General features: G+C 69.0%; 51 protein-coding genes (2 of these 51 only partly in view). 32 read left to right on the top strand and 19 right to left on the bottom strand.

Annotation, left to right across the window (positions count from 1 at the left end; all coding sequences use genetic code 11):
- From sdhA to ACLHIH_RS08120, 4 genes are all read right to left on the bottom strand, one after another.
- On the bottom strand, positions 1-1482 hold the 5' portion of the coding sequence (gene sdhA / locus ACLHIH_RS08135) for a succinate dehydrogenase flavoprotein subunit (protein WP_411316215.1). The gene continues 336 nt to the left of window position 1, outside the view; the window shows 1482 of its 1818 coding nt (coding positions 1-1482); the start codon lies at positions 1480-1482; its stop codon lies off the left edge, out of view.
- Complete coding sequence (locus tag ACLHIH_RS08130) at positions 1479-1934, bottom strand: succinate dehydrogenase hydrophobic membrane anchor subunit (protein ID WP_411316214.1); 456 nt, start codon at positions 1932-1934, stop codon at positions 1479-1481. The genes sdhA and ACLHIH_RS08130 overlap by 4 nt, the downstream gene beginning before the upstream one ends.
- Before the next feature lie 2 nt (positions 1935-1936).
- On the bottom strand, positions 1937-2329 hold the full coding sequence (gene sdhC / locus ACLHIH_RS08125; protein WP_411316339.1) for a succinate dehydrogenase, cytochrome b556 subunit: 393 nt from the start codon (positions 2327-2329) through the stop codon (positions 1937-1939).
- 214 nt (positions 2330-2543) lie between these two features.
- Positions 2544-3683, bottom strand: coding sequence for a glycosyltransferase family 4 protein (locus ACLHIH_RS08120; protein ID WP_411316213.1), 1140 nt, complete (start codon positions 3681-3683; stop codon positions 2544-2546).
- A 174-nt stretch (positions 3684-3857) separates the two neighbouring features.
- On the opposite strand from ACLHIH_RS08120, the gene ACLHIH_RS08115 reads away from it, so the two are divergent.
- The 11 genes from ACLHIH_RS08115 to ACLHIH_RS08065 all read left to right on the top strand — a co-directional run bounded on the left by ACLHIH_RS08115 (position 3858) and on the right by ACLHIH_RS08065 (position 15258).
- On the top strand, positions 3858-4979 hold the full coding sequence (locus ACLHIH_RS08115; RefSeq protein WP_411316212.1) for a mannose-1-phosphate guanylyltransferase: 1122 nt from the start codon (positions 3858-3860) through the stop codon (positions 4977-4979).
- A gap of 109 nt (positions 4980-5088) precedes the next feature.
- Positions 5089-6153 (top strand): BMP family lipoprotein, encoded by a 1065-nt coding sequence (locus tag ACLHIH_RS08110; protein WP_411316211.1) that lies wholly within the window; start codon positions 5089-5091, stop codon positions 6151-6153.
- Positions 6154-6329: 176 nt separating this feature from the next.
- Positions 6330-7424: a BMP family lipoprotein gene (locus ACLHIH_RS08105; RefSeq protein WP_411316210.1), complete on the top strand. Its 1095-nt coding sequence runs from the start codon at positions 6330-6332 to the stop codon at positions 7422-7424.
- Positions 7425-7530: 106 nt separating this feature from the next.
- The gene (locus ACLHIH_RS08100; RefSeq protein ID WP_411316209.1) at positions 7531-9048 is read left to right on the top strand and encodes an ABC transporter ATP-binding protein; all 1518 of its coding nucleotides are present in this window, start codon (positions 7531-7533) and stop codon (positions 9046-9048) included.
- Positions 9045-10367 (top strand): ABC transporter permease, encoded by a 1323-nt coding sequence (locus ACLHIH_RS08095; protein ID WP_411316208.1) that lies wholly within the window; start codon positions 9045-9047, stop codon positions 10365-10367. The genes ACLHIH_RS08100 and ACLHIH_RS08095 overlap by 4 nt, the downstream gene beginning before the upstream one ends.
- Positions 10364-11662, top strand: a complete 1299-nt coding sequence (locus ACLHIH_RS08090; RefSeq protein ID WP_411316207.1) for an ABC transporter permease — start codon at positions 10364-10366, stop codon at positions 11660-11662. The genes ACLHIH_RS08095 and ACLHIH_RS08090 overlap by 4 nt, the downstream gene beginning before the upstream one ends.
- Complete coding sequence (locus tag ACLHIH_RS08085) at positions 11659-12063, top strand: cytidine deaminase (protein WP_411316206.1); 405 nt, start codon at positions 11659-11661, stop codon at positions 12061-12063. Before ACLHIH_RS08090 ends, ACLHIH_RS08085 begins: the two co-directional genes overlap by 4 nt.
- Positions 12060-13373 (top strand): thymidine phosphorylase, encoded by a 1314-nt coding sequence (locus ACLHIH_RS08080; protein ID WP_411316205.1) that lies wholly within the window; start codon positions 12060-12062, stop codon positions 13371-13373. Before ACLHIH_RS08085 ends, ACLHIH_RS08080 begins: the two co-directional genes overlap by 4 nt.
- Before the next feature lie 50 nt (positions 13374-13423).
- Positions 13424-14542 (top strand): adenosine deaminase, encoded by a 1119-nt coding sequence (locus ACLHIH_RS08075; protein ID WP_411316204.1) that lies wholly within the window; start codon positions 13424-13426, stop codon positions 14540-14542.
- Entirely contained in the window at positions 14543-14989 is a 447-nt protein-coding gene (locus tag ACLHIH_RS08070) for a PTS sugar transporter subunit IIA (protein WP_411316203.1), read from the top strand. It abuts the gene before it with no gap.
- Positions 14986-15258 (top strand): PTS sugar transporter subunit IIB, encoded by a 273-nt coding sequence (locus ACLHIH_RS08065; protein WP_411316202.1) that lies wholly within the window; start codon positions 14986-14988, stop codon positions 15256-15258. The genes ACLHIH_RS08070 and ACLHIH_RS08065 overlap by 4 nt, the downstream gene beginning before the upstream one ends.
- A 17-nt stretch (positions 15259-15275) precedes the next feature.
- On the opposite strand, the gene ACLHIH_RS08060 is transcribed toward ACLHIH_RS08065, so the two are convergent.
- Positions 15276-17003, bottom strand: a complete 1728-nt coding sequence (locus ACLHIH_RS08060; protein ID WP_411316201.1) for a phospho-sugar mutase — start codon at positions 17001-17003, stop codon at positions 15276-15278.
- On the bottom strand, positions 17000-17833 hold the full coding sequence (locus ACLHIH_RS08055; protein WP_411316200.1) for a purine-nucleoside phosphorylase: 834 nt from the start codon (positions 17831-17833) through the stop codon (positions 17000-17002). The genes ACLHIH_RS08060 and ACLHIH_RS08055 overlap by 4 nt, the downstream gene beginning before the upstream one ends.
- 147 nt (positions 17834-17980) lie before the next feature.
- Between ACLHIH_RS08055 and ACLHIH_RS08050 the strand changes: the two genes are divergently transcribed.
- Positions 17981-19417 (top strand): NAD(P)H-quinone dehydrogenase, encoded by a 1437-nt coding sequence (locus tag ACLHIH_RS08050; protein WP_411316199.1) that lies wholly within the window; start codon positions 17981-17983, stop codon positions 19415-19417.
- 398 nt (positions 19418-19815) lie between these two features.
- Entirely contained in the window at positions 19816-20859 is a 1044-nt protein-coding gene (locus ACLHIH_RS08045) for a hypothetical protein (RefSeq protein ID WP_411316198.1), read from the top strand.
- A 568-nt stretch (positions 20860-21427) separates the two neighbouring features.
- Here the strand turns inward: ACLHIH_RS08045 and ACLHIH_RS08040 are convergent.
- Together ACLHIH_RS08040 and ACLHIH_RS08035 are read right to left on the bottom strand one after the other, a co-directional pair.
- Positions 21428-23185, bottom strand: coding sequence for an acetyl/propionyl/methylcrotonyl-CoA carboxylase subunit alpha (locus ACLHIH_RS08040; RefSeq protein ID WP_411316197.1), 1758 nt, complete (start codon positions 23183-23185; stop codon positions 21428-21430).
- 117 nt (positions 23186-23302) lie between these two features.
- Positions 23303-23956 (bottom strand): Maf family protein, encoded by a 654-nt coding sequence (locus ACLHIH_RS08035; RefSeq protein ID WP_411316196.1) that lies wholly within the window; start codon positions 23954-23956, stop codon positions 23303-23305.
- A gap of 21 nt (positions 23957-23977) precedes the next feature.
- Between ACLHIH_RS08035 and ACLHIH_RS08030 the strand changes: the two genes are divergently transcribed.
- From ACLHIH_RS08030 to ACLHIH_RS08015, 4 genes are all read left to right on the top strand, one after another.
- Positions 23978-25300 carry a class I SAM-dependent RNA methyltransferase gene (locus ACLHIH_RS08030; RefSeq protein WP_411316195.1) on the top strand — a complete coding sequence of 441 codons (1323 nt, stop codon included), beginning with the start codon at positions 23978-23980 and terminating at the stop codon, positions 25298-25300.
- Positions 25301-25400: 100 nt separating this feature from the next.
- Positions 25401-26105 (top strand): response regulator, encoded by a 705-nt coding sequence (locus tag ACLHIH_RS08025; protein WP_411316194.1) that lies wholly within the window; start codon positions 25401-25403, stop codon positions 26103-26105.
- A 13-nt stretch (positions 26106-26118) separates the two neighbouring features.
- Positions 26119-27384 carry a sensor histidine kinase gene (locus ACLHIH_RS08020; protein WP_411316193.1) on the top strand — a complete coding sequence of 422 codons (1266 nt, stop codon included), beginning with the start codon at positions 26119-26121 and terminating at the stop codon, positions 27382-27384.
- Complete coding sequence (locus ACLHIH_RS08015) at positions 27381-28433, top strand: hypothetical protein (RefSeq protein ID WP_411316192.1); 1053 nt, start codon at positions 27381-27383, stop codon at positions 28431-28433. Before ACLHIH_RS08020 ends, ACLHIH_RS08015 begins: the two co-directional genes overlap by 4 nt.
- A 392-nt stretch (positions 28434-28825) precedes the next feature.
- On the opposite strand, the gene ACLHIH_RS08010 is transcribed toward ACLHIH_RS08015, so the two are convergent.
- Together ACLHIH_RS08010 and ACLHIH_RS08005 are read right to left on the bottom strand one after the other, a co-directional pair.
- Positions 28826-29044, bottom strand: coding sequence for an acyl-CoA carboxylase subunit epsilon (locus ACLHIH_RS08010; protein ID WP_411316191.1), 219 nt, complete (start codon positions 29042-29044; stop codon positions 28826-28828).
- On the bottom strand, positions 29041-30639 hold the full coding sequence (locus ACLHIH_RS08005) for an acyl-CoA carboxylase subunit beta (protein ID WP_411316190.1): 1599 nt from the start codon (positions 30637-30639) through the stop codon (positions 29041-29043). Before ACLHIH_RS08005 ends, ACLHIH_RS08010 begins: the two co-directional genes overlap by 4 nt.
- Before the next feature lie 131 nt (positions 30640-30770).
- On the opposite strand from ACLHIH_RS08005, the gene ACLHIH_RS08000 reads away from it, so the two are divergent.
- From ACLHIH_RS08000 to ACLHIH_RS07975, 6 genes are read left to right on the top strand one after another with little or no spacing between them, the layout of a single operon-like run.
- Complete coding sequence (locus ACLHIH_RS08000; protein WP_411316189.1) at positions 30771-32075, top strand: cytidylyltransferase domain-containing protein; 1305 nt, start codon at positions 30771-30773, stop codon at positions 32073-32075.
- The gene (locus ACLHIH_RS07995) at positions 32045-32917 is read left to right on the top strand and encodes an N-acetylneuraminate synthase family protein (RefSeq protein ID WP_411316188.1); all 873 of its coding nucleotides are present in this window, start codon (positions 32045-32047) and stop codon (positions 32915-32917) included. Before ACLHIH_RS08000 ends, ACLHIH_RS07995 begins: the two co-directional genes overlap by 31 nt.
- Entirely contained in the window at positions 32914-34284 is a 1371-nt protein-coding gene (locus ACLHIH_RS07990) for a DUF6716 putative glycosyltransferase (protein ID WP_411316187.1), read from the top strand. Before ACLHIH_RS07995 ends, ACLHIH_RS07990 begins: the two co-directional genes overlap by 4 nt.
- Before the next feature lie 9 nt (positions 34285-34293).
- Positions 34294-35085, top strand: coding sequence for a biotin--[acetyl-CoA-carboxylase] ligase (locus ACLHIH_RS07985; protein WP_411316186.1), 792 nt, complete (start codon positions 34294-34296; stop codon positions 35083-35085).
- A gap of 3 nt (positions 35086-35088) precedes the next feature.
- Complete coding sequence (locus ACLHIH_RS07980) at positions 35089-35631, top strand: PH domain-containing protein (RefSeq protein ID WP_411316185.1); 543 nt, start codon at positions 35089-35091, stop codon at positions 35629-35631.
- Between the two features lie 30 nt (positions 35632-35661).
- On the top strand, positions 35662-36990 hold the full coding sequence (locus tag ACLHIH_RS07975) for a UDP-glucose dehydrogenase family protein (RefSeq protein WP_411316184.1): 1329 nt from the start codon (positions 35662-35664) through the stop codon (positions 36988-36990).
- Here the strand turns inward: ACLHIH_RS07975 and ACLHIH_RS07970 are convergent.
- A complete protein-coding gene (locus tag ACLHIH_RS07970) occupies positions 36889-37440 on the bottom strand; it encodes a GtrA family protein (protein WP_411316183.1) in 552 nt (183 codons plus the stop codon). The genes ACLHIH_RS07975 and ACLHIH_RS07970 overlap by 102 nt on opposite strands.
- Before the next feature lie 101 nt (positions 37441-37541).
- Here ACLHIH_RS07970 and ACLHIH_RS07965 point away from each other — a divergent pair, with 101 nt between their 5' ends.
- The 3 genes from ACLHIH_RS07965 to ACLHIH_RS07955 all read left to right on the top strand — a co-directional run bounded on the left by ACLHIH_RS07965 (position 37542) and on the right by ACLHIH_RS07955 (position 40588).
- Positions 37542-38681, top strand: a complete 1140-nt coding sequence (locus ACLHIH_RS07965; RefSeq protein WP_411316182.1) for a 5-(carboxyamino)imidazole ribonucleotide synthase — start codon at positions 37542-37544, stop codon at positions 38679-38681.
- Positions 38682-38753: 72 nt separating this feature from the next.
- On the top strand, positions 38754-39257 hold the full coding sequence (gene purE / locus ACLHIH_RS07960; RefSeq protein WP_411316181.1) for a 5-(carboxyamino)imidazole ribonucleotide mutase: 504 nt from the start codon (positions 38754-38756) through the stop codon (positions 39255-39257).
- Complete coding sequence (locus tag ACLHIH_RS07955) at positions 39254-40588, top strand: LCP family protein (RefSeq protein ID WP_411316180.1); 1335 nt, start codon at positions 39254-39256, stop codon at positions 40586-40588. Before purE ends, ACLHIH_RS07955 begins: the two co-directional genes overlap by 4 nt.
- A gap of 51 nt (positions 40589-40639) precedes the next feature.
- Here the strand turns inward: ACLHIH_RS07955 and ACLHIH_RS07950 are convergent, their stop codons facing one another.
- Genes ACLHIH_RS07950 through ACLHIH_RS07935 form a run of 4 tightly spaced genes read right to left on the bottom strand, consistent with a single transcriptional unit; the run spans position 40640 to position 44569 of the window.
- On the bottom strand, positions 40640-41782 hold the full coding sequence (locus tag ACLHIH_RS07950; RefSeq protein WP_411316179.1) for a glycosyltransferase family 4 protein: 1143 nt from the start codon (positions 41780-41782) through the stop codon (positions 40640-40642).
- On the bottom strand, positions 41779-42633 hold the full coding sequence (gene rfbD, locus ACLHIH_RS07945) for a dTDP-4-dehydrorhamnose reductase (RefSeq protein ID WP_411316178.1): 855 nt from the start codon (positions 42631-42633) through the stop codon (positions 41779-41781). The genes ACLHIH_RS07950 and rfbD overlap by 4 nt, the downstream gene beginning before the upstream one ends.
- A gap of 2 nt (positions 42634-42635) precedes the next feature.
- A complete protein-coding gene (rfbB, locus tag ACLHIH_RS07940; RefSeq protein WP_411316177.1) occupies positions 42636-43622 on the bottom strand; it encodes a dTDP-glucose 4,6-dehydratase in 987 nt (328 codons plus the stop codon).
- Between the two features lie 44 nt (positions 43623-43666).
- Positions 43667-44569, bottom strand: a complete 903-nt coding sequence (locus ACLHIH_RS07935; RefSeq protein WP_411316176.1) for a glycosyltransferase — start codon at positions 44567-44569, stop codon at positions 43667-43669.
- Positions 44570-44695: 126 nt separating this feature from the next.
- Here ACLHIH_RS07935 and ACLHIH_RS07930 point away from each other — a divergent pair, with 126 nt between their 5' ends.
- The 4 genes from ACLHIH_RS07930 to rfbA are packed head-to-tail and all read left to right on the top strand — an operon-like array spanning position 44696 to position 48884.
- The gene (locus ACLHIH_RS07930; protein ID WP_411316175.1) at positions 44696-46333 is read left to right on the top strand and encodes a cell wall-binding repeat-containing protein; all 1638 of its coding nucleotides are present in this window, start codon (positions 44696-44698) and stop codon (positions 46331-46333) included.
- Between the two features lie 24 nt (positions 46334-46357).
- Positions 46358-47383, top strand: coding sequence for a glycosyltransferase family 2 protein (locus ACLHIH_RS07925; protein ID WP_411316174.1), 1026 nt, complete (start codon positions 46358-46360; stop codon positions 47381-47383).
- A 22-nt stretch (positions 47384-47405) separates the two neighbouring features.
- Positions 47406-48017 carry a dTDP-4-dehydrorhamnose 3,5-epimerase family protein gene (locus tag ACLHIH_RS07920; protein WP_411316173.1) on the top strand — a complete coding sequence of 204 codons (612 nt, stop codon included), beginning with the start codon at positions 47406-47408 and terminating at the stop codon, positions 48015-48017.
- Between the two features lie 3 nt (positions 48018-48020).
- Positions 48021-48884, top strand: coding sequence for a glucose-1-phosphate thymidylyltransferase RfbA (gene rfbA / locus ACLHIH_RS07915; RefSeq protein WP_411316172.1), 864 nt, complete (start codon positions 48021-48023; stop codon positions 48882-48884).
- A 103-nt stretch (positions 48885-48987) separates the two neighbouring features.
- On the opposite strand, the gene ACLHIH_RS07910 is transcribed toward rfbA, so the two are convergent.
- Positions 48988-50763 carry a cell wall-binding repeat-containing protein gene (locus tag ACLHIH_RS07910; RefSeq protein ID WP_411316171.1) on the bottom strand — a complete coding sequence of 592 codons (1776 nt, stop codon included), beginning with the start codon at positions 50761-50763 and terminating at the stop codon, positions 48988-48990.
- A 147-nt stretch (positions 50764-50910) separates the two neighbouring features.
- Here ACLHIH_RS07910 and ACLHIH_RS07905 point away from each other — a divergent pair, with 147 nt between their 5' ends.
- On the top strand, positions 50911-51705 hold the full coding sequence (locus tag ACLHIH_RS07905; RefSeq protein WP_411316170.1) for a hypothetical protein: 795 nt from the start codon (positions 50911-50913) through the stop codon (positions 51703-51705).
- 1 nt (position 51706) lies between these two features.
- Here ACLHIH_RS07905 and ACLHIH_RS07900 read toward each other — a convergent pair whose 3' ends face one another.
- The 3 genes from ACLHIH_RS07900 to ACLHIH_RS07890 form a co-directional block, all read right to left on the bottom strand.
- A complete protein-coding gene (locus tag ACLHIH_RS07900; protein WP_411316169.1) occupies positions 51707-52906 on the bottom strand; it encodes an ABC transporter ATP-binding protein in 1200 nt (399 codons plus the stop codon).
- A gap of 33 nt (positions 52907-52939) precedes the next feature.
- The gene (locus ACLHIH_RS07895; RefSeq protein ID WP_411316168.1) at positions 52940-53839 is read right to left on the bottom strand and encodes an ABC transporter permease; all 900 of its coding nucleotides are present in this window, start codon (positions 53837-53839) and stop codon (positions 52940-52942) included.
- Positions 53840-53913: 74 nt separating this feature from the next.
- Entirely contained in the window at positions 53914-55050 is a 1137-nt protein-coding gene (locus tag ACLHIH_RS07890) for a glycosyltransferase family 2 protein (protein WP_411316167.1), read from the bottom strand.
- A 207-nt stretch (positions 55051-55257) separates the two neighbouring features.
- On the opposite strand from ACLHIH_RS07890, the gene ACLHIH_RS07885 reads away from it, so the two are divergent.
- Positions 55258-57671, top strand: the 5' portion of a protein-coding gene (locus tag ACLHIH_RS07885) for a glycosyltransferase (RefSeq protein ID WP_411316165.1). 484 nt of this gene lie beyond the right edge of the window; the window shows 2414 of its 2898 coding nt (coding positions 1-2414); the start codon lies at positions 55258-55260; its stop codon lies beyond the right edge, outside the window.

Here is a 57671-nt window from a genome sequence, read left to right as displayed (position 1 = left end):
CTCGGCGAGGGTCTCCTCGGTGCGGTAGACCTGCGCGTTGCGGTCCATCGAGTCCTGGAGTTCTTTGCGGATGACCGCGATCCGCTCGGTGCCGTCGCCCTGACGTACCCCGTCGAGGAGCGCGAGCACTCCCGCGGCGGGATTCTCGGGCAGGGGCACGAAGTCGGCGGACTTCGCGTAGATCACGGCGTTCTTGCCCGCGCGCTTGCCGAACACGTTGATGTCGAGGAGCGAGTTGGTTCCGAGGCGGTTGGAGCCGTGCACGCTCACGCACGCGCACTCTCCGGCGGCGTAGAGACCGGGAACGACGGTCGTGTTGTCGCTCAGCACCTCGGCGTCGACGTTGGTCGGGATTCCGCCCATCGCGTAGTGCGCCGTCGGGAGCACGGGCACGGGCTCGTAGTAGGGCTCGACGCCGAGGTAGGTGCGCGCGAACTCGGTGATGTCGGGGAGCTTCGCGTCGATGACGGCGGGCTCGAGGTGGGTGATGTCGAGGTAGACGTAGTCCTTGTTCGGGCCGGCGCCGCGACCCTCGCGGATCTCGGTCGCCATGCACCTCGCGACGATGTCTCGGGGGGCGAGGTCCTTGATGGTGGGCGCGTAGCGCTCCATGAACCTCTCGCCCTCGCTGTTGCGCAGGATCGCGCCTTCGCCTCGGGCGGCCTCGGAGAGCAGGATGCCGAGCCCCGCGAGTCCGGTCGGGTGGAACTGGAAGAACTCCATGTCTTCGAGGGGGAGTCCCTTGCGCCAGATGATGCCGACGCCGTCACCCGTGAGGGTGTGCGCGTTCGAGGTCGTCTTGAAGATCTTGCCGTAGCCACCCGTCGCGAAGACGATCGACTTCGCCTGGAAGACGTGGATCTCACCCGTCGACAGCTCGTACGCGACGACACCCGAGGGGCGCTTGACCGTTGCGCCGTCTTCGACGACCTCGGTCATAAGCAGGTCGAGCACGTAGAACTCGTTGAAGAAGTTGATGCCGTGCTTGACGCAGTTCTGGTAGAGCGTCTGCAGGATCATGTGACCCGTGCGGTCGGCCGCGTAGCACGCGCGACGCACGGGCGACTTGCCGTGCTCGGCCGTGTGACCGCCGAAGCGACGCTGGTCGATCTTGCCGTCGGGCGTGCGGTTGAAGGGCAGCCCCATGTTCTCGAGGTCGATGATCGCGTCGATGGCCTCTTTCGCGAGGATCTCCGCGGCGTCCTGGTCGACGAGGTAGTCGCCACCCTTGACGGTGTCGAAGGTGTGCCACTCCCAGTTGTCTTCCTCGACGTTGGCGAGGGCCGCAGCCATGCCGCCTTGCGCGGCACCCGTGTGCGACCGGGTCGGGTAGAGCTTGGAGATGACCGCCGTGTTGGCGTGGGGACCGGCCTCGATGGCCGCGCGCATGCCGGCACCACCGGCTCCCACGATGACGACGTCGAACTGGTGGTAGTGGATTCCGTCGACGATGGTGCTCGGCGAGGTGCCCTCGCGGCTCAAGAAGCCACTCCACAGAAGGAGGGCAGAAGGTCGGCGGGAGCGCCGACGGGGCAGGGCTCGAAGGTGTAGATCACAAGGGTTCCCAAAACGAGGAGGACGACGGTGGACGCCGCGAGGGCGCCCTTGAGGATGGTGCGCACGAGCCTGTTGCTCGCGTAGTCGTTGACGATCGTGCGCATGCCGTTGGAGCCGTGGATGAGCGCGAGCCAGAGGAGGAGGGTGTCCCAGACGATCCAGAACGGGTCGGCCCATTTGCCGGCGACGAAGGCGAAGTCGATCGCGTTGACGCCTTCGCCGACCATGAGGTTGACGAACAGGTGGCCGAAGATGAGCACGACGAGAACGACACCGCTCGCGCGCATGTAGATCCAGCCCCACTTCTCCCAGTTGACGCCGCGGTTCGCGACCGCGGTCGACGCCGACCGGGGTGCCTGAATGTTCTCGGTAGTCATCGTCAGCCTCCGAAGACGTGCATGAGGTGGCGGGGGGCGAAACCGATCATGAGCACGGCCCACATCACGAGGACCACGACGAACATGAGGCGGTGGTACTTCGGGCCGACCGACCAGAAGTCGATGAGGATGATGCGCAGACCGTTGAGGGCGTGGAACCCGATCGCGGCAACGAGTCCGAGCTCACCGAGCCCCATGATCGGGGTCTTGTAGCTCTCGATCACGACGTTGTAGGCCTCGGGGCTCACCCGCACGAGCGCGGTGTCGAGCACGTGCACGAGGAGGAAGAAGTAGATCGCCACACCCGTGATGCGGTGCAGCACCCACGACCACATTCCCGTGTTGCCCCGGTAGAGGGTTCCTCGAGGGATCTTCGGTGCGGTGATCTTGGGCAGCGGATACTTTTTCTCAGGACCGCGTTCGGCCAGAGTTCCCGCGGATTTCTCAGACACGAGTAACCCTCCCTGCGGATGATTGTGGCCCCGACGCCGGGGCGAGCATTCGTTCGTCGACTGAACGACTTTCAGTCTATTCGGCACCCGCTGGCCCCGCTTCTCAGGGCAGCCTAAATCGCTCTACGTCGAGACACTTCCCAGCAAGGTCGCCGGGTCAGATCGCGCGCGCGAGAACCTTCCTGTCGCGCGCTGTCCGCGCGGTGCGGTAGTGCCCGAGGAGCTCGTCGCACACGGCGTCCCATGATCGGGAGAGCACGCGGCGGCGACCCGCCTCGCCCAGTCGCGCGCGCAGCGCGGGGTCGAGACTCAGCCTCTCTACGGCGTCGCGCAGGGTGCGGTCGTCTGCGGGGTCGAAGAGGTAGCCGTCGAGGCCGGGCGTCACAAGGTCGACCGGGCCTCCGGCTCGCGGAGCCACGACGGGCAACCCCGTCGCGTGGGCCTCCTGGAGCGTCTGACCGAAGGTCTCCTCGGTGCCCGTGTGCACGAAGAGGTCGAACGACGCGTAGGCCGACGCGAGCTGTTCGCCCGCGAGAGCACCGAGGTAGGTCACCGGCATCCCGTGAAGTGCGCGCTTCACCGAGGGCATCCCGGGGCCGTCTCCGACGATCACGATGCGGATGTTCGCGACACCGCGCAGCGCGCGCAACCGCTCGATCTGCTTCTCGGGTGCGACCCTGCCCACGTATCCGACGATCGTCTCGCCGCGGGGCGCGACCTCGCGTCGGAGCGCGGTGACCGCGTCGGATGAACGGTTGCGCGGGTGGTAGCGCTGCAGGTCGACTCCGCGCGCCCAGCGTTCGACTCGGGACACCCCCGCGCGAGTGAGGTCGGCTATCGACGCGGTCGACGGGGCGAGGGTGACGTCGGCGCCGTCGTGGATCCACTTGATGAGGCGCCAGGCGAACCCGGTCGCGGCGGCGAGGTTGTTGCGCCTGGCATATCCGGCGACGTCGGTCTGGAAGATCGCGACGCTCGGGATGCGCAGGCGCTTCGCGGCGGTGAGGGCCGTGGCGCCGAGCATGAAGGGGGAGGCGACGTGCACGACGTCGGGTGCGAAGTCGGCGATGATGCGCTGCACGAGCGGGCTCGGGAGTCCGACCGGAAACTGGCGGTAGGCGAACGCGGGCACCTGGCGCACGGTGAATCCGGCGTAGCTGCTCGGCGACCCCGCCGAGGGGGTGATGACGATGGCCTCGTGGCCGCGAGCCCGAAGGTGGTCGAGCACCTTCATCACGCTCGTGGTCACTCCGTTGACGGTGGGGAGGAAACTCTCGCTGACGACTGCGACACGCATGGCGACTCCGATCGAGTGGACGAGTGTCACGCTACGGAGGCGGATCGGCGCGCCGGAGATATCCGCGTGTCTGCCGAGTGAATGGCGGATGACGGCTTGGGGTGCGCGGTGTCCGCCCGGTGTCGTCCGCCCGGTGCTGTCCGGGCGGTTCTGTCCGCTCAGTAGGGTGGCGACATGAATCGACAGCGCGACGGGCTCGAGAAGTTCTACAGCATCATCCCCGCGGGGGGCATCGGTTCACGCCTGTGGCCGCTCTCGCGCGCCGACGCGCCGAAGTTCCTGCACGACCTCACGGGATCCGGCAGCACTCTCTTGCGCGCGACGTGGGACCGTCTCGCTCCCATCTCGGGTCCCGACCGCATCATGGTCGTCACGGGGCGCGCGCACCGCGCGGCCGTCGAAGCGCAACTGCCCGCACTCGCCGACGCGAACGTCGTGCTCGAGAGCGAGCCCAAGGACTCCTCCGCGGCGATCGGCCTCGCCGCCGCCATCCTCGAGCACCGTGAGCCCGGAGTCATCGTCGGGTCGTTCGCGGCCGACCACGTCATCGGCGACCGCCGCGGTTTCCGTCGCGCCGTTCTCGAGGCCGTCGCCGCCGCGGAAGACGGTTTCATCGCGACCATCGGGATCACCCCGACCGAGCCGGCCATCGGGTTCGGCTACGTGCACTGCGCGGAGCCGCTCGCGATCGACCGCGCCCCGTCGGCGGTGCGCGCGGACCGGTTCGTCGAGAAGCCCGACGCCGAGACGGCGGCGGCCTACCTCGCCGACGGCAAATACCTCTGGAACGGCGGGATGTTCATCGCGAAGGCCTCGATGCTCCTCGAGCAGCTCGGCGAATCCCGCCCCGAGCTCCTCGCGGGCATCCTCGAGCTCGCGCGCGTGTGGGACACCCCCGAGCGCGGCGCGGTCGTCGATCGCGTGTGGCCGACCCTCGAGAAGATCGCGATCGACTACACCGTCGCCGAACCCGCCGCGGCCGCGGGACGCCTCGCCGTCATCCCGGGAGACTTCGACTGGGACGACGTCGGTGACTTCGCCGCGATCGCGAAGCTCCACGCGCACGGCCGCAAGTCGGATCTCGCGATCCTCGGTGAGAACGCGCGCGTGCTCGCCGACTCCTCGAGCGGGGTCGTCGTGAGCCAGACGGGCAGGCTCATCTCCCTCATCGGAGTGACGGACATCGTCGTCGTCGACACGGAGGACGCCCTCCTCGTGACGACGAGTGCCAACGCTCAACGCGTCAAGGCCGTCGTCGACGCTCTCAAGCTCTCGGGGCGCGACGACGTTCTCTGAGGCACCCGGCCGGCACCCGGAGCGGGACCGGTAACGAAGGAGTAACGAAGGCTCCGGGCTGCCCGTCTGGCCCGGCGGGGGAGACGGGCTCCTGGCTACCGTTCGAGACATGTCCCGATTCCGCACCGCCCGCACCACGACCACCCTCGGCGCCATCCTGCTCGCGACCCTCGTCGTCTCCGGCTGCGCGACCCCGCCGGACAGCGAGGAGAGCGAGGGCTCGTTCTGCGCCGTCATGGTCACCAACTCGGGCGGACTCGAAGACCGCTCGTTCAACCAGTCGAGCTGGGAGGGGCTCCAGCAGGCCGAGGGCGACCTCGACATCGCCGCCCAGGTGCTCGTCTCCGAGACCGAGACCGACCTCGCGCCCAACGTCGAGCAAGCGGTCGCGACGGGGTGCGACTTCGTCTTGACGGTCGGCTACGAACTCGCCCCCGCAACGGCGGAGCAGGGCGAGCTCAACCCCGACGTGGACTTCGCGATCGTCGACGAGCTCGTCGATGGCGCCAACATCAAGCCGATCGTCTACGACACGGCTCAAGCGGCCTTCCTCGCCGGATACCTCGCCGCGGGGGTCTCCGAGACCGGGGTCGTCGCGACCTTCGGCGGCGGCAACCAGCCGCCCGTGACCCTCTTCATGGACGGGTTCGTCGACGGAGTCGCGCGGTACAACGCCGACACCGACTCGAGCGTCGAGGTGCTCGGTTGGGACAAGGTCGATCAGGACGGCGTCTTCACGGGGGACTTCGAAGACATCAACAAGGGGCGTCAGACCGCTCAAGCCTTCATCGACCAGGGAGCCGACGTCATCCTGCCCGTCGCCGGTCAAGTGGGCCAGGGGGCCGCCGCCGCCGCGGTCGAGGCCGACGACGTGTCGATCATCTGGGTCGACAACGACGGATACGAGACCCTCCCGGAGGAGTACCGGGGCATCGTGCTCACCTCGGTCCTCAAGAACACCGGTGACGCGGTCGTCGAGATCGTGGGGCAGAGCATCGACGGCACCTTCGACAACGACGCCTTCGTGGGCACCCTCGAGAACGGCGGCGTCGCACTCGCGCCGTTCCACGAGCTCGAGTCCCTCGTCTCCGCCGAGCTCGCCGAGCAGCTCGACGCTCTCGAGGCCGAGATCGTCGAGGGCTCCCTCGAGGTCACGTCGCCCAGCACGCCCTGACCTCGCCGCGGGGCGTCGCGGTTCCGCTTCATTGCGCGCTCGTTTCGGGGCGGTCGCGGATTTGTAACCATTCGGCGTCAGGCCCGCCAACTGGTGCTCGGCCGTCGTCGCACTGAGTAACGTGGTCGCAATAATCGGCCCGACGACCGAGTTCGGGCGGCATCTTGGAGGACACCTTGAGAAACACCACACGGAGGACCGTCTACAGCGGTCTTGCTCTCGTCGGAATCGGCGCGCTCCTCGCAGGATGTGCGGCTCCGCCCGAGGACGAGGGCGGCAGCGGCGAGTCGATCGACTACACCCCGTGCATCGTCTCCGACTTCGGTGGATTCGACGACCAGTCGTTCAACGAGAGCAGCTACGCCGGCATCGAAGCCGCAGCTGACGACCTCGGTGTCGAGTTCAACGAGGCGGAGTCGACGGCGGAGGACCAGTACGCCGGCAACGTCTCAGGAATGGTCGACCAGGGTTGCGACTTCATCCTCACGGTCGGCTTCGCTCTCGCGAACGCCACGCGCGACGCCGCCGAGGCCAACGAAGACGTGAACTTCGCCCTCATCGACTCCGGTCTCTCGACCGACGACGGCGCGCCGCTCGAACTCGACAACGTCAAGCCGATCCTCTACAACACGGCCGAGGCCGCCTTCCTCGCGGGGTACCTCGCGGCCGGCACCTCCGAGACCGGAACCGTCGGAACCTTCGGCGGACTCCAGTTCCCGTCGGTCACGATCTTCATGGACGGCTTCGTCGACGGCGTCGCGTACTACAACGAAGAGAAGTCGGCCGACGTCACCGTGCTCGGCTGGGACAAAGAGGCGCAGGACGGCCTCTTCACCGGTGGGTTCGAGGCGAACCAGACCGCGAAGACCACGGCCGAGGGACTCCTCGACCAGGGTGCCGACGTTCTGCTCCCCGTCGGTGGCCCGATCTTCATCTCCGCAGGTGAAGCGATCCGCGACCGCGACGACAGCGCCGCGCTCATCGGAGTCGACAGCGACCTGTTCCTCACCGCGCCCGACTTCTCCGACCTCTACCTCACGTCGATCCTCAAGCAGATGACCGACGCCGTCGAAGAGGTCGCCGTCGGCGCAGCCGAGGGTGACTTCGACGCCGCCCCGTACGTCGGAACGCTCGAGAACGGAGGGGTCGACATCGCCCCCCTCCACGACTTCGAGTCGACCGTCGACGAGGAGCTCCTCACCGAGATCGACGAGATCCGCGAGCAGATCATCAGCGGAGACATCGTCGTCGAGTCGGTTTCGACTCCGTAACACCACGCAGTGCCCACACGGGGAGGCCGGCGGTTGCCGGCCTCCCCGCCGTGCGTATCGGGCCTCTCGCCGAGAGGCGGGACCCAGACCTTATAGATTGGTTCGCATGAAGCTCGAGCTGCGCGGCATCACGAAGAGATTCGGTGCCCTGGTCGCGAACGACCACATCGACCTCACCGTCGAGGCGGGGGAGATCCACTGCCTCCTCGGCGAGAACGGGGCGGGCAAGTCCACCCTCATGAACGTGCTCTACGGCCTCTATCAGGCCGACGAGGGCGAGATCCTCCTCGACGGCACCGTTCAGGCCTTTTCGGGCCCCGGTGACGCGATGGCCGCGGGCATCGGCATGGTCCACCAGCACTTCATGCTCATCCCGGTCTTCACCGTGGCGGAGAACGTCATGCTCGGCCACGAGGAGACCGGTTTCGGCGGGCGCCTCGACATCGGCGCCGCTCGGGCGAAGGTGCGCGAGATCTCCGCGAGATTCGGCTTCGACCTCGACCCCGACGCCCTCGTCGGCGACCTGCCGGTGGGAGTGCAACAGCGGGTCGAGATCATCAAGGCGCTCTCGCGGGATGCCCGCGTGCTCGTGTTCGACGAGCCGACAGCCGTGCTCACCCCGCAAGAGACCGACGAGCTCATGGCGATCATGCGCCAGCTCAAGGAGTCGGGAACCTCGATCGTCTTCATCACGCACAAGCTGCGCGAGGTGCGCGAAGTCGCGGACCGCATCACCGTCATCCGCCTCGGGAGCGTCGTGGGCGAAGCGCAGCCGTCGGCGTCGAACGTCGAACTCGCGTCGCTCATGGTCGGTCGCGCCGTCGAGCTCACCGTGAGCAAGCACGAGGCGAAGCTCGGCGCCGAAGCCCTCATCGTCGAGAATCTGAGCGTCGTCGACGCGCGCGATCAGGTCGTCGTCGACGACGTGAGCTTCACCGTCCGTGCGGGCGAAGTGCTCGCGATCGCGGGAGTGCAGGGCAACGGGCAGACCGAGCTGACCGAAGCGCTTCTCGGGCTCCAGGATCGCGTGACCGGGACGATCACGCTCGACGGCTCCTCGATCAGCGGCCTCTCGGTGCGCAAGGTCCTCGGCGCTGGCGTCGGATTCGTTCCCGAAGACCGCAAAGAAGACGGCCTCGTCGGCGAGTTCACGATCGCCGAGAACCTCATGCTCAACCGCTCCGACTCCGAGCCCTTCGTCAAGGCGGGGAGCCTGCGACTCGGTTACCTCTCCGAGTTCGCCAACCAGAAGGTCACCGAGTTCGACATCCGCACGCAGAGCGTCGACACCCACGTCGGTCGACTCTCGGGCGGAAACCAGCAGAAGGTCGTGCTCGCGCGCGAGCTGAGCCGCACGCTGCGCCTCTTCGTGGCGGCGCAGCCCACCCGCGGACTCGACGTCGGGTCGATCGAGTTCGTGCACGAGCAGATCATCGCGACGCGCGACTCGGGGGTTCCCGTGATCGTCGTGTCGACCGAGCTCGACGAAGTCGTCGCGCTCGCCGACCGGATCGCCGTGATGTACCGCGGTCGCATCGTCGGAATCGTGCCGGGCACCACCTCTCGCGACATCCTCGGACTCATGATGGCCGGGGAGACCCCGGGAAAGGACGCCGCCGCGTGAGCGACAACCAACTTCCGCGAGTGACCCCCACCCCACCGGGTGACGGAGCGGCCCACGGCCCCGAGGCCACCGCTCCGACGGCGGCGGAGGTCGCCCCCGAGCAGCGTGCCCCCTCCGGAGACGACGGCGATCGCTGGTCGAGAGCACTGCGCGAGATCGCGTCGGGCAACGTGCTCATGTCGATCCTGAGCATCATCCTCGCCCTCGTCGTGGGAGCCGTGCTCATCGCGTCGACGAACGACGAGGTGCAGGAGGCCGCGGGGTACTTCTTCTCGCGGCCGTCCGACATGCTGCGCGCGATCGGCGAGGCCGTCGGCGGGGCGTACTCGGCCCTCTTCCAAGGGTCGGTCTACAACTTCCGTCGCGAGGGTTTCGCGGCGGGCATCCGACCCCTCACCGACACGCTCACCTACGCGACCCCCCTCATCGCGGGAGGTCTCGGAGTCGCCCTCGCGTTCCGCGTCGGTCTCTTCAACATCGGTGGTCGCGGGCAGATGCTCGTCGCCGCGGGTGCCGGCGGATGGGTCGCGTTCAGTTGGGAACTGCCCGCGGGAATCCACCTCGTCGTGGCGCTCGTGTTCGGTATCGCCGCCGGAGCCGCGTGGGGAGGAATCGTCGGTGTGCTCAAGGCGCGCACGGGAGCCCACGAGGTCATCGTGACGATCATGCTCAACTACGTGGCGTTCTACCTCATCAGCTACCTGCTGCGCACGCCCGTGCTCGGCACCCCCGGGTCGAACAACCCGCAGAGTCCCGCGAGCCTCCCGACGGCCGTCTTCCCCGACCTCCTCGGGCCCGGATACAACCTCCACTTCGGGTTCCTCATCGTCATCGCCGCCACGGTGTTCGCGTGGTGGCTCATCGACAGGTCGAGTCTCGGGTTCCGCTTCCGCGCGGTCGGTGAGAATCCCGCGGCCGCTCGGGTCGCGGGCATCGACGTCAAGAGGGTCTACATCGTCGCGATGCTCATCTCCGGCGGACTCCTCGGTCTCGCGGGCGTGAACCAGGTGCTCGGCACGACGACGAGCGGCTTCGGCGCCGGGATCGACGCGGGCATCGGCTTCGACGCCATCACGGTCGCCCTGCTCGGCCGATCCCGCCCGTTCGGAGTGTTCCTCGCCGGAGTGCTCTTCGGGGCGTTCAAGGCGGGAGGCTTCTCGATGCAGGCTGCCGAGGGTGTCCCCATCGACATCGTCGTCGTCGTGCAATCGCTCATCGTCCTCTTCATCGCGGCGCCGCCGCTCGTGCGGGCGATCTTCCGCCTGCCGGCCCCCGGCGCCCGCCCCGCCCGCTCGCGCAAGGAAGGGGTCACCTCGTGACCGACACGAAGCTCAGCACGGGGTCGGCTCCCTCCCCCGCGGACGCGCACGCGAAGCCCGGTGCCGCCCGACGCAGCTACCGCACGCCCATCGTGCTCGCGGCGTTCGCGGTCGTCGGCATCCTGCTGTTCGGGCCGTTCGGCCGCGAGGGGGTGTCGACCCTCGCGCTCTCGACGCGATCCGACGCCATCCAGCTCACGCCGCTCGGCCTTCCGACGCTCGCGACCGGGTACGTCATCGCCGTGCTCCTCGTGGTCATCGCCGTCGTCGCCTTCCTGCGGGCGCGCTCCGGCGCGAGGGTGCCGCTGTGGCTCAGCGCCGTCTTCGCGTTCCTGCTCCTGCTCGGGTTTCTCGTGTGGGCCTCGGCCGACGCCAACCTCCCCGTGCCCGGTCTGCTCGCGGGTGCGCTCGCGCTCTCCGTTCCGCTCATCTTCGGAGCGCTCGGGGGAGTCATCTCCGAGCGCGTCGGCGTCGTCAACGTCGCGATCGAGGGCCAATTGCTCGCGGGGGCGTTCTGCTCGGCACTCGTCGCGTCGATCACGGGCAACCCCTTCGTCGGCCTCATCGCCGCGATGGTCGCGGGAGTGCTCGTCTCGTTCGTGCTCGCGGCGTTCTCGATCAAGTACCTCGTCGACCAGGTGATCGTCGGAGTCGTGCTCAATGTGCTCGTCTCGGGCCTCACGGGGTTCCTCTTCAGCGTGCTCTTGAGCCCCAACTCGGCGGCGCTCAACTCGCCCCCGCGCTTCGCGAACATCACGATCCCGGTGTTGAGCGACATCCCGATCATCGGCTACGTGCTCTTCAGACAGACCTTCATCGTCTACCTCATGTACATCGCCGTCATCGCCGTCTACATCGCGCTCTTCCACACCCGATGGGGGTTGCGCTTGCGCGCCGTCGGCGAGCACCCGCAAGCGGCCGACACCGTGGGTATCAAGGTCGCCGCGACGCGGTTCTGGAACGTGTCGATCGCGGGAGCGATCGCGGGGCTCGGCGGAGCGTTCTTCACGCTCGGCTCGGTCGGGGCCTTCGGCAAGGAGATGACGGCGGGAGCGGGCTTCATCGCCCTCGCGGCCGTGATCTTCGGGCGGTGGGACCCCATCAGGGCGACCCTCGCCGCCCTGCTCTTCGGGTTCGCAAGCAGCCTCCAGGGCGTGCTCAACATCATCGGCTCCCCGGTGCCGAGCGAGTTCCTGCTCATGCTCCCGTACCTCGTGACGATCCTCGCCGTGGCCGGGTTCGCCGGCAAGGTGCGCGGCCCTGCGGCAGCGGGCAAGCCGTACATAAAATCGTGAGCGACACCATCGACTGGAACGCCCTGCGGTCGACCGCACTCGAGGCGATGACCCACGCGTACGTTCCGTATTCGAAGTTCCCCGTGGGCGTCGCCGCGCTCGTCGACGACGGTCGCGTCATCGCGGGGTGCAACGTCGAGAACGCGTCGTACGGACTCACCCTGTGCGCCGAGTGCGCTCTCGTCTCGACCCTCCACATGACCGGGGGCGGGCGTCTCGTGGCCTTCACGTGTGTCGACGGCAACGGCGCGACGCTCATGCCGTGCGGGCGCTGTCGCCAATTGCTCTTCGAGCACTCGGCTCCCGGCATGCTCCTCGAGACGGTGTCGGGCGTCAAGACGATCGACGAGGTCATCCCCGACGCCTTCGGTCCACGCACTCTCGAGGAGTACCGATCATGACCGCACCGACCACGACCGCACCCGAGGCATTCGACGTCGTCGACCTCATCCGCTCCAAGCGCGACGGACGCACGCTCTCGACCCTCCAGATCGACTGGCTCATCGACGCCTACACGCGCGGCTTCGTCGGCGACGAGCAGATGGCCGCGATGGCCATGGCGATCTTCCTCAACGGCATGGAACGCCCCGAGATCCGCGACCTCACTCTCGCGATGATCGCGAGCGGGGAGCGCATGAGCTTCGACGGTCTCACGAAGCGCACCGTCGACAAGCACTCGACCGGGGGAGTCGGAGACAAGATCACCCTCCCGCTCGCGCCGCTCGTGGCCGCGTTCGGCGTCGCCGTGCCGCAGCTCTCGGGGCGCGGCCTCGGCCACACCGGAGGAACCCTCGACAAGCTCGAGAGCATCCCCGGGTGGCAGGCGAGCGTGAGCACCGAGCGCATGACCGAGATCCTCGACGAGGTCGGGGCCGTCGTGTGCGCCGCGGGGTCGGGGCTCGCACCCGCCGACGGCAAGCTCTACGCCCTCCGCGACATCACGGGAACGGTCGAATCGATCCCGCTCATCGCGTCGTCGATCATGAGCAAGAAGATCGCCGAGGGCACATCGGCCCTCGTGCTCGACGTCAAGTTCGGCTCGGGAGCGTTCCTGACCGACATCGAGCAGTCGCGGGAACTCGCGCGCACGATGGTCGCTCTCGGCGAAGACGCCGGAGTCGCGACATCCGCTCTGCTCACCGACATGAACGTTCCCCTCGGCCTCGCGATCGGCAATGCCAACGAGGTGCGCGAGTCGGTCGAGGTCCTCGCGGGCGGTGGCCCCGCGGATGTCGTCGAACTCACGGTGGGCCTCGCGCGCGAGATGCTCAGGCTCGCGGGCCAACCTGATGCCGACGTCGAGGCCGCCCTCGCCGACGGCCGCGCGATGGATGTCTGGCGCTCGATGATCCGCGCGCAGGGTGGCGACCCCGTGGCGGCCCTCCCGGTCGCGCGCGAGACCCACGTCGTGCGCGCCGAGCGCGCGGGAGTGCTCGTGGAGCAGCAGGCGCTGCCCTTCGGCATCGCCGCGTGGAGGCTCGGGGCGGGCCGCGCGCGCAAACAGGATCCCGTGCAGCACGCTGCGGGCATCGACCTGCACGCGAAGCCCGGAGACACCGTGATCGAGGGGCAACCGCTTTTCACCCTCAGCGCCGATGAGCCGGCGCGGTTCGCGCGGGCGCTCGAGGCGCTCGACGGGGCTTGGCGCATCGGCGACGCGTCGGAGAGTGTGGCGCGCGGCCCCCTCATCGTCGAGAGGATCGGGCAGTGACCTCGCGACTCCCGCCGCACGCGCGAGGTGGCACCGGGTAGATTTGACCCATGAACACTCCCGCCGAGGATTACCGCCTCCGGGGCGGCGCCAACATCAGCGCTCTGCCCAAGATCTCGCTCCACGATCACCTCGACGGGGGCCTGCGGCCTCAGACGATCATCGAACTCGCCGACGCCACCGACATCGCGCTCCCCGAGATGGATGCCGCGAAACTCGGCGCCTGGTTCGCCGACAACGCCGACTCGGGGTCGCTCGTCGACTATCTCAAGACCTTCGACGTCACGACCGCGGTCATGCAGACCCGCGAGGGACTCGTCAGGGTCGCGAGCGAGTTCGTGCAGGACCTCGCGGCAGACGGTGTGATCTACGGCGAGGTGCGCTGGGCGCCCGAGCAGCACCTCACGCGCGGGCTGAGCCTCGACGAGGCCGTCGAGGCCGTGCAGGAGGGCATCACCCACGGGATCGACGCCGCGCTCCACACCGGCCACCGCATCCGTATCGGCCAGCTCGTCTCCGCGATGCGGCATGCCGACCGGGGACTCGAGATCGCGCAGCTCGCCGTGCGCCACCGCGACGCCGGAGTCGTGGGCTTCGACATCGCCGGAGCCGAGGCCGGGTTCCCCGCGAGCAACATGCGCGACGCGTTCGACTACCTCGCCCTCCACCTCTTTCCGACGACCGTGCACGCGGGCGAAGCCGACGGGGTCGACAGTATCCGCAGTGCCCTCTTCGACGGTCGCGCGCTGCGACTCGGCCACGGTGTGCGCATCGCCGAAGACATCGAGGTCGATCGCGAAGACGCCGAGAACGCCTACGTCACGCTCGGTGCCGTGGCGCAGTGGGTCAAAGACCGCCAGATCCCCCTCGAGCTCAGCCCGCAGTCGAACCTGCAGACGGGCGCGATCGCGGCGTTCGGCGACGACCTCATCGACCACCCGTTCGACCTGCTCTACCAGCTCGGGTTCCACGTGACGGTCAACACCGACAACCGCCTCATGAGCAACACGAGCCTGAGCAAGGAGCTCGCCCTCCTGAGCGAGACCTTCGACTACGACCTCGACGACCTCGAGGTCTTCCAACTCAACGCCGCCGCGGCCGCCTTCCTGCCGCACGAGGAACGCGAAGAGCTCGCCGACCTCATCGACGCGGGATTCGAGCAGGCCTAGATGGCGCTACCGACCCTCACCGAGCCCGCTGTCGTCGTCGGAGCTCACGCAGACGACTGGCGTGCCGCCGTGCGCCTCGCCGGCGCCGCCCTCGTCGACATCGGGGCGGCGAAGCCCGGGTACTCCGACGAGATGATCCGGATGATCGAGGAGCACGGCCCCTACGTCGTCATCGCCCCGGGGCTCGCTCTCGCCCACGCCCGGCCCGGACCCGAGGTGCTCGCCGACGGGCTCTCGGTCGTGACCCTCGCGACCCCGGTTCCGTTCGGCCACCCGCACAACGACCCCGTGAGCGTCGTGCTCGCCCTCGCGATCACCTCGATCGAGGGGCACCTCGAGTCGATCGCCGAACTCGCGAACGTGTTCAACGATGCGAGCGCCATCCCGGCGATCGCCGCGGCACCCGATGCGGACGCCGTGATCGCCATCATGGAGAAGAACTCGTGAAGATCGTCGCCATCTGCGGTGCGGGCATCGGAAGCTCCGGAATCCTCAAGATCAACGCCGAGAGGGTCTTGCAGAGACTCGGAATCGAGGCGGATGTCACGGCCGCCGACATCGCCTCGGTCAAGGTCGTCGCGGCCGACGCGCAAGTGATCCTCACGTCGATCGAGTTCGTCGAGGCGATCGGCAAGACCTTCGCCGACGTCGTCGTCATCGACAACTACTTCGACCAGCAGGAGCTCGCCGAGAAGCTCGAGAAGTCACTCGGCTGACACAGCAGCCCGACGGTTCAGGCGAGAATCTCGCGCACGCCCGCATCCAACTGGTCGACCGTGACCTGGGCTGCCTGCAGGCGCTCGGCCCCCGAGCCGGCCGTGCTCGCGGCGTCGATGTAGACCTTGACCTTGGGCTCCGTGCCGCTCGGACGCACGATGACCCGCGACCCGTCGACGAGCCAGAAGCGCAGAATGTCGCTCGGCGGGTACGCCTCGAAACCGTCGGCGAAATCATCCACTCGGTCGACGAGGTGGCCCGCGATCTCGCGCGGCGGCACCGTGCGCACGCGCGTCATGATGCGGGAGATGTCGGCGAGATCGGTGACGCGCACCGAGATCTGCGACGACGCGTAGCCTCCGAAACGCTCGGCGAGTTCGACGATTCTGTCGGCGATCGTGCGGCCGTCGGCGGCGAGCTCGTTCGCGAGGGCGAGCAGGTCGACCGCGGCGGAGATGCCGTCCTTGTCGCGGACCTTGCCGGGGTCGACGAGATAGCCGAGTGCCTCCTCGTAGCCGAAGACGAGGTCGGGGGTGCGGGAGATCCATTTGAACCCGGTGAGGGTCTCGACGGAGTCCAGGCCGTGCGCGCGCGCGATCGCTCCGAGCGCGGGAGAGCTCACGAGAGAGCACGCGAGCGCACCGGACACCCCCGAGGCGGCGGCGCGCTCTGCGGCTCGCCAGCCGAGCAGCGAGCCGACCTCGTTGCCCGAGAGCCTGCGCCAGCCGCCATCCTCGGCGGGGATCGCGACCGCGAGCCTGTCGGCGTCGGGGTCGTGCGCGACGACGAGCTGGACTCGCGCCCGGGTCGCCTCGGCGAAGGCGAGATCGAGCGCGCCGGGCTCCTCGGGGTTGGGGAACGCGACCGTGGGGAACGCGGCGTCGGGCTCCTGCTGGGCGAGAACCGATCGCGGCTCACCGAGACCGGCCTCGGCGAACACGCGCTTCGACGTCTCCCATCCGACCCCGTGCATCGCGGTGTAGGCGAAGGAGACCGGGGCGGGGGAATCGGAGGTTCGCGCCGCGAGCTCTGCCGTGCGCCCGACGTATTCGACGACGACGGCGTCGTCGACGGTCTCGAAGTCCGATGACCTCGCGAGCGAGGCGATGTCGACGCTCGAGGCGACGCTCAGGATGTGCTCGGCGATCGCGGCATCGACGGGCGCGACGATCTGCGACCCTGCGTCGTCGCCGCCCAGATAGACCTTGTAACCGTTGTCGGCGGCGGGATTGTGGCTCGCGGTGACCATGACCCCGGCGCTCACGCCGAAGTGGCGCACGGCGAAGGCGAGCACCGGGGTCGGGAGCATGCGGGGGAGGAGGAGTGCGCGCACGCCCGCTCCCGCCATGATCTCGACCGTGTCGATCGCGAACTGGCGCGAATTGATGCGCCCGTCATAGCCGACGACGATGCTCGGAGCCGTCGAGCGTTCGAGCAGGAACGCCGCGAACCCCGCTGCAGCCTGGGAGACGAGCACCCGATTCATCCGGTTCGGTCCTGCCCCGAGGGCGCCCCGCAACCCCGCGGTGCCGAAAGCGAGACGCGAGGAGAAGCGGTCCTGGAGGGCGCCGAGGGCGTCGTCGGGAGTGGGGGTGTGGCCAGCCGCGTTCACCGACTCGGCTCCCCGCCCGGACTCCACCGCCCCGATGAGCGACTCGAGCTCGGCCCGCGTGACCTCGTCGGGGTCTTGCGCGAGCCACGCGCGCGCGGCGTCGAGCAGACCGTCGACGGTGTCGACGCTCACAGCGCACCCACGATGTTCGCGAGCAGGGCGCTGATGCGCGGTTCCGCTTCGCGGCCGGCCTCGAGAACCTCGGCGTGACTCAGCGGCGACTGCTGGATCCCCGCCGCGAGGTTCGTGATGAGCGACATCCCGAGGATCTCCATGCCGGCCTGGCGGGCCGCAATCGCCTCGAGAGCCGTCGACATGCCGACGATGTGGCCGCCGATGGTCTTCGCCATCTGCACCTCGGCGGGCGTCTCGTAGTGCGGACCGCGGAACTGCGTGTAGACGCCCTCGTCGAGGGTGGCGTCGACGGTCTTCGCGATCGCGCGCAGCCTCGCCGAATAGAGGTCGGTGAGGTCGACGAAAGTCGCGCCCTCGAGAGGCGAATCGGCCGTGAGGTTGAGGTGGTCGCTGATGAGCACGGGGGTTCCGGGGGTCCACGTGGGCTTGATGCCCCCCGCGCCGTTCGTGAGGATCATGATGCTCGCGCCCGTCGCGGCGGCCGTGCGCACGCTGTGCACGACGCGCCGCACGCCGTGACCCTCGTAGTAGTGGGTGCGGGCACCGATGACGAGGGCGTGCTTGCCGCTCGGGAGTGCGACGGACCTCAGGGAACCCACGTGCCCCTCGAGGGCCGGCTTACTGAAGCCCGTGACATCCGTCGCCGGAATGGTCGCGACGGTCTCGCCGATGAGGTCGGCGGCCTTCGCCCAGCCCGACCCGAGAGTGAGAGCGATGTCGTGACGCTCGACCCCCGTGAGCCTCGCGATGTCGGATGCGGCGGCGGCGGCGACCTCGAACGGGTCGGCTGCGGGGTCGTCGAGGGGGTGTGCTGAGGTCGGAGACATGCCCTCCACCCTATTGTTCGGGCGGCGACTCGGGCCGCTCATCGCGCTGCTCATCGCGCCGCGCTTCCCGTCGCGGCCCGGCGCGCGGCCGGCCGCGCGGCATCCGCCCATTTGGGTCGCACGCGACCGAGGGGAGACAATGGAGTAATGGCCTATGAGTTCGAGCGCAAGCAACGCATCGCGATCCTCGGGGGAGGGCCAGGCGGATACGAGGCGGCCCTCGCGGGCGCCCAACTCGGGGCCGACGTGACCCTCGTCGAGCGGGTCGGCGTCGGAGGCTCGGCGGTGCTCACCGACGTCGTGCCGTCGAAGACCCTCATCGCGACGGCCGAGGCCTCCAAGTCGATCGGCAACGCGACCGACCTCGGCGTGCAGTTCTACTCTCGCGGCGACACCGGTCGCCCCGTGCGGCCCGACATCGCCGTCAACCTCTCGGCCGTCAACGCGCGGCTCCTTCGACTCGCGCGGCAGCAGTCGGAAGACATGAAGTCGCAGCTCATCAAGGCGGGAGTGCGCATCGTGCAGGGCGCCGGTCGCCTCGACGGCCCACAGCGACTCATCGTGTCGACCGGGCGGGGCAAAGGCGCGACCGACTTCGACGAGATCGACGCCGACACCCTCATCGTCTCGGTCGGGGCGAGCCCCCGCATCCTTCCCTCGGCGAAGCCCGACGGCGAACGCATCTTCACGTGGACCCAGCTCTACTCGCTCGAGAGCGTGCCCGAGCACCTCATCGTCGTCGGCTCGGGCGTCACGGGAGCCGAATTCGCTTCGGCCTACACGGCGCTCGGCTCGAAAGTGACCCTCATCTCGAGTCGCGACCAGGTGCTTCCGGGAGAAGACGCCGACGCGGCGCGCGTGATCGAAGACGTCTTCACCCGCAACGGCATGACCGTGCTCTCGAAGTCCCGGGCCGAATCGATCGAGCGCGTGGGCGACGGGGTCGTCGCGACCCTCTCCGACGGGCGCATCATCGAGGGGAGCCACGCGCTCCTCGCCGTCGGATCCATCCCCAACACCGCGGGCATCGGACTCGAAGACGCGGGGATCCAGCTCACCGAGAGCGGCCACATCCGCGTCAACAGGGTCGCGCGCACATCCGTGCCCTCGGTCTACGCGGCCGGCGACTGCTCGGACTTCCTCCCCCTCGCCTCCGTCGCGGCGATGCAGGGTCGCACGGCCGTGTTCCACGCGCTCGGCGACGCCGTGAACCCGACCGAACTGCGCAACGTGACCTCCAACATCTTCACGCAGCCCGAGATCGCGACCGTCGGATGGACCCAGAAGCAGATCGAGGAGGGCGTCGCCCAGGGCGACATTTACAAACTCCCGCTCGCCTCCAACCCCCGAGCCAAGATGCAGGGCATCAAGGAGGGGTTCGTCAAGCTCTTCGCGCGCACCGGATCGGGCACCGTCATCGGGGGTGTCATCGTCGCCCCCAACGCGTCGGAGCTCATCCTCCCCATCGCACTGGCCATCGAGCACCGCCTCACGGTCGACCAGGTCGGTCGCGCGTTCGCGGTGTACCCGTCGCTCTCGGGCAGCATCACGGATGCCGCGCGCGCGATGCACATCGTCGCGTAGCGGGGTCGCGTAGCGGGGTCGAGTAGCGGGGTCGAGTAGCGGGGTCGCGCGGCGGGGTCGCGCGGTCCGGGTGCTCGGCCGGGCGTGCTCGGCCGGGGCGCGTGGCGGGGGTGCTCGGCGCGCAGGATCATTCCGCAGCATCCGCCGCCGCTTTCGGCATCCGCGCCGCAGATTTGCACGGCGGATGCCGATTCCGGTGGCGGGTAGCTGGTGTGCGCATGCGCCCAGCTCCGCGCCCAGGACGCCCGTGATCGGCCGAGACTGCACAGCCCGGTCCGGCGCGGAGCGCGGCCCGGCGCGGCGCAGAGCACGGCGCAGAGCACGGTGCGGAGCGCGGCGCGGAGCGCGGCCCGAGTGGGCGCGGTGGGTCCGTCCTCCCCAGGGCCGCGGAATCGAGCGTGCCGACGGACATCGCGCGTCCGCCGCCGTCGACCGCGGCCGTGTGGCCGACTGGACCGGTGCCGACCGGTGAGCAGACTCCCGCCTCCGTCGACGACCTCGTCCTCGCCTCCCACCTCGCGCAGACCGGTGGCCTCGACGGGCTGTACCGGGCGGTTCGAGCGGGCCGTTTCCTCAGGCTCGCGCGCGGGGTGTTCGTCGCCGAGACGATCTGGCGGGGGATGTCTGCCGACGAGCGCTATCTCGCGACCGTCCGGGCCTGCGCGCGATCGGTTCCCCATCGCGAACTCCTGTTCTCGCACCACTCCGCCGCGGCGCTGTGGCGACTCCCCGTGCTCGGTGCGTGGCCTCGGTTGCCCGAGGTCGTGCGAGAGCCCGCCCCCGGCGGCCGGTCCCGGCGCGCGCTCACCGTGCATCCCGACGGTGTGCCCGACGACACCGTCCTGATCGACGGGCTGCGAGCGACGACACTCGCCCGCACCGCCGTCGACATCGCACGGACCGCCCCGTTCGCGAGGGCCGTGGCGATGACCGATCGCGCCCTCGCCATCGGCACCGTCGAGTCGAGCGATTTCTCCGCAACCCTGCGCGCCGAGGCGGAGGCCCACCCGTCGCCGAAGGGGTCGGCCCGCGCGCGACGCGTTCTCGCGTTCGCTGATCCGCGCTCGGACTCGGCGGGCGAGTCGCTCAGTCGGGTGACCATGAGCCTCCTCGGCTTCGCGCCACCCGAATTGCAGCGCGAGTTCCGCGATCGTGCCGGGTCGATGTTCGCCGACTTCTGGTGGCCGAGCGCCCACGGCGGCGAGGCCGGCATCGTCGGCGAGTTCGACGGTGTCGGCAAATATCTGCGATCCGACATGCTCGGGGCGCACTCGACAGCCGACGCCCTCATGGCTGAGAAACGGCGGGAGGACCGCATCCGCGCCCTCGGTCCGCGCGTGGTGCGGTGGGGTTGGGACACCGCGCGGTCGCTCAGCGAGCTGGAGCGGGTGCTCGCCGCCGCGGGTGTGCCGCGGGCTCCCCACGCTCGCGGGGTGCGGTAGGGCGCGTGCGCTGCGGCATCCGCGCACCGTTTCGGCGCTCGCTGCGCGAATATGCGCGGCGGCTGCCGGTTCGGGCGGCGGGCGGGCGGTGGCGGGCCGGGATGCGGTGGCGGGCGGGATGCGCCGGGCGGGATGCGCCGGGGGCCGGGATGCGGCGGGGGCCGGGATGCGGCGCGGCGACGGCCCTGCGGCGGACTTGCGCCGCAGCATCCGCACACCGTTTCGGCACTCGCCGCGCGAATGTGCGCGGCGGATGCGAATCCGGGCGGCGGGTGGCGGCGGGGGCACCGGGGCACGGGGACGCGGGGGCGCAATGGCGGCTCGACGGCACGGTGGCGAGGCACGGCACGGCACGGCACGGCACGGTGGCGAGGCACGCACGGCACGGCGCGGCGACGGCCCCGCGGCACGGCACGGCGACGGCGCCGCGGCGCGGCCGCACACTTGCGCCGCGGCATCCGCGCACCGTTTCGGCATCTGCGCGCGGATTATGGGTGGCGGATGCCAATGAGGACGGCGGATGTCGCGGAGCCCGGCGCAGCGCCCGCCGCCACGCGCGCCGCGAGCCTCAGTCGGTGATCGCGAGGAGCACGTGCCCGGAGGGCACCGTCGCGCCGACCGCGGCGTCGATCGGCCCGACGACACCGTCTTTGTGGGCTGTGATGGGTTGCTCCATCTTCATGGCCTCGAGCACGAGAACGAGGTCGCCCTTGACGACACGATCGCCTTCGGAGACCGCGATCTTGACGATCGTCGCTTGCATGGGAGACGTGACCGCATCACCGGATGCGCTCGCCGACACCCCTGCGGCGCTGTGCCGCCTCGGAGCGGGCAGGAGCGCGGCGGGGCTCGACGATGCCGACCCGAGCCGACGGGGGATCCCCACCTCGATGCGCTTCCCATCGACCTCGACGACGACGGTCGTGCGCTCCGCCGCGGGAGTCTGGTCGGCGAGGGAGCCGCTCCACGGTTCGATCTCCCCCGCGAACTCGGTCTCGATCCAGCGCGTGTAGACGCTGAACGGGGCACTGGTGAACGCGGGGTCGCGCACGATCGCGCGATGGAAGGGCAGAACCGTGGGGAGTCCGGCGACCTCGAACTCGTCGAGGGCGCGTCTCGACCGCTCGATGGCGTCGGCGCGCGACGACCCCGTGACGATGAGCTTCGCGAGGAGGGAGTCGAACGCTCCCGTGATGACGTCTCCCGTCGTCACTCCGCTGTCGACGCGCACGCCGGGGCCCCCGGGGAATCGCAAGACGTTCACGGGGCCGGGGGAGGGCATGAAGTTGAGGCCGGGGTCTTCGCCGTTGATACGGAACTCGATCGAGTGCCCCTGCGCGACGGGATCGCCGTAGCCGATCGGTTCGCCCTCGGCGAGTCGGAACTGCTCGCGCACGAGGTCGATGCCCGTGACCTCCTCGGAGACGGGGTGCTCGACCTGCAGCCTCGTGTTGACCTCGAGGAACGAGATCGTGCCGTCTTTCGCGACGAGGAACTCGCACGTTCCCGCGCCGAGGTATCCGACCTCTTTGAGAATCGCTTTCGACGCCGTGTAGAGCAGCGCGTTCTGCTCGTCGGTGAGGAACGGCGCGGGCGCCTCCTCGACGAGCTTCTGGTGGCGCCGCTGCAGCGAGCAGTCGCGCGTGGAGACGACGACGACGTCTCCGTGGGCGTCGGCGAGACACTGGGTCTCGACGTGGCGCGGCTCGTCGAGGTACTTTTCGACGAAACACTCCCCGCGCCCGAACGCCGCGACGGCCTCGCGGGTGGCCGAGTCGAAGAGTTCGGGCACCTCCTCGCGCGTGCGGGCGACTTTGAGGCCGCGACCGCCACCGCCGAACGCCGCCTTGATGGCTACGGGGAGACCGTGCAGATCGACGAAGTCGAGCACTTCCTCCGCACCGGAGACGGGGTTGAGCGTGCCGGGCGCGAGCGGTGCGCCGACCTTCTCGGCGATGTGCCGTGCGGAGACCTTGTCTCCGAGCTTCTCGATGGCGTCGGGCGACGGCCCGATCCAGATGAGGCCCGCGTCGATGACGGCGCGAGCGAAGTCGGCGTTCTCGGCGAGGAACCCGTATCCGGGGTGCACGGCGTCGGCTCCCGAGCGACGTGCGATCGACAGGATCTTGTCGATCACGAGGTAGGTCTCGGCCGAGGTGGAGCCGTCGAGGGCGTAAGCCTCGTCGGCGAGCTTGACGTGCCGCGCATCCCGATCCTGGTCGGCGTAGACGGCGACCGACGCGATCTTGCTGTCTCGAGCGGCCCTCACCACGCGAACGGCGATCTCTCCACGATTGGCGATCAAGACCTTCGTTATGCGGGGCATAGTCCTCTACCCTATTGCCGCCCGGCGCCGCCGTTTTGGCGGACACAGACAAAGATGCGGGATGCGTCCCTGCCACGACCTACAACACTGCGGCGACACCCGCGGCACCGGGGGCAGTCACGATGCGGCGCCGCCGCGGTTCCACAGTGTCGGCCAGGCGACGTCGAACTCGAGCAGCAGCCCGCGGACGGCCGCGAGTGACAGCCCGACGACCGCGTGGGGATCGCCGTCGATGCGCGTGATGAAGGGCGCGCCGAGGCTGTCGATCGTGAATGCCCCCGCGACGAAGAGGGGTTCGCCCGTCGCGATGTAGGCGTCGATGTCGGCGTCGGAGATGTCGTCGGCGAAGGTCACCTCGGTCGTCGTCACGATCCCGCTGCCGCGGCCGACCCGCCCGCCGCGGTGGTCGATGAGCCAGTGGCCGGAGTGCAGATGCCCGGTGCGACCGCGCTGCAGATGCCAGCGTTCGCGCGCGACCTCGGGGCGGTGCGGTTTGCCATAGGTCACGCCGTCGAGTTCGAACGCGGAGTCGCCTCCGAGCACGAACCCGTCGATGGGCTCTCCGAGCACGCTCGTGCCCGCGACGGCCTCGGCTTTCGCGCGAGCGAGCAGCGCGACCATGTCGTGGGCTGTCGGCGCGCCGTTCGCGGCCGTATGGGCGTCGACGGCGGCATCCTCGTCCACTTCCGAGGGCACGACGACGGGTTCGATGCCCGCCGCTCGGAGTGTCGCGAGTCGGGCGGGCGAGGTCGATGCGAGGTACAGGCGCAACGCGGCTCCTATGCTCGGGGGATGGGTGAAATGCAGGGTACGAGGGTCGAGGTCGAGATTACCGGCGTCGCCCACGGCGGTGTCATGGTCGCGCGACACGAGGGGCGAGTCGTCTTCGTGAGCGACGCGATCCCCGGCGAGCGTGTCGTCGTGGAGATCACCGACGATTCGAAGAAGTCGTTCTGGCGCGCCGATGTCGTGGAGGTCGTCGAGGCCTCGGAGCACCGCCGACCGCACGTCTGGGCCGAGGCGGCCGTCGATCGGCCCCCGGCCGACCGCGCGGGCGGTGCCGAGTTCGGTCACATCGACCTCGCCTTCCAGCGCGAGCTCAAGAGGCGCGTGCTCACCGAGTCGCTCGAGCGCATGGCGGGAGTCGTGTCGGATGTCGTCGTCGAGGCGTTGCCCGCCGGGTCCGTGCCCGCAGACGCCTCGCCCGCTTCTGCGTCGGCTCCCGATGTCGACGGCACCGGGTGGCGCACGCGCGTGCGGCTGCACGTCGGGGACGACGGTCGTGCCGGGCCCTACGCCGCGCGTTCCCACCGCGTCATCCCCGTCGAGTCTCTTCCGCTCGCCGTCGACGAGGTGCGATCGATCGCTCCGCTCGACGAGAGCTTCTCGGGCGCCGACTTCGTCGACATCGTCGTGCCTTCGACCGGTAATCCGTTCGTGATCGCCGGTCAGTCCGCACCGGCAGGGGGGCGCGGTGCCGCGGGCGCGAAGCGTCAGAAGAAACCGCGAGCCAATCGCATCGTCGAGCGCGTGGGCGACCGCGAGTTCCGGCTCGACGCCGACGGCTTCTGGCAGGTGCACCGCCACGCGGCGGCGACCCTCACGAGCGCCGTCCAGTCCTCCGTCGACGAGGCCGACTTCGACCCGACGGCGTCGAACCTCGATCTCTACGGGGGAGTCGGTCTGCTCGCGGCCGCTCTCGGTGACCGTTTCGGCCGCTCTGTGCGGGTGACGTCGGTCGAGAGCGACGAGCGGGCGACCGATCACGCCGCGCACAACCTCTCCGACTGGGTCGGCGCGGCGGCGGTCACCGCGAGGGTCGACGCCTATCTCCGATCCCTCACCGCGACGGCGGGTGCGGCCGAGCGCGCGCGACTGACCCGCGCGACCGTCGTGCTCGACCCTCCGCGATCGGGTGCGGGTAAGGGCGTCGTCTCCGATCTCGCGGCTCTGGGGCCGCAGAACATCGTCTATGTCGCGTGCGACCCTGTCGCGCTCGCTCGCGATGTCGCGCTCTTCGCGGAGCGCGGATACAGCCTCACGGCCCTTCGAGCCTTCGACCTGTTCCCGTCCACCCACCACGTCGAGGCCGTCGCGACCCTCCGCCGCGAGTGACATGACCCTCTGCGCGGGATGAGTCGCGCTCGCCGTCTCGCGCGGCCTTAAGATGGGGCTGCGCTCGCGAGTTCAGCGACCGGCTCGAGACGGGATTCCCATGGTGACGACAACGACAGACTCGGACCCCCGTTCGGCCACCCCCGCGGGTGTTCGCGTGTCGGTCGTCGACGACCACGAATCGGTGCGGCTCGGCGTCAAAGCGGCGTGCATCGATGCCGGGTTCACGTTCGTCGTCGCGGCGGCCTCCGTCGACGAGTTCGTCGCCGAGCTCGGTGACAAGGAGTGCGACGTCGTCGTGCTGGACCTGTCGCTCGGCGACGGGTCGACGGTGACCGACAACGTCAAGCGCGTGCAGGCCGTGGGAGCCGCGGTTCTCGTGCACAGCATCGCCGATCGCGTCGCCTCGGTGCGCGAGGCCCTCGCGGCCGGCGCCGCGGGAGTCATCCCCAAGTCGTCGGCGACGAGCACGGTCATCTCGGCCGTCGCGACGGTCGCCCGTGGCGAGGTGCTCAACAACCTCGAGTGGGCGACGGCGATCGACGCCGACAGTGATTTCGCGAAGGCGCAGCTCGGTCGCCGCGAGCGCGAGATCCTGCACCTCTACGCCTCGGGCTTCCCCCTCAAGCTCGCCGCGCAGCAACTCGGCATCGGCTACTCGACGGCTCGCGAGTATCTCGACCGCATCAGGGTCAAGTACGTCGAGGTGGGTCGTCCCGCCCCGACGAAGGTCGACCTTCTGCGTCGCGCCGTCGAAGACGGCATCCTGCCCGGCATGGACGCGGATAACGGTGATGGCCGGTAGGCAGTCCGCTCGCGTGGCAGCCACCCCGTCGCGGGTAGCGCGCAATCCCATCAGCCGCCGGCAGATCGAGACGGTCATCGCGCGGTCGTCCGGTGTCTTCGGGCTCGCCTTTGGGGCGCAGACTCTCCCGACGGTGTTCGAGCAGGCCGGTCAGACGCTCGTCGAGTGGAGTGCTCCGATGACGACGCTCGTCTTCGGGTCTCTCGTGTTCGCGGGGGTCGCCTCCGCGCTCAAGCGCTGGATCGTGCCCGCCAATGTCATCGTCGTCGTGGCGTGGTTCGCCGCGATGATCTCGTGGCCGCTGAGTCTCTCCGACCCCTCCGCGCCGGTCGACGGCCGACCGTGGCCGTGGTTCCTCTGCACCGTCGCGACGGCGGCCGCGGCCGTCGCGTGGCCCGTGTGGGCGTCGACCGCGACGCTCTTCATCGCCCCCCTCACCTACGGTGTCGTGAGGCTGTCGCCTGCGGGAGGCGAAACGGATGTCGACCTCGTCGCCCTCGACATCGTCTACGCCGTGCTCCTCGGCGGCGCCGTGCTCATCATCATCACGCTCTTGCGCCAGGCCGCCGCGGCGGTCGACCTCGCGCAATCGCTCGCTCTCGAGCGGTATTCCACCGCGATCGGCCAGCACGCGACCGAGGTCGAGCGCGTGCGCGTCGACGCGATCGTGCACGACAGCGTGCTCACGACCCTGCTCGCCTCGGCGAGGGCGGTGACGGCGGATTCGCAACGCCTCTCCGCGCGCATGGCTCTCAACGCCATGGGGTACGTGCGCGAGGCGGCGACGTCGTCGCCCAGTACGACCGAGACCGTGAGCCTCGCCGAGCTCGCGAGGCGCATCTCCGACGAGGTCGTCGCGCTCGGGGCGGAGTTCGAGGTGCGTTCTCCTCCCGGGGCGGGTGAGTCGGATGGTGGCATCCCCGGCGATGTCGCCGAAGCCGTCTATTCGGCCGCCGTGCAGTCGATGGTCAACAGTGTGCAGCACGCGGGCACGCGCCCGGACGTCGCCCGGTGGGTGTCCGTCGGCAGGTCGCTCTCGTGCCCGCTCGTCATCGAGGTCGGCGACACGGGCGACGGGTTCGTGTTCGACGAGGTTCCGACCGCGCGCATCGGTCTGCGCGTCTCGATCATCGAGAGGGTCGCGAACGCGGGAGGCAAGGTCGACGTCGATTCGGCACCCGGCGAGGGCACGGTCGTGACCATCCGCTGGCCCGACCCCTCCGACGACGGGCCGCCGGCGTGGGAGCGCGAGGCGGGAACCGGGGTGACGACCGCGTGATCATCTCCATTCCCCGATCTCTCATCATCACCCTCGCCGCGATATTCTCGGCCTATCATCTGGTTCTCGCCGCGGTGTCGTTCGACGTCGCCGAGTCCCGCGGGCCCGTGATCGCCGCCATGGTCATCTATGCCGCCGCGACGACGGCGAGCCTGCTTCCCTACCGGTCTCCGCGCATGCCGATCTGGCTCGCGGCGTTCAACGTCATCGCGACCATCGCGATCTCCCTCCTCGTCACGAGCCAACTGCCCGACGGCCCCGGCGGGAGTTACGCGGCGTGGCACACCGCCGCGATCGGAACGCTCATGGTCATCACGTCGACCCGGATGCGGCAGTCGTTCGCGTGGGTCGGCGTCGGCGTTCTCGTCGCCCAGAGCATCGCGTGGCAGGGTGTCGGCGAGCTCGCCGACCTCGGGATCGTCGGAAGCGTGGTCTGGGTGGGCATCTCGCACGCCCTCGCCTACTCTCTCGCCGCGGCGGCCCGAGACGCTCGGCAATACGCTCTCGCCGAGCGTGAGGCCGCCGAGTGGCGCGCGGCCCAGGAGGCCCACGTGTTCGAGCGACAGTTCCGGCTCGGCCAGACCGCGCGCATGGCGACACCGATGCTGCGCCAGATCGTGGCGAGCGGCGGCAACCTCACCGAGGAGGAGCGCCAGGAGTGCCTCTACCTCGAGGGGGCCATCCGTGACGAGATCCGCGGGCGCACGCTGCTCAACGACCGCGTGCGTGCCGCCGTCATGGCCTCGAGGCGCCGGGGGACGACCGTGACTCTCCTCGACGAGGGGGGAATCGACGACCTGCCCGACGACGAACGCGATCGTGTCCTCGATCGGCTCGCTGTGGCCGTCGAGGAGACGAGGACCGACCGCATCGTCGTGCGCACCGTGCCCGTGGGTTCGGACATCGCCGTGACGGTCGTGGGCCTCAGTTCGGGTAACGACGGCATCCACTCGCTTCTCGGGCACGAGCCAGACGACGACGATGACGGCGACGAGATCGACCTGTGGCTCGAGATCCCCCGCGTCGGCGCGGCGGCGACGGCCGTCTGAGCTCGACAACGTGAGGCCGCGTCTCCTGGATGATCGGCGAGACATTCCGCACCACGAGAAAGCGGGACCGGCCCCGTGGACCGGTCCCGCATCAAACTGTGAGTCAGGACGACAACCCGAATGTCGCCCTGACTCGCCCCCGAACCACTGGCCCGCTTACCCTAGTCGGCCAGTGATTGGTGGTGCACTCGTGAAGAGACACCTAGCACGATCAAGTCTGCACGCTCGTCGGGTGTCCCGAAGTCGGCATTTCTGAGGACTTCTGGGGGACAATTCCGCACCCGGTCCAGATATTGACCGGCATCAGCATACGACACCTCGCGCTCGAACGCACGGGGTGCCGGGGTACAATCTCGCGACCGACACCCGATCACGCACCGATCATCCTCGGGTCAGCCGGAGAACGACCGCCACGCGCCGATCGTGTGGAGAGGCACGCGGCCGGCCCGCTGGGTCCGCTGCCACGCGCTCGTCGTGACGGGCGGAGCCATTTCGTCGTCGGGTTCGGCGGCCATTGCGTCGATCACGGCGAGTGCCGCGGCGAGCTCGACATCGGTCGGGGAGCCGCGGAGCACCTCGATGCCCGCGCAGGATTCCGTGGCCCGTGTCACAGCGGGATGTTTCCGTGCTTCTTTGCGGGGAGGCTCGCGCGCTTCGTCCGCAGGGCGCGGAGAGCCTTGACGATCGCGACCCTCGTCGCCGCCGGTTCGATGACCCCGTCGAGTTCGCCGCGCTCGGCCGCGAGGAAGGGCGACGCCACGTTGTAGGTGTATTCGCTCGCGAGTTTCGCGCGCACCGCCGCGACATCTTCGCCCGCCGCTTCGGCCGCGCGGATCTCGGGGCGGTAGAGGATGTTGACGGCGCCCTGCCCGCCCATGACGGCGATCTCCGCGGTCGGCCACGCGTAGTTGATGTCGGCACCGAGTTGCTTCGAACCCATGACGATGTAGGCGCCGCCGTAGGCCTTGCGTGTGATGACGGTCACGAGGGGAACGGTCGCCTCGGCGTAGGCGTAGAGGAGCTTGGCCCCGCGCCGGATGACGCCCGTCCACTCCTGGTCGGTTCCGGGCAGATACCCGGGAACATCCACGAGCGTGATGATGGGGATCGAGAAGGCGTCGCAGAAGCGCACGAACCTCGACGCCTTCTCGCCCGCCTCGATGTTGAGGGTTCCGGCCATCGCGTTCGGCTGGTTGGCGATGACACCGACAGCGCGCCCCTCGATGCGACCGAAGCCGACGACGATGTTGGGGGCGAAGAGGGGCTGGGTCTCGAGGAACTCGCCGCCGTCGACGATGTGCTCGATGACCGTCTTGACGTCGTACGGCTGGTTCGGGCTGTCGGGGATGATCGTGTTGAGTTTGCGGTCGGCGTCGGTGATCTCGAGCTCGACGTCGCTCGCATACACGGGGTGCTCGGCGAGGTTGTTGTCGGGGAGGTAGCTCAGGAGTGTCCGCGCGTAGTCGAGGGCGTCGTCCTCGTCGCTCGCGAGGTAGTGGGCGACTCCCGACTTCTGGTTGTGCGTGAGGGCTCCACCGAGCTCCTCCATGCCGACATCCTCGCCCGTCACGGTCTTGATGACGTCGGGGCCGGTCACGAACATCTGGCTCGACTTGTCGACCATGATCACGAAGTCGGTGAGCGCGGGGGAATACACCGCGCCGCCCGCCGCGGGGCCCATGATGATCGAGATCTGGGGGATGACGCCCGAGGCGTGCGTGTTGCGACGGAAGATCTCGCCGTATTTGCCGAGTGCGACGACACCCTCCTGGATGCGAGCGCCCCCCGAGTCGAGCATGCCGATGATCGGCACGCCCGTCTTGAGCGCGAGGTCCATGACCTTGAGGATCTTCTCACCCGCGACCTCGCCGAGGGACCCGCCGAAGATCGTGAAGTCCTGGGCGTAGACGGCGACCTGCCTGCCGTGGATCGTGCCCGTTCCCGTGACGACGGCGTCGCCGTACGGCCGGGACTTGTCCATGTTGAAGGCGGTCGTGCGGTGTCGCACGAACTCGTCGAGTTCGACGAACGAGCCGTGGTCGAGAAGAGTCTCGATGCGCTCGCGCGCGGTCTTCTTGCCCTTGGCGTGCTGCTTCTGGATGGCGGCTTCGCCGCTCGCCGTCACGGCCTCGTGGTAGCGGAGCTTGAGGTCGGCGAGCTTGCCCGCGGTCGTCGAGAGGTCGGGGGAAGCGTTGTCGTCGATCACGCGTTCACTTTACCCACCGCCCTCCGTCCCCGAGTGGTCGCCTCCCGTCCCCCTCCCGTTCACTGCCGAGACAGCGCCCGGACCGACAGCGTTCCTACCGTCGGGGTGTGAGTACCAGAGGGGGCGCAGGAGTGACGTATACGCCATCGCCGCGCGCTTCCGTCGTGGCCGTCATCCCCGCGAGGGGCGGCTCGAAGGGGGTGCCGGGAAAGAACCTGCGCCGCGTCGGGGGCGTTCCGCTCGTGGCGCGGGCCGCGGCATCCGCTCGCTCCGCGAAGCGCATCGACCGCGTGATCGTGAGCACCGACGACCAGGCGATCGCCGCGGCGGCCAAGTCGGAGGGCGCCGACATCATGGCGCGCCCCGCCAAGCTCTCGGGCGACACGGCGAGCTCGGAGTCCGCTCTGCTCAACGTGCTCGAGCGACTCGATCACACCCCCGACATCATCGTCTTCCTGCAGGCGACCTCACCGTTCATCGACCCCGCCGACCTCGACCGCGCCATCCACCGCGTGCAGTCGGGGGAGTGCGACGTCGTCTTCTCGGCGATCGAGACCCACGCTTTCCTCTGGCGGCTCACCGACACGGGGGCGGAGGGGGTCAACCACGACCACACCTTCCGCGCTCGCCGTCAGGATCGCGAGGCCCACTACCAGGAGACGGGCGCGTTCTACGTCATGCGCGCCGCCGGGTTCCGCGACGAGAAGTACCGCTTCTTCGGCACCGTGGGCGTGGCCCTCACCGACGAGCGCCGCTCGATCGAGATCGACACGGCGCCGCAACTGGAGCTCGCGAGCGCGATCGCCCCCATCGTCGACCCCTCCCACGACATCGATGTGGATGCGGTCGTCACCGACTTCGACGGAGTCCACACCGACGACACCGTCGTGATCGGCGCCGACGGCAGCGAGTTCGTGACGACGAACCGGTCGGACGGCCTCGGTGTCGCACGCTTGCGGGATGCCGGGATTCCCGTGCTCATCCTCTCGAGGGAGAGGCACCCTGTCGTCGCCGCGCGCGGACGCAAGCTCGGCGTCGAGGTGCTCCAGGGCGTCGACGACAAAGCCACGGCGCTCACCGACTGGGCGGAGCGCAACGGCATCGACCTCGCGCGACTCGCCTACCTCGGCAACGACGTCAACGACCTTCCCGCGCTCGAGATCGCGGGGTGGCCCGTCGCGGTCGCCGACGCGAATCCCGCGGTGATGACCGCAGCGCGAGTCGTGCTCGCCCACGCCGGCGGACACGGCGCGGTGCGCGAGCTCGCCGACCGCGTCTTGCGCTCACGGTCGCCCCGGAGGGCGAGCCCCGGAACCGGCCCCGTCGACACGGGCATCCCCATCAGCACCGATCCCCGCACCACAGACCCCATCACCACACGCACGACCACATCAGAGGAGCAGTCATGGCCGTTGTCATTGGCGGAAAAGCCGTAGGCGAATCGCACCCCGTCTACGTGATCGCCGAAATCGGCCTCAACCACAACGGTGACGTCGAGCTCGCGAAGAGACTCATCGACGTCGCCGCCGAGGCGGGTGCCGACGCGGTCAAATTCCAGAAGCGCACCCCCGAGATCTCGACCCCCGAGCACATGCGCGACGTGCCGCGGGAGACCCCGTGGGGCACGATGACCTACCTCGACTACCGCTACCGCGTGGAGTTCGATCGTGACCAGTACATCGAGATCGGCGACTACGCGGCACTCAAGGGGCTCGCGTGGTTCGCGTCGCCGTGGGACGAGCCCTCCGTCGACTTCCTCGAAGGCCTCGGTGCCGTCGCCTACAAGGTCGCGTCGGCCTCCGTCACCGACATCGGGCTCCTCACGGCGATCGCGGAGACGGGCAAGCCCGTCATCCTGTCGACGGGGATGTCGACGCTCGACCAGATCGACGCCGCCGTCGCGGTGCTCGGCACCGAGCGCCTCGTCATGCTGCACGCGACCTCGACGTACCCCCTGCCTCCCGAGGAGGCGAACCTGCGCACGATCGGCACGCTCCAGCGCCGATACGCGGGTGTGCCCGTCGGCTACTCGGGTCACGAGCGCGGACTGCAGATCTCGATCGCGGCCGTCGCCCTCGGTGCCGTCGCCGTCGAACGGCACATCACCCTCGACCGCACGATGTGGGGCAGCGACCACGCGGCCTCGCTCGAGCCCCACGGGCTCACACAGCTCGTGCGCGACATCCGCATCATCGAGGAGGCGCTCGGCGACGGCGAGAAGCGCGTGTTCCCCGGGGAGCTCGCACCCCTCGCGAAGCTCCGACGCGTGACGGTGTGACGGAGAGACCTCTCACCGTTCTCGCGGTCGCCGACTCGGACTCCTACCTCAAGTGGGGTGCCGCGACGCTCGGTCGCATGCCGCAGTCGTGGACGACCGACCTCGTCGTCGTGGAGACACCCGCGGTGCCGAGCGCGCGCCAAGTCGCCGCGGCCCTCGCGGGCACGGTGTTCGAGACCCGCGGAGTCGACATCCGCGGTGCCGACGAGATCGCGCGCCGCGTCGCCGCCGAACGTCCCGACATCGTTCTGCTCTCGGTGCGAGGCCCCGTCGTGAGGGTGCTCGTGCGGGCGATCCTCGGTGACCGCGAGGCGCGGCGGGCGACCGACGCGAGTGGCGCAAGGGCGGGTCGTCCGGGCGGGCGAGGCGCGACGACGCCGTGGCGTCCCGTGCTCGTGAGCGGACTCCCGGGGATCTCGATCCCCGCGACCCGCAAGGCGCTCTACTACCGCGCTCAAGTCGACGCGCTCATCCTGCACAGCGCGCGGGAGATCGACGAGTTCCGCGCGCTCGCCGCGACGATGGGGGTCGGGCAGCGCTTCGCGCTCTCGACCCTCCCGTTCCTCGCCGACACTCCGCGGCCGACCGGAACCGCTCGCGAGCGGGGATCCCGTGACCGCGCCGCGACCGACATCGTCTTCGCCGCCCAAGCGAAGGTGCCGAGAGAGAAGTCCGACCGCGAGCACGTGCTCCGTGAGCTCGCGACGCTCGCCGACGCCGACCCCTCCCGCCGCGTCGTGCTCAAGTTGCGCGGTCTCGCGGGGGAGCCGCAGACCCACGCCGAGCGGTATCCCTACGACACCCTCCTCGCCGAGCTACCGGAGGCCCGCGGCAAACTCGTGATCGACACCGGGCCAATGTCGGCGTCGCTCGACACGGCGGCGGCCCTCGTGACGGTGAGCTCGACGGCGGCGATCGAAGCCGTGCATCGGGACATCCCGGTGCTCGTCCTCGACGACTTCGGGGTCTCCAATGGCCTCATCAACACCGTCTTCGAGGGCAGCGGCCTGCTCGGGCCGCTCTCGTCGCTCGCGACGACGGGGGCCAGGCTCGCCGACGCCCGCTGGCTCGACGACAACTATTTCCACGCGCCGGACACGGTGGACTGCATCGCCGTGCTCGAGACTCTCGTCGTCGAGCGCGAGGCCGGAACACTCGCCGTGCGCCCGCAGTTCCGCGGAACCCTCGGCGGCACACTCCGGCGCGTGTGGGATCGCAAGCGTGCGCTCGGGCGATATGACCGCTCGGCGGCGGGGTTTGTCGCGCTCGCCGTCGGTATGCCCGCGCGATACGTCGTGCTCGCCGTGCGAGCGGCGCGCCGGTCGATGCGTTCGACGTCGGAGGATCGCCGGATGACGCGCCCCTAGGCTCGGGGAATGCCTTTTCCCCGCGCCTCGGCTCTCGCTCCCGTGATCGACCTCGAGTCGACGGTGAGCACGAACGACGAGGTGCTCGCACGCGCCCCGGGCGCCGACGAGTTTCTCATCGTCGCGACGACGACGCAGACGGGAGGCCGAGGGCGGCTCGGTCGGGAGTGGGTAGCCCCGCCTCGACAGACCCTTGCGGCGTCGGTGCTCCTGAGACCTCGGGACTCCGCGGGCGTCGCCGTGCCTTTCGACCGCTGGGGATGGGTGCCGCTGATGGCGGGGCTCGCGATGAGTCGCGCGGTCGACGGCGTGCTCCCTTCGCCTCGCGCGACCCTCAAGTGGCCGAACGACGTGCTCATCGCCGAGCGGAAGGTCTGCGGCATCCTCGCCGAGATGCTCCCCACCGGTGACGGCGTCGTCGTGGGTGCGGGTGTCAATCTCACGCTCGCTCCCGATGCTCTCCCCACCCCCACGTCGACGTCTCTCGCCATCGAGGGCGCCGTCGGCGATGTCGATGCTCTCGCGGACGCCGTGCTTGCGACGTGGATCATCGAGTTCTCGCGGCTCTACCTCCCGTTCGCCGCGGCCGGAGGTGACGCTCGGGCGAGCGGAGTGCGCTCGAGGATCGTCGCGTCGTGCGATTCGATCGGGAGGCCCGTGCGCGTCGTGCTTCCCGACGGGTCGGAGCTCCGCGCGGACGCCGTCGACATCGACGACACCGGCCGGCTCGTGGTCGAGCTGTCGAATGGCAGCAGGCAGTCTGTCGCCGCCGGGGATGTGACTCATCTGAGGTATGAATGACGCATGGCTGATGAGCGCGGAACCGGGGAGGTCGAGCGCATCGTCGCGAGTCTGCGACCGCACGGACGAGCACTCTTCTGGCCGTCGCTCGTGCTCATCGCCACGTGCGGGGCGAGCGCCTACTTCGTCGGTCGCTTCGACGAGGAGTGGCAGAACCTCGCGGTGGCGGGTGGCGCTGCAGCGCTCGTTCTGCTCGTGTGGGTCCTCCCGCTGCTCTCCTGGCTCTCGAAGCGCTACATCATCACGACGCGGCGCATCGTGTTGCGCCGCGGACTCTTCGTCCGCTCGAGGCAAGAGCTCCTGCACAGTCGGGGCTACGACATCACGGTGCGCAAGAACGCGGTGCAGAGCTCGCTGCGGTGCGGCGACGTTCTCATCAACACGGGCCTCGATTCGCCCGTCGTTCTGAAGGACATCCCCGCGGCGGACCTCGTGCAGCGCACTCTCCACGACCTCATGGAGAGCAGCGTCAATCCGATCGCCGCACGACGCCAGGCCGCTCAAGCCGAGGTGCGCGGCGAGACGACCGCCTGGGGTGGCCGCTGAGAGACGTCGAGCGGCGTTAGTGTGTCGGACGTGACTTCTCTCTCCACTCCCCTCACCATCTCTGTCATCGGCTGCGGATACCTCGGAGCCGTGCACGCCGCCGCGATGGCCGAACTCGGCCACCGGGTGATCGGCATCGACGTCGACAAGGCCAAGATCGACCTCCTCGCGGCAGGACGCCCCCCGTTCTACGAGCCCGGCCTCCCAGAGCTGCTCACCTCGGCGACCGCATCGGGCCGACTGACCTTCAGCACGGACATCGCCGCCGCCGCCGAAGCGACGGTGCACTTCGTCGCCGTCGGAACCCCGCAGCGCGCGGGAAGCAACGCCGCCGACCTCACCTACGTCGACGCGGCCGTCGAGTCGCTCCTCCCGCACCTCTCCGAGGGTGATCTCGTCGTCGGCAAGTCGACCGTGCCCGTCGGCACCGCCGAGCGCCTCGCGGCCGTCGTGTCGGGCGCGGGGGTCGGCGCGACCCTCGCGTGGAACCCCGAGTTCCTCCGCGAGGGCTTCGCGGTCAAGGACACCATCTCGCCCGATCGCCTCGTCTACGGAGTCGGGGAGGGTGACGAGCACGCCGAGTCGGTGCTCGACGCCGTGTACGCCGCGGCGCTCGCCGCCGGAACGCCCAAGGTCGTCACGGGCTACGCGACAGCCGAGCTCGTGAAGGTCAGCGCGAACGCGTTCCTCGCCACGAAGATCTCGTTCATCAACGCCATGGCCGAGGTCGCCGAGGCGACGGGAGCGGATGTGACCCAGCTTGCCGACGCCATCGGCTTCGACGCGCGCATCGGCCGCCGGTTCCTCAACGCGGGCCTCGGGTTCGGCGGTGGCTGCCTTCCGAAAGACATCCGCGGGTTCATGGCCCGGGCGGAAGAGCTCGGTGTCGAGCAGGCGCTGAGCTTCCTGAGCGAGGTCGACAGCATCAACCTCCGTCGCCGCGGCCGCATGGTCGACCTCGCGACCGAGGTGCTCGACGGTGATGTGAGCGGCAAGCGCATCGCCGTGCTCGGTCTCGCGTTCAAACCCGACTCCGACGATGTGCGCGACTCGCCCGCGCTCGACGTCGCCGTGCGCCTCGCCGAACTCGGCGCGATCGTCGTCGCGACCGATCCCGAAGCCGTCGAGACCTCGCGCGCTCGCCACCCCGAGCTCACCTACGTGTCGACCGCCGTCGAGGCGGCACAGGACGCCGACGTCGTTCTGCTCCTCACCGAGTGGAAGCAGTATCGCGACCTCGACCCCGCCGAGCTCACGTCAGTGGTGTCGGGCCGAGCTCTGCTCGACGGCCGCAACTGCGTCGACCCCGTGGTCTGGCGTGAGGCCGGGTGGACGTACCGCGCTCTCGGGCGTCCCTGACGACATCGCCGGAGCCTCCCGGAACACCCACGCTCGATACAGCGCGAAGCGGAAGGCCGACCCGAGCACGAGTCCGACGACGTTCGCCGAGACATTGTCGGCGAACGCGCTCGTGAATCCGAGCACGTAGTGGCTGACCCACAGGCACACGAGGGCGATGAGCATTCCGCCGACGCTCACGATCGCGAACTTCACGCCCTCGACGACCGTCTCGCGGTGCGTCGTCGCCGCGGATGACTCGGGTGACCTGAACGTCCAGTGGCGATTGCCGAGCCAGTTGACGGCGATCGCGACGGCCGTCGAGACGACCTTCGCGACGAGGGGGCCCTCCGCGACATCCGCGGGAGACAGGACGGTCGCCCGCAAGAGGTTGAAGAGCCCGACATCGACCGCGAGACCCACGAGTCCGACGAGACCGAACTTGGTGAGCTGGGAAGCCAGGCGGTGCATGCGGGCTCCCTGATGCTGGACGGCGGCGGTGATGCGCCAAGATGGTTCGAGGCGGTTCGAAATACTAACCGTCGCGTCGTCTCGGTAACTGGAAGGTCGGCATGACTCTCACGATCGGTGTCATCGGCGGTGGGCAACTGGCCCGCATGATGATCCCCGCGGCGATAGCCCTCGGGATCGAGATCCGCGTGCTCGCCGAGGCGGAGGGCGCGCCGGCATCCCTCGCCGCGACCGCGGTCGGCGACTACCGCGACGCCGAGACGGTCGTGCGCTTCGCCCGCGACGTCGACGTCGTGACCTTCGACCACGAGCACGTGCCGCAATCCGTGCTCGCGGCGCTCGAGGATGCCGGGGCGATCGTGCGACCGGGCCCGGCCGCCCTCCTCTTCGCGCAAGACAAGCTCAGCATGCGCGAGCGTCTCGACGCCGCGGGTATCCCCGTTCCCGACTGGGCGAGGGTGTCGACCCCCGCCGACCTCGACGACTTCGTGAGCGCCCACGGCGGTCGCGCCGTCGTCAAGACCGCGACGGGCGGATACGACGGCAAAGGCGTGAGGGTCGTGGCGTCGAGCGCCGACGTCGCCGACTGGTTCGGAGACGAACCCCTCCTCGTCGAGGAGCTCGTCGTGTTCCGCCGTGAACTCGCGCAGCTCGTCGCGAGACGGCCGTCGGGGCAGATCGTCGCGTGGCCGCTCGTCGAGAGTGTGCAGCGCGACGGAGTGTGCGCCGAGGTCATCGCGCCCGCGCCCCGGTCGAGCGGACGGCTCGCCGAGGCGACCGAATCGGTCGCCCGCCGCATCGCCGAGCTCCTCGACGTCACGGGAGTGCTCGCGGTCGAACTCTTCGAGACCGACGACGACCGCATCCTCGTGAACGAACTCGCGATGCGACCGCACAACACGGGGCACTGGACGATCGACGGCTCGACGACGAGCCAGTTCGAGCAGCACGTGCGAGCGACCCTCGACCTCCCGCTCGGAGCGACGGACGCTCACGCGGGCTGGGCCGTCATGGTCAACGTGCTCGGCGGTCACCCCGACGGCGCCCTCGTCGACAGCTACCCCGTGACCTTCGCCGACCAGCCCTCGGTCAAGGTGCACAACTACGGTAAAGACCCGAGACCGGGCCGCAAGGTCGGGCACGTGACCGCGACGGGTGACGACCTCGACGACGTCGTCTGGAGGGCCCGCGCGGCGGCTCTCCTGCTGGGATCGGAAGCCGTCGATCGCCCGACGTCGTAACCGTGCACACCACCGCAGAGCGAGCGAACACGCTCCCTCGCTTGCCGAGGCGAGAGCGCGCCACGAAGTACGATGGCCGTTATGCCTGAGCCCCTCGTCGCTGTCGTCATGGGCTCGGACTCCGACTGGGCCGTCATGAAGGCCGCATCCGTCGTTCTCACCGAGTTCGGTGTCGCGCACGAGGTCGAGGTGCTCTCGGCGCATCGCACGCCCGAGCGGATGCTCGAGTTCGGCGCTCGTGCGAGCGAGCGGGGACTCCGCTCGATCATCGCGGGTGCCGGCGGCGCCGCGCACCTCCCCGGCATGCTCGCGTCGGTCACGACACTCCCCGTCATCGGCGTTCCCGTCGCGCTCGCGACCCTCGACGGCCTCGACTCCCTCCTCTCGATCGTGCAGATGCCCGCGGGTGTTCCCGTCGCGACGGTGTCGATCGGCGGTGCTCGTAACGCGGGACTCCTCGCCATCCGGATGCTCGCGGCCACCGACCCCGCCCTCGCGACGGCTCTCGCGCAGCACGCGTCCGATCTGAAGGATCTCGTCGCGACGAAGAACGAGAACCTCAAAGCGAGCCTGTGAGCACGATCAGCCCCGTCAGGCACCCCGACCTGAAGTCACCCTCGACCATGACCCGTCGGGCGTGGTGGCTCGTGGGACTCAACATCCTCATCCCCGGTTCCGCCCAGCTCATCGCCGGCAATCGCCGGCTCGGGCGCTTCGGCGTCTCGATGACGTTCCTGCTGTGGACGCTCGTCGTCGTGGCCGCCGTGCTCTTCTTCGTGCTCCCGCGCGTCATCTACGGTGTCGCGTCGAATCCGATCGCGCTCACCGTCGTGCAGATCGGCCTCGTCGCGTACCTCGTTCTCTGGGTCGTTCTCACACTCGACACCCTCAGGCTCGTCAAGATCGTGCGGGCATACCCGAGGGCGAGGCCCGCGATCGCCGCGCTCGCCGTCGTCGCGCTCGTCGCGACGACGGGTGTCGTCGGCTACGGCGCCATGGTCGCGGGCGTGACCCGCAGCACGATCGAGGCCATCTTCGCGAACGGGCAATACAAGGAGCCCGTCGACGGGCAGTACAACATCCTCCTCCTCGGTGCGGATGCCGGCCCCGACCGGGAGGGGCTGCGGCCCGACAGTCTCTCGGTCGCGAGCGTCAACGCCGAGACCGGTGCGACGACGATGATCGGCGTTCCGCGCAACTTCGAACGCGCGCAGTTCGCTCCCGAATCACCCCTGTGGGGAGCGTTCCCGACCGGGTACGACTGCGGCGACGAGTGCCTCATCAACTACCTCTACACCTACGGCGACGAGCACCCCGAGCTGTATCCCGAGGCCGAGGCCGAGGGCAGTTCCTCGGGTATCGAGGCGACGCGCGACGCCGTGTCGGGGGTCACGGGCCTCGAGATCCAGTACTACGTGCTCATCGACATGCAGGGTTTCGCGAATCTCATCGACTCGCTCGGGGGTGTCGACATCGAGGTGCCGTCCCGCACGGCGATCGGCCCGATCACGGCGCCCGATCCTCTCTATTACGTCGAGCAAGGGGAGCAGCACTTCAACGGTGGCGAAGCCCTCTGGTACGCGAGGTCGCGCTTCGACTCCAACGACTACGACCGCATGGCGCGCCAGCGTCAAGTGCAGGAGGCCGTGCTCACCCAGTTCGACCCCTCCAATGTGCTCACCAAGTTCCAGGACATCGCGGCGGCCGGCGTTCAGGTGGTCGACACGGACATCCCCGCGGTCATGCTGCCGGGGTTCGTCGATCTCGCCGACAACGGGAGGAGCATCCCGATCACGACCCTCGAGCTCGTGCCCGGGGTCGTCGACACGCTCTACCCCGACTACGACCAGATCCACGCGCTCGTGAGGTCGACGATCGCGACGGCCGCGACGGCCGACGGCGGCTGACTCGGCACCTGACTCGGCCTGACGAGCGACGAGCGACGAGCTCGGGCGCGCTTAGAGGTCGGCGTGCAACTGCCAGACCCGCTGCGCGGAGTCCCGCCACGCGAATGCGCCCGCGCGGTCCGATCCCGAGACGGCGAGGCGACCGGCGAGGTCGGTGTCCCTCACGATGTCCGCGATCCGGGCCGCGAGTCGCTCGGGGTAGGTCTGCATGTCGACGGTCGAGACGGTGACGCCGGCACCCGCCGCGACCTCGACGACGGCGGGCGAGTCGGAGTGCACGACGGGGGTGCCGAAACTGAACGCCTCGATCACCGGGAGGCCGAAGCCCTCGGCGAGGCTCGGGAAGACGAAGACCGTGGCGCGGTCGTAGACGACCGAGAGCTCGGCGTCGGTGAGGACGCCCAGGATGATCACGCGATCCGCATCGAGACCGAGCTCGGCGGCGACGCTGCGGATGTCCTCGTGGCCCGACTCGGGGGTGCCCGCGACCACGAGCGGCAGTCCGGAGTCGTCACCCGTCGCGAGCGAGGTGAGGAGCTCGCGCAGGCCCTTGCGGGGGTGCAGGGAGCTCAGGGTGAAGAGGTAGCGCTCGGGGAGGCCGAGAGCCGCGGCGCGCTCGGTGGCGTCGACGGGCACGACGAGCTTGCTGCTCACGGCCCCGCCGATGACTCTGACGCGCTCACCGAAGTCGAAGACGTCACCGATCTGCTCGGCGACGCTGTAGCTCGGCACGACGATCGCGTCGGCGTAGCGGTGCGCTCGCTTGAGCATCGACCGGTGCCACGAGACCTGCCGGTTCTTGAGCAGGTGCGGATGAGTCCACGGCACCGCGTCGTGCACCGTGACGACGGTCTGCGTTCCGACGTCGTTGACGGGATCGTGCTTCGAGAGCGGGGCGAGGAGGCTCGGAGCGTGCACCATGCCGCTTCCGGGGAGTCTCGTGATGCCGTGCTGCCAGGCGAGCTGCAATTCGCGGCGCGCGAGGGCGCTCTTGAACAGGTCGACCATGCCGGGGAGGAGCGTGGCGAGCCGGTCGTATTCGGTCGACGCCGACGACGACACGACACCGCTCACCTCGCAGCCGAAGGGAGCCGTCGCGATGAGTTCTCTCGTGAGCTCCTCGGCATAGCGCCCGACCCCCGTGGGCCCGGGCGCGATGATGTCGTCGACGACGACGCGGAGCGTCGTCGTCACGAGGGGTCCATGATTCCCCTGCTCATCGCGTCGGCGAGGGCGTCTGTCCAGTCGCGCATCGGCGCGAGGCCGGCATAGGTCCACGCGTCGTGCCCGAGAACGGAGTACGCGGGGCGAGGGGCGGGGCGCACGAAGCTCCCGCTGTCGGTCGGAGTCACGCGCTCGGGGTCGAGACCCGCGTTCGCGAAGACGACCCGCGCGTAGTCGAACCAGCTCGTCTGACCCGAGTTGGTCGCGTGATACGCGCCGAACGGTGCGGCCGAGTCGACGAGCGTCACGATCTGCTTCGCGAGATCGAGGGTCCAGGTCGGTTGACCGACCTGATCGCTCACGACCGTGAGGGTGTCGCGGTCGGCGGCGAGACGCAGCATCGTCTTGGCGAAGTTCGGCCCGTGCTCGCCGTAGAGCCACGCGGTGCGCACGATGTAGCTCCGCGCTCCGTTCGCCTCGACGACGAGCCTCTCGCCCTCGGCTTTGCTCGCGCCGTAGACCGAGACGGGCGCGTGGGGGGCGTCTTCGGGGTAGGGCGAGGTCGCGACGCCGTCGAAGACGTAGTCGGTCGACACCTGCACGAGCACTGCCCCGACCTCGGCCGCGGCGGTCGCGAGATGGCCGGCACCGGTCGCGTTGACGGCGAACGCCGCATCCCGCTCGGTCTCGGCATCGTCGACCCTCGTGTGCGCGGCGGCGTTGATCACGACGTCGTGGCCGGCGACGGCCGACCGCACGGCGTCGAGGTCGGTCACGTCGAGGTCCGACCTCGAGAGCGCGGTGACGTCGCGCCCGTCGAGCACGGACTGGAGATCGCGGCCGAGCATTCCGCTCGCGCCGGTGAGGAGGAACCGGGTCATGATCAGCTCAGGGCCGCGCGCTCGCGCAACGGCTCCCACCACGAGCGGTTGTCGCGGTACCACTGCACGACCTCGGCGAGACCCTGGTCGAACGGCACGCGCGGCTCGTAGCCGAGCTCGGATCGGATCTTGGAGATGTCGACGGAGTATCGGAGGTCGTGACCGAGGCGATCCTGCACGCGGTCGACGTAGGACCAGTCCTTGCCCGTCGAGTCGAGGAGGAGCTGCGTGAGCTCCTTGTTGGTGAGTTCGGTGCCGCCGCCGATGTTGTAGATCTCGCCGGCGCGACCGCCGACGAGAACCATGGCGATTCCGCGGCAGTGGTCGTCGACGTGCAGCCAGTCGCGGATGTTGTTGCCCTCGCCGTAGAGGGGAACGTGCTTGTCGTCGATGAGGTTCGTGACGAAGAGGGGGATGACCTTCTCGGGAAAGTGGAAGGGGCCGTAGTTGTTCGAGCAGCGAGTGATCGAGATGTTGAGGCCGTGCGTGCGGAAGTAGCTGCGCGCGAGGAGGTCGCTCCCCGCTTTGGATGCCGAGTACGGCGAGTTGGGTTCGAGCGGGCGCTCTTCGTCCCACGAGCCCTCGGCGATCGAGCCGTACACCTCGTCGGTCGAGACGTGCACGAAGCGCTCGAGCCCGGCACGGAGCGACGCGTCGAGGAGTTTCTGCGTTCCGAGCACGTTCGACTCGACGAAGATCGAGGCGTCGCGCACCGAGCGGTCGACGTGCGATTCGGCGGCGAAGTGCACGACGGCGTCGACGTCGGGAAGCAGCGAGTCGAGGAGGTCGGAGTCGCGGATGTCTCCGTGCACGAAGCTGAAGCGCGGGGAGTCGGAGACCGAGGCGAGGTTCTCGAGGTTGCCCGAGTAGGTGAGGGCGTCGAGCACGACGATCTCGGCTCCCTCGAGCCCCTCGTAGGCGTCGCCGAGGGCACGCCTCACGAAGTTCGAACCGATGAATCCGGCGCCGCCGGTGACGAGAATCTTCATGCCCACTCCTTCTGATACTGCGTTCTGTGCCCCCGACAGTCTAGTTAGTGGTGCGGTTCGCCGAAGGTGCGCCGCCCGACGACGGCCGCGCGCACGCGCAGACCGACCGTGAGGGCGGCTCGCACGGGCCACAGGAGCGCCCCCGGGTACTTCTTGTGCATGAACTGCCGCGCGCTCTCGTGGTGGGCGTCGATCATCCGCTGGGAATCGGTCGTCGTCGAGTGCGCGCCCGTGTGCACCGCGGTGGCGGAGGGCTCGTAGACGTTGCGGTACCCCGCCTTCCCGATGCGGTAGCCGAGGTCGACGTCTTCGAAGTACATGAAGAACGAGGGGTCGAAGCCCCCGAGGTCGTCGAAGACGCGCCGTCTGACGAGGAGACACGCGCCCGAGAGCCATCCGGCGTCGCGGCGGAGCGGGGTGTCGTCGGAGTCCCGGCGGTACGCGCGGCTCCACGGGTTGCTCGGCCAGAGGTTGGCGAAGAGCGCGTGACCGATCCCCGTGCGCAGTGAGGGCACCGATCTCGCCGAGGGGTAGACCGCGCCCTCGACGCCGGTCAGCACGGCCGGTCCGATCGCCCCGACCGTCTCGTCGGCGTCGCCCTCGCGCACGAGGATGTCGATCGCGCCCTCGCCGAGCACGACGTCGGGGTTGCTCACGAGGATCCAGTCGACGGAGGAGGGGAGCTCCCGTGTCGCCGCGTTGACGGCTCCGCCGTAGCCGAGGTTCGAGGCGAGAGGGAGGTAGCGTGCGCCCGCACGCGAGACGAGTGAGTCGAGGTGCTCGGATTCATCCACCCTGTTGTCGGCGACGACCACGAGAGGCGACTCGGTGACCGCGGCGGAGGGGATGGAGGAGAGGAAGGGCCCGAGCACGGACGACGACCCGAAACTGACCGTCACGACGGCGACACGAGGGTGACCGATCGGATCGGGAGGTGAGAGGGCCATGGAAATCCGATCCTACCCGCCAGTCCCCGGACCGACGGGCGACAACACGGACAGTACGGGGTGTACGGATGTTTGATACGGTCAACCCATCGGGGGACATTAGTCGGGGGACAGATGATTGCACGAATGAAATTCCGCGCGCTTCTCACAGTCGTGATCGCGGCGGCGCTCGCCGTCGGGGGAGTCACGACCGCCGCGGTCGCCGCACCACAGGACGAGGTGCTCGCGTCGGTCAACAGTGAGCGGGCGAAAGCGTCGCTCGCCCCGTTGCGCGCCGACGCGAAGATGGATGCGATCGCTCAGGAGTGGGCCAACCAGATGAGTCGCACGGGCAACTTCGCCCACAGCACCAACGAGTGGCGGGCGGCCCGCCTCGCCTCGGGCTGGCGGCTCAACGGCGAGAACATCGCCTACGGTTACCGCACCTCGGCCCAGGTGATGAGCGGGTGGATGAATTCGCCCGGCCACCGCGAGAACATCCTGCGCTCGGGCTACACCCGCATGGGCGTCGGCTACTCCTCCACCGGGCACTACTGGGTGCAGATCTTCGCGGGCTACCCCGCGGACTCGACGCCTCCGACCCCGTCGCTCTCGGCCACGCCGACACCCAAGATCACAGGGAGCCCACTCGTGGGCAAGACCCTCACGGCCGCCCCGGGAACGTGGGGGCCGGCGCCCGTGACGCTCAAGTACCAGTGGTATGCGGGAGGCAAGGCGATCGCGGGGGCGACGAAGAAGACGCACCTCGTCACCTCCTACGACGTCGGAACCCGCGTGACCGTGAAGGTCACGGGGTCGAAGAGCGGATATCGTTCGGTCGCCAAGACGAGCGCCGCGACGGCGGCCGTCACGACGGACATCGACGCGACGCGGGTCGCGGGAGCGAGTCGCTACGCCTCCGCCATCGCGCTATCGAAGAGCATCCCCGTGCGCTCGGGTGGGGTCGTCTACGTCGCGAGCGGCGTCAACTACCCCGACGCGCTGAGCGCGGGCCCCGCGGCAGCGCACGACGGCGCTCCGCTGCTCCTCACGAAGCCCGGCGCCCTTCCGGCCGGTGTCGCGACCGAGATCGCGCGTCGCGCCCCGAGCTCGATCGTCGTCGTCGGCGGCGAGAGCGCGGTGTCGGGGGCTGTCGTCTCGAGCCTCGAGCGCATCGCGCCCGTGACGCGCGTGTCGGGATCGAACCGCTTCGAGACCTCGCGGCTCATCGCCGAGCACGCGTTCGGTGACGGTCGCGTGTCGGCCGCCTACCTCGCGACGGGCAACGGGTTTCCGGATGCCCTCTCCGCGGGGTCCGCCGCGGGAGCCCAATCGGCTCCCATCGTGCTCGTGAAGGGGTCGGCGTCGAGCGTCGATTCCGCGACGCTCGGTCTGCTCCGCCAGCTCGACGTCGACAGCGCCGTGCTCGTCGGCGGCACGAGCGTCGTCTCGGCGGGGATCCAGCGATCCCTCGCGAGCGCGGGCATCCCCGCGACCCGGCAGGCGGGAAGCAACCGGTTCACGACGTCTGCGGCGATCAACGAGGCCGCATTCGCGTCGAGCGCGACGGCGTTCATCGCCACCGGCTACGACTTCCCCGACGCGCTCGCGGGGTCGGTGCTCGCCGCCACGAGAGACAGCCCCCTCTTCATCAGCCAGGCGGCGTGCATCCCGCGGGCGATCGTCGATCGCATCTCGGAGTCGGATGTCACGGACGTCGTGCTGCTCGGTGGCGAGAGCGTGCTCTCCGATGCCGTGTTCGACCTGCGTGCGTGCAGCAAGTGATGCGCCGTCGCTAGAGTTGCGGGCGTGCCAGCGCCCGACGGATCCCCCGGCGACAGAGTGCCCATAGCCGTCTCGGTGGCGCTGTGCACGCGCAACGGCGCCGAGTTCGTCGGGGCGCAGGTCGAGAGCATCCTCGGGCAGTCCCTCCGACCCGCCGAGATCGTGCTCTCGGACGACGGGTCGACCGACGACACCGTCGAGATCGTGCGCCGCATCGTCGAGGCGCATGCCGAGGCCCACGGTAACGCGGTCGCTCTGACGGTCGTCGTCAACCCCGAGCCGCTCGGGGTCACCGGCAATTTCGAGAGCGCCATGCGCGTGTGCGCGAACGACCTCATCGCGCTGTGCGACCAAGACGACGTGTGGCGCGAAGACCGGCTCGAGCGTGCGGCCGGCGAGTTCGCCCGACGACCCGAGCTGCTGCTCCTGCACTCCGACGCACGGATCGTCGACCGCGACGGCGTGCCGAGCGGGATCGGACTCTTCGTGACCCTCGGCGTTTCGGAGGAGGAACGGCGAGCGATACACGACGGCGACGGGTTCGCGGTCTACATCCGCCGCAACCTCGCGACCGGGGCGACGACGATGGTGCGGAGGCGACTGCTCGACCTCGCCCTCGACTTTCCCCGCGAGTGGGTGCACGACGAGTGGCTCGCGATTGTCGCGGCGGCGCTCGGCGGCGCGGATCTCGTCGACGACACCCTCATCGACTACCGGCAGCACGGCGCGAACGCGATCGGTGCGACCGCGCTAACGGTGCGGCGCCGGTTCGCGAAGCTCGCGGAGCCGCGGACAGCGCGCAACGCGCGACTGCTCGAGAACTCGCGCATCCTCGTCGACCGACTCGGGGCCCTCGCCGTGCCCGTTCCGGGATCCGTTCTCGCGCTCGCCGCGGGCAAGGTGGTCCACGAGACGTTCCGCTCGTCGCTCGCTCGCTCCCGCCCGCTCCGGGTGGTTCCGATCGCGCGCGCACTGCGGCGCGGCGACTATGCGAGGTTCGGCGGCGGGGCGCAGGATGCCGTGCGCGACCTCGTGCAACCGGCCTCGTGAGGGTCCGGATAGGATTCTGCACGTGCTAATCCGTGAGCTGTCGATCCCTGATTCCTTCGAGATCACCCCGATCCAACGAGAAGACGACCGAGGTGTGTTCCTCGAGTGGTACCGCTTCGACCGGCTGGAAGAGGCTGTGGGCCACCCGCTGTCGCTCCGGCAGGCCAACACGTCGGTCTCGAAGCGCGGCGTCGTGCGCGGCATCCACTTCGCGTCGATCCCGCGCGGTCAGGCCAAGTACGTCACGGTGACCCACGGAGCCGTTCTCGACTACATCGTCGACATCCGGGTCGGTTCGCCGACGTTCGGACAGTGGGACGCCGTGCGCCTCGACACCGTCGACCGCAAGGCCGTCTACATCCCCGAGGGCCTCGGGCACGCCTTCGTCGCCCTCACCGACGACGCGACGGTGAGCTACCTCGTGTCGGACGTCTACAACGCGGCAGCCGAGCACGGCATCAACCCCCTCGATGCGCAGATCGGCCTCGAGTTCCCCGATGAAGCGGGTGAAGCGCTCCTGTCGCCGAAAGACACGTCGGCCCCGTCGCTCGCCGAGGCGGCCGAGACCGGGCTGCTGCCGACCTGGGAAGCCACGCGCTCGTTCTACCAGCAGCTCGACAACGGGGAGGTCTGACCCATGCGCGGAATCATCTTGGCCGGAGGCAGCGGAACGCGCCTGTGGCCCATCACGCGGGGCATCTCGAAGCAGCTCATGCCCATCTATGACAAGCCGATGATCTACTACCCCCTGTCGACGCTCATGCGCGCCGGCATCCGCGAGATCCTCATCATCACGACACCCGATGACCAGGCGCAGTTCCAGAGACTGCTCGGCGACGGCAGCGAGCTCGGTGTGAGCTTGAGCTACGCCGTCCAGCCGTCTCCCGACGGCCTCGCCCAAGCGTTCATCATCGGCGAGGAGTTCATCGGTGACGAGAAGGTCGCCCTCGTGCTCGGCGACAACATCTTCCACGGTGTCGGACTCGGGTCCAACCTCCGCAGCCACAACGACGTCGACGGCGCGCTCATCTTCGCGTACCACGTGTCGAATCCCCGCGCCTACGGCGTCGTCGAGTTCGATGACGACTTCCGCGCGCTCTCCATCGAGGAGAAGCCCGTCGAGCCGCGGAGCAACTTCGCGGTGCCCGGGTTGTACTTCTACGACAACTCGGTCGTCGAGGTCGCCAAGACCATCACGCCGAGCGCGCGCGGGGAGCTCGAGATCTCGACGATCAACGAGATGTACCTCGACGACGGAAAGCTGCAGGTGCAGGTGCTCGACCGCGGAACGGCGTGGCTCGACACCGGAACGTTCGAGTCGATGGTGCAGGCGACCGAGTTCGTGCGCGTCGTCGAGGATCGCCAGGGCTACAAGATCGGCTGCATCGAGGAAATCGCGTGGCGTGCCGGGTGGATCAGCGACGAGGAACTCGCCGCGATCGCCGCCCCCCTCGTGAAGAGTGGATACGGAACCTACTTGAGCCGCTTGCTCGCGGGCTGAGTGAGGTAGCAGCACAACCGCTGCGGCAGAACGCTGCAGCAGAAACGGGGCGGGGGAGTCGAATGACTCCCTCGCCCCGTTTCGTTCGTCCGGGGCGCTCGGCCTAGCGGCAGTTGGTGTACTTCGCGACCTCGCCCGTCACGACCGACGTGCCCCCGAGGATGACCATGCTCGTGGTCCTCGCCGCGATCATCTTCTGCGCGAGGGGGATGCGCATGCAGTTCTTCGGCACGAGATACAGAGGGTTGTTGTTCTTGCCGGCGAGCGCCGCGCCGGCGAGGGCGTCGGAGTACGCCGTGCCCGACGCCGCGTAGATCGTTCCCATGCGGGCGTTCGCGAAGGCTGCGGCGTTGAGCTTCTCGCCCGTCTCGAACCTGTTGACGCCCGCGATGCGCGTCACGGCCGTGCCGCCGTTGATTCCCTTGGTGTTGCGCAGGATGTCGGTGCTCACGACCGCGACCCCGCCCGCGATCCTGACCTCCTCGACGCCGAGGTCGCCGAGGAGGGTGATCGCCTCGTCGGTGAGGGTGCTCGCGCTACCGTCGACGAGGATCACGGGGGCGTCGACCGATCCCGCTGCCGCACCGGCGGAGAGGGCGTCGGCGTAGCCGCGCCCCGTCGCGAGGTAGGCGACCGTCGCACCCTTCGCCGCGAATGCGCCGCGAGCGACCTCGAGCGACGTCGAGTAGCGATTGCCCCCGCTGTCTCGACGCACGGGCGCGATCGTCGCGAGATCGGCTGCGACGGCCTCGGAGACGGCGTCGACACCCCCCGAGATGACGATGAGCAACGGTCGCAGTCGCTGGATCTCAGCGCGCGTCGCCGGGTCGATGCCGTCGCGCCTCGTGAGCAGGAGCGGGGAGTTGTTCGTCGCGGCTGCCGGGGCGGCGCTCAGGGCGTCGGGGAAGTTCAATCCGTTGGCCACGTAGACCGTGCTCGTCCGCGGGGCGTAGTTGGCGCGCGAGATCTGCACGGCCGTGTCGAAGCGGTTGACGCCCGCGGTGCGCGTCGCCGTTGCGGCGGGAGTGATGTTGGGCGGCAGCGGGGCGGGGGTGTCGACGATGGGCGAGCCGAACCAGTCGTTGTAGAACACCCAGAAGTTGCGGTTGCCGTACGACGAGCACGCGTCACCGGTTCCGCGGAGGTTGTTGAGCGCCGCCTGGTTGGGGCGGTACGGCGTGTAGTTGTAAAGCGCGGCGGTCGCGTAGTTGGTGATGTTGACCGTGCGGCTGCCGCACGCGGCGTTGGGGTGCCACTGGATCGCGCGCGATCCCGGCTGGATGCCGAAGCGGCTCGCCTTGTAGGTCTTGAGCTGCAGCGTCCCCTGGTAGATCTGGTTGCCGAAGCCGAGCGAGTTGATGGCGCACGGGGCCGTGTCGGGGCACGCGTATCCCATGGCCCGGTCGAGAGCGGCCTTCGAGGGGTTGTTCTTCGTCACGAGGGCCTGCTCCTTCTGCAGGGTCACGAGGATGACCTTGGCGCTGATGCCGCACGCGCGCTGCACTCGGAAGATGACGGTCGCCGCGCTCAGCGCCGTCCCGCCCTGGAACGCCTCGCACCGCACGTTGCCCGTGCTGTCGGAGACGATCCTGGCTCGAGACGCGACCCTGTCGGTGCGCACGTTGAGGCACTGATCGGTCAGACAGTTTCCGATGCGCGCGTTGAGGAAGTCCCGGATCTGCTTCTCGGTCATCGCGGAGCTGTCGTAGAACTCGCTGTCGCTGATGATCGTGCCGGCCTTGAAGTCGCTCGCGGTGAGGGCCTCGGCGCGGTCGGTGCCCTGCACGAGGCCTGTCGCCGCGAGCGTGAGGGTGAGCGCGACCGTCACGAGCCATCGCACCGGTCGTCGTCGCGGAGCATTCGAGACACGTGTATCCATGAAAAAGTCATTCCCCCGTTGTTACGCACCCCCGCGAACTCCGGTGGCCGGTCGTCGACCCCGACGCCGCAGACCTGGCCATGCTGTCATCATTCGCGGCGGGTGTCCACGACCCGGCCGGGGCGTGGCGCGCTCTAGGCTCGACGCGTGACACCGCGCCGCATCAAGTCCCTCGTCAAGAACGCCATCCGTCGACGGCTCCTCGCCGGCCGGTTCCGCTTCGATCGCCACGACTTCTCCGCGGTCAGCGGTCGAGAGGCGATCGTCGTCATGTGCCTGTGGAATCGACCGAGCCGTCTCGAGCACATCCTCCGGATGCTCGACGGTCAGGAGCACCCCGAGGGCGTCGTGCTCCTTCTGTGGAACAACACGCGCGCCGACAGGGAGACCTACGACGCGGCGATCGCTGCGCACGAGTCCCGGGGATCGCTCCGCCGCGTCGACATCGTGCACTCGCCCTTCAACCTCGGGGCGATCGCGCGGTTCTACTGGGCTCGTCGGCTCGCGGTGGCGGGCTACGAGGGCCCGATCATCGTTCTCGACGACGACGAGGATGTCGACTCGCGCTTCGTCTCGTCTGCCCTCGAGCAGTACGACCCTCTCGCCCTCACCTCGTGGTGGGCGTTCACGGTGCACTCGGTCTACTTCGACCGCACCGCCGCGCGCGTCGGCGACCGCGTCGATTACGCGGGGACGGGCGGGATGGTGTGCCCCGCGACGCTCTTCCGCGACCCTCGGTTCTTCACCGACATCCCCGCGCCGTTCTGGTTGCTCGACGACATGTGGCTCAACCATTTCGCGCTCGCGCGAGGACTCAGGCTGGCCAAACTCGACGTCGAGATCGCGTTCGTCATGGACGAGACCAATCAGGCGCACGGTCAGGCCGAGCTCAAGCAGGACTTCTGGGAGTACCTCGGAGGTCAGAAGCGCGCGACGACGTGAGTCAGCGTTCTCCGAGGTCGCGGAACTCGGGAACGGCGTGCACGATGCCGACGGCGAGGTCGTAGTCGGGAACGTCGAAGGCGCACGACTGCGGTCGATCGTGGATGTGTCGCCCGATGCTGTCCATGAGCGACACGTTGACGAAGTACTTGCCGGTTCCGAACTGCACGTCTTTGAGGATGAACTCGACGCGGCGGTCGCCCGAGAGCGGCGTGAGCTCGGCGCCCAGGCGCTTCGACGTCGTTCCGTAGGTCGCGTGCCCGAGCGCCGTGTCGATCTGGATCGCGCAGACCCAGTCGGTCATGACGGCCTGGTGGGTCAGATCGACGGTGATGCGCAAGTCGCTTCCCGGCGCCACGGGGTCGCCGGGCTTGCCGTCGACCGGCCCCGCGGTCGCTGCGCGCACGCGACCGAGCGTCTCGGGCGCGGGGGGAGCGACGGAGGCGTCTTCGAGGCGCTGGTCTTCGAGGAGGTCGCGGAATCGCGCGACGGCTTCGACGGGGTCACCCTCGAACTCGACGTTGCCCTTGTTGAGCAGCACGACGTGGTCGCACATCTCCGACACCTGGCCAAGTGAGTGCGACACGAGGATGATCGTGCGCCCCTCGGCCTGGAACGACCGGATCTTGTCGAGGCACTTGCGCTGGAACGCCTCGTCTCCGACGGAGAGAACCTCGTCGACGAGGAGCAGGTCGGGGTCGGTGTGCACCGCGACCGCGAAGGCGAGCCGCACGTACATTCCCGAGGAGTAGAACTTGACCTGGGTGTCGATGAAGTCGCCGATGCCGGCGAAGGCGAGGATGTCGTCGAACCTCTCGTCGGTCTCGGTGCGACTGAGGCCGAGGATCGAGGCGTTGAGGTAGACGTTCTCCCGACCGGTGAGGTCGGGGTGGAACCCCGCCCCGAGCTCGAGGAGGGCCGCGATGCGTCCGCGTCGCTTGACCGATCCGGAGGTCGGGTCGATGATTCCGCCGATGACCTTGAGGAGGGTGCTCTTGCCCGAGCCGTTGTGTCCGATGAGCCCCACGGTCGTGCCAGCGGGGATCGAGATCGAGACGTCCCGCAGTGCCCAGAACTCCTCACGATGACGACGCCCGAGGCGGCCGAGGGTCACGAGGCGCTCTTTGAGCGAGTTGTCGCGGCGGATGACGAATCGCTTCGACACCGAGTCGACGACGGCGATGGTCGGTACTTCTGTCACTGGTTCTCTCTCACTCGAAATGCGCGGCACCGGTTACAGCTCTTGTGCGAAGTTGCCCTGGAGGCGGGCGAACACGCGCTGGAAGCCGATGAGCAGACCGAGGCCGATGACGATCGCCACGAGCATGCGCGGCAGTAGTTCGCCTGGGTAGTCGACGACGCCGTCTCCCCCGACCCAGAACGCCTGCTGGAAACCGAGTACCGCGAGGGTGACGGGGTTGTTCGTGTAGATGTCGAGGAGGAGGCCGTATCCGACGATGTCGCGCACCATCTCCCACGCGTACACCACGGGCGAGGCCCACAGCATGATGAGGAGGAGCACTTCGGTGAGGTACTGGATGTCGCGGAGGTAGACGTTGACGGCGGAGAGCAGGAGCCCGAACGCCGTGCCGTAGACGACGAGGATCGCGAGCGACGGGATGAGGTAGAAGATGTCGACCGAGAGGGGGATCGCCCCCGCGATGATCGTCGCGATGATGAGGATGCCGAGCTGGATGAAGAAGTTGAAGAGCGCGGACCCGACGCTCGCGAGGGGGAAGACCTCGCGGGGGAGGTAGACCTTCTTGATGAGCCCGCCGTTGGCGACGATCGATGACGTCGACCCGCCGATGATCTCGCTGAAGAGGCCGTACGCCGTGAGCCCCGTGAACACGTAGATGGCGAAGTCCGGGATGCCGCGCTCGGCCCCGAGGAACTTGCCGATGACCACGTAGTAGATCATGAGCTGCGTGAGAGGGCGGATGAGCGTCCACACGAAACCGAGGGCGCTGTCTTTGTATCGCGACTTGAGGTCGCGCCTGATCAGCAGGTTGAGCATCTCGCGATGACGGAAGATGTCCTGGATCGATTGCACGGCTCCCGTGAACGACCGCGACTTGGTCGTGTTCACGAAGGGGAGCTTCTCGAGGCTGGCGAATCTCTCAGCAGGGTCCATCGGAGCCTCCCGGCGGGTTAGTCGACAACCGCATCACTCTACACGCGCCGACATCCCCGTCTGCTTCGGGGGCGCTAGGCACCGGGCCTGAGCTTTCGCACGCGGGAGGCGAGAGCGTCGGTCGCCCGCACGACCGTCCTCGAGCGCAGGGAGTGGAGTTCGGCGTGGAGCGCGTCGAGTTCGGCGCGCTGCGTGCGCACGACCTCGTCGAGCTCACGTCGCGCGATCCGCTCGCTCTCGAGGTCGTCGCGTGCGTGCACGAGCTCCGTTCGCGCGGTCGCGACGTCGGCTTCACGAGCGATGAGGGCGCGGCCGGAGTCGGAGAGCACGCGCACGAGGTCGGCGGGGAAATCGACGGGGGGCGAGGTCGAGTCGGCCGCGCCGCCGAACCGCGCGAGGAGGCCGTCGTCCCGTGTGAAGGCGGAGCCAGCCTCGAGGTCGTCGGGGGAGGGGAATCGTGCCGCGTAGTAGGGAAGGAGAACGCCCGCTCGCAAGCGCGCGAAGTCGAGCATGCCGTGGTGGTTGGGGCTCGGCGTGATCGAGGGGTTGGCGAGATACGCCGCCCCCGAGATGTCGACGCGGTGCTCGTATTGTTCCCACGCGCGCCACGGCACGTGGAGCACCTCGAGCTCGAGGCCCGCGGGCACACCTCCCGAGTTCGGGATGCTCGCGGCGTGATTGCCCTGGGCGACAGTCACGTCGGGGGCGCCGACGTGGATCGCGTTGGGGGTCGGGTGGCTCTGAAGCCCCACAGCACGGAGCTCGTCGACGGTCCGGCCGTCGCGCCACACGAAGTCTGCGAGGCGGGAGCCGCGGCGCACGAGCGGACCGATCATGTTGACGACGGGAACGAGGAAGGAGCCGATCGATGTCGGCATCGCCTCGAACACCGCGCGCAAGTCGAGGGTGCGGTCGACGGGGAGGAGGAACTCGTCGGCGTCGGCGTTGATGACCCAGTCGACACCGTGCTCCGTCGAGAGCCGGCGGGCCATCGAAGTGACCACCGCGGCTTGCTGTTTGCGATGCACGGGGTCGTGCTCGAGGAGGATGCTGCCGGCATCCGCGAGGCGCTGGAGGATCTCCGTCGTGCCGTCCGTCGACGCGTTGTCGGTGATGACGAGGGTGTCGACACCCTGCTCGAGATAGAAATTCACCGTGCTCTCGATGATGTCCGCTTCGTCGCGAACCATCATCGTCAGTCCGAGCTTCACGTGGACTCCTTCGGGTTGGGGCTCCACCCGAGGGTGGCCTACGCGTCTGGGCCGCGCAAGTCGGTCAGGAGGGGTGAGCCGGAGCGCGAGAGGCGCGGGTCGGCCGGCGGCGCACCGGGCGCGCGGCGTCGAGCGATTAGCATGTTCACCGCAGACTCCTGTCCGGCGTCGTGTGACCACCACACCCTCGAGGAAAGGCCCACCCCCGTGAAGCAGTGGATTGTGGGGCGGCTGCGCCGCGTTCTTCCGCAGGACAGCTCGAGCCGACGCGTCGCCCGGATCGGCTACGGAGCCTTGCGCGACGCGCGCGGGGTGACCCGATCGGTCTCGACCGCGATCCGCGAAGAGGTCGTGTCCGGCGCGGGAGACGACGCCTACGGCGCATGGCGCCGACAGCACCGTGATCCGGTCATCGTCGAGGGCTCGGGCGCGGTCACGACCGACTTCACGGTCGTCTTGCGGGGCGGCCCGGGAGACGCCAAGAGCTCGAGCGCGACGGTCGACAGCATCCACCGGCAGTCGGTCGGTCGCGTCGACATCCGCTGGGCTCACGACGGCGACGATCTCGCGGCGATCCTCGAGACTCTCACGTCGCACTTCGTGCTCTTCCTGAGGGAGGGCGACGTGCTCGAGCCGACCGCTCTCGCTCAGATCGCCAAGAAGCACCGCATCGACCCGCGCCTCGACCTGATCTACTTCGACTCCGATACGCGCGGAGCACGGCGCCGCGAATCGCCGCGATTCCGCCCGGAGTGGTCGCCCGAGATCCTCCTCGGAGCCAACTACCTCGGTCGCGCGTTCGCGATCTCGCCCCGCATCCTCGATGCGGAGGCGGGGGAATCGCTCGGGCCGCGCGCCCTCTGGCGCAACCTCCTCGCGATCGACCCGACGACGACGCGCGTCGGGTCCATCCCCGAGGTGCTCCTCTCCGAGGTGGAGGGGGCAGACGATCGCGTCGTCGCCGCCGACGCCGAGATGGTCGAGTCGGCCCTCGCGCGCCGCGGCGAGGTCGCTCGCGCGGTCGTCGACGACGGCATCGTGCGCACCTTCTTCGAGCCGAGCGTGTGGCCGACCGTGTCGGTCGTCATCCCGACGCGGCACTCCCGCTCCAACCTCTCGGTGCTCCTGCCGAGCCTCGCGGCATCCGACTACCCGCACCTCGACGTCACCATCATGGACAACGGCGAGCAGTCGCCCGAGAACCGCGAGTGGTACGAGCAGTGGAACTTGCAGCTCGACCTCTCGGTGACCTGGTGGAGCGAGACCCCGTTCAACTACTCGCGGGTCAACAACGTCGGGGCGAGGTCCGCTGTCGGAGACGTCATCGTGTTCCTCAACGACGACACCGAGATCGTCGACCCCCGCTGGTTGCGCGAATCGGTCGGACTCCTTCTGCGCGAGGGAGTCGGCACCGTCGGATTCCGTCATCTCCGAGCCGACGGGCTCATCCAGCATGCCGGTGTCGTCGTGGGCCCCGGTGGCTTCGCCGACAACCTCTTCGTGGGCCTCGACCCCCACGAGGACACCCTCATCGGGCCGACCAACTGGTACCGCAACTCCCTCGCCGTCACGGGCGCGTGCGTCGCGATCCGCCGCAGCGACTTCGAGGAGGTCGGCGGTTTCGACGAGAGGTTCGAACTCACCGGGAGCGACGTCGTGCTCGGGCTCGACCAGGTCATCCACGGCCGTCGCAACGCGGTCATCCCCTTCGACGTCGTGAGGCACTACGAGTCGATCACGCGCGGCACGCACGTTCCCCCGCAAGATTTCTTCGCGAGCTACTGGCGGTACAACCCGTGGCTGCGCAACGGCGACCCCTACTCGTCGCCCAACATCTCCCGGTCGGCCGCCGTCCCGCGCTTCGCACGCACCGACGACGAGGTGCCGATCAAGCGCGCCCTCGAGACCCTCGGCCGACCCTACGGAAGCGTCGCGCAGTCGGCGTCGATCTCCGACGAGGCCCGAGGCCTCCTGGGAACCGCGTCGGTCTCGCGCGAGACCGTCGAAGACGTGCACAAGACCCACGCCGACAACGCGGCACCGTTCGAGATCCGCACCGTCAACTGGTTCATCCCCGACATCGACATGCCGTTCTTCGGTGGGCTCAACACGGCGTTCCGCCTCGCCGACAAGCTCGCGCGCGACCACGGCGTCGTCAACCGCTTCGTCGTGCTCGCGGCACCGAACCCGCTCTTCTTCACCTCGGCCCTCGCCGCCGCGTTCCCGAACCTCGCCGACGCCGAGGTGCACTTCTACGACGGCAGCGCGACATCGATCGAGGAGATCCCCGGGGCGGATGCGGCCGTCGCGACGCTGTGGCTCACGGCCATGCACGTCGCGCGCTCGAACGACGTGAAGCGCAAGTTCTACCTCGTGCAGGACTTCGAGCCCGGTTTCTACGCCGCGAGCACGATGTTCGCGATGGCCGAGGAGTCGTACAGGCTCGGTCTCTACGCGATCTGCAACACGCCGAGCATGTTCGAGAGCTACACGGGCGAGTACGGCGGCAAGGCGACGTCGTTCATCCCGGCCGTCGACGCGTCGATCTTCCACGCCGAGGGGCGGGAGACCCCCGATCCCGACGCTCCCGTGACGATCTTCGCGTACGCGCGCGACCACTT

Source organism: Marisediminicola sp. LYQ134, from assembly GCF_046599635.1.
Taxonomy (GTDB): Bacteria; Actinomycetota; Actinomycetes; order Actinomycetales; family Microbacteriaceae; genus Marisediminicola.
The sequence above is the reverse complement of the archived record's forward strand: the minus strand, read 5'-3'. Positions and strand labels throughout refer to the sequence as shown.

What these genes read in the sequence shown, in the direction of transcription:
- ACLHIH_RS08130 (WP_411316214.1), bottom strand. Translation starts at nt 1,934, where the DNA reads ATGACTACCGAGAACATTCAGGCACCCCGGTCGGCGTCGACCGCGGTC.
- ACLHIH_RS08120 (WP_411316213.1), bottom strand. Translation starts at nt 3,683, where the DNA reads ATGCGTGTCGCAGTCGTCAGCGAGAGTTTCCTCCCCACCGTCAACGGA.
- ACLHIH_RS08115 (WP_411316212.1), top strand. Translation starts at nt 3,858, where the DNA reads ATGAATCGACAGCGCGACGGGCTCGAGAAGTTCTACAGCATCATCCCC.
- ACLHIH_RS08110 (WP_411316211.1), top strand. Translation starts at nt 5,089, where the DNA reads ATGTCCCGATTCCGCACCGCCCGCACCACGACCACCCTCGGCGCCATC.
- ACLHIH_RS08100 (WP_411316209.1), top strand. Translation starts at nt 7,531, where the DNA reads ATGAAGCTCGAGCTGCGCGGCATCACGAAGAGATTCGGTGCCCTGGTC.
- ACLHIH_RS08080 (WP_411316205.1), top strand. Translation starts at nt 12,060, where the DNA reads ATGACCGCACCGACCACGACCGCACCCGAGGCATTCGACGTCGTCGAC.
- ACLHIH_RS08075 (WP_411316204.1), top strand. Translation starts at nt 13,424, where the DNA reads ATGAACACTCCCGCCGAGGATTACCGCCTCCGGGGCGGCGCCAACATC.
- ACLHIH_RS08070 (WP_411316203.1), top strand. Translation starts at nt 14,543, where the DNA reads ATGGCGCTACCGACCCTCACCGAGCCCGCTGTCGTCGTCGGAGCTCAC.
- ACLHIH_RS08055 (WP_411316200.1), bottom strand. Translation starts at nt 17,833, where the DNA reads ATGTCTCCGACCTCAGCACACCCCCTCGACGACCCCGCAGCCGACCCG.
- ACLHIH_RS08050 (WP_411316199.1), top strand. Translation starts at nt 17,981, where the DNA reads ATGGCCTATGAGTTCGAGCGCAAGCAACGCATCGCGATCCTCGGGGGA.
- ACLHIH_RS08040 (WP_411316197.1), bottom strand. Translation starts at nt 23,185, where the DNA reads ATGCCCCGCATAACGAAGGTCTTGATCGCCAATCGTGGAGAGATCGCC.
- ACLHIH_RS08030 (WP_411316195.1), top strand. Translation starts at nt 23,978, where the DNA reads ATGGGTGAAATGCAGGGTACGAGGGTCGAGGTCGAGATTACCGGCGTC.
- ACLHIH_RS08025 (WP_411316194.1), top strand. Translation starts at nt 25,401, where the DNA reads ATGGTGACGACAACGACAGACTCGGACCCCCGTTCGGCCACCCCCGCG.
- ACLHIH_RS07995 (WP_411316188.1), top strand. Translation starts at nt 32,045, where the DNA reads ATGGCCGTTGTCATTGGCGGAAAAGCCGTAGGCGAATCGCACCCCGTC.
- ACLHIH_RS07985 (WP_411316186.1), top strand. Translation starts at nt 34,294, where the DNA reads ATGCCTTTTCCCCGCGCCTCGGCTCTCGCTCCCGTGATCGACCTCGAG.
- ACLHIH_RS07980 (WP_411316185.1), top strand. Translation starts at nt 35,089, where the DNA reads ATGGCTGATGAGCGCGGAACCGGGGAGGTCGAGCGCATCGTCGCGAGT.
- ACLHIH_RS07970 (WP_411316183.1), bottom strand. Translation starts at nt 37,440, where the DNA reads ATGCACCGCCTGGCTTCCCAGCTCACCAAGTTCGGTCTCGTCGGACTC.
- ACLHIH_RS07965 (WP_411316182.1), top strand. Translation starts at nt 37,542, where the DNA reads ATGACTCTCACGATCGGTGTCATCGGCGGTGGGCAACTGGCCCGCATG.
- purE (WP_411316181.1), top strand. Translation starts at nt 38,754, where the DNA reads ATGGCCGTTATGCCTGAGCCCCTCGTCGCTGTCGTCATGGGCTCGGAC.
- rfbD (WP_411316178.1), bottom strand. Translation starts at nt 42,633, where the DNA reads ATGACCCGGTTCCTCCTCACCGGCGCGAGCGGAATGCTCGGCCGCGAT.
- rfbB (WP_411316177.1), bottom strand. Translation starts at nt 43,622, where the DNA reads ATGAAGATTCTCGTCACCGGCGGCGCCGGATTCATCGGTTCGAACTTC.
- ACLHIH_RS07935 (WP_411316176.1), bottom strand. Translation starts at nt 44,569, where the DNA reads ATGGCCCTCTCACCTCCCGATCCGATCGGTCACCCTCGTGTCGCCGTC.
- ACLHIH_RS07930 (WP_411316175.1), top strand. Translation starts at nt 44,696, where the DNA reads ATGAAATTCCGCGCGCTTCTCACAGTCGTGATCGCGGCGGCGCTCGCC.
- rfbA (WP_411316172.1), top strand. Translation starts at nt 48,021, where the DNA reads ATGCGCGGAATCATCTTGGCCGGAGGCAGCGGAACGCGCCTGTGGCCC.
- ACLHIH_RS07910 (WP_411316171.1), bottom strand. Translation starts at nt 50,763, where the DNA reads ATGGATACACGTGTCTCGAATGCTCCGCGACGACGACCGGTGCGATGG.
- ACLHIH_RS07895 (WP_411316168.1), bottom strand. Translation starts at nt 53,839, where the DNA reads ATGGACCCTGCTGAGAGATTCGCCAGCCTCGAGAAGCTCCCCTTCGTG.